Genomic DNA, 44532 nt, shown 5'->3' on the forward strand with positions numbered 1-44532 from the left:
GCGCAGGCCGCCCTGGTCACCCTGTGGAACGCGGCGATGGCCCTCGGCGGTGTCGTCGGCGGCCTTCTGCTGGACCACTGGGGCACCGGCGCGGTCGCCGCGTCCGCCGCCGTGCTCGGGGCGGCGGCGCTGCTCGTGGTCGTCGGGGGCCGGCGGGACGCGTTCCCGGGTACGTGAAAGGGCCCCGGTGCGGGCGGCGGCGGGCGTTCCGGCTCAGCCGCCGCTCACCACGTCCCGGACCGCCGCCAGGAAGTCCTCCGTACGCGGATGCGTGGGATGAACGGGGCGCGCGAGGTAGACGGTCGCGGCGGGCGCGTCGGCCACCGGGACGAACCGGACGCCCGGGTGGCCGTGGCTCTCGGCCGTCCCCGCCGCCCCCAGGCCGAAGGCGCCCCCGGCGGCGATCAGGTTCAGCCACTCGTCCACATTGCCGACCTCGACCGTGCGGTCCGGGCGCTGCTCCGGCGGCCACAGGCCGGGCGACGCGGTGCCGGTGTCCGGCCACAGGGCGAGGGGGAGGGGCGGGCGGGCGGTCAGTTCGGCCATCAGGACCCGCTCCCGGCCGGCGAGCGGGTGGTCGTCGGGCAGGGCGGCGACCCGGTCCTCCGTGTACAGCGCCTCGGTGCGGATGCGGGGGTCGGCGGGGACGGTGCGGAGCACGGCGACATCGGTGGCCCCGGTGGCCAGCCCCGCCGTGCTGTTGTCCTGGCGGACCACGTCGAGCGGGACGTGCGGGTGCGCCCGGCGCCACGAGCGCAGCAGCGGAACGGTCTGCCGTCCGAGCACCGCGCAGGTGTAGCCGATGCGCAGAGGGCGGGAGACGGTACGGGTGTCGGCGAGGGCCGCGTCGAGATGGGCGAGGATCGCCCGCCCGTGCCCGAGCAGGGTCCGCCCGGCCGGGGTGAGCGCCAGGTGCCGGGGCGAACGGTCGACGAGCCGGACGCCGACCCGTGACTCCAGCTGGGCCAGCGTGCGCGAGAGGGCGGGCTGCGTCATGTGCAGCCGGACCGCGGCGCCGGTGATGGTGCCCGCCTCGGCCACCGCGTCCAGCGCCCTGAGGTGGCGCAGCTCCACATCATCCATGCCCGAGGAGCATAGTCCCTGCGCAGACGGCATTTCCGACGCGCTCGCGGGGTCCGTAGCGTCGAAGGCGCCGGGGCTCTCCCGGCCTCCCTGGACACACGATGGACGGACGGTGCGACATGCGGATTCTCCTGGTCGGCGCGGCGGGCACGCTGGGCGGCGCGGTACGGAAGGCGCTGGCGGCGCGCGGTCACACGGTGATCGGGGTCGGCCGCTCGGGCGGTGACCTGGTGGCCGACGTGACCCGGCCCGACGAGGTCGCCCGGCTCTACGCGGAGGCCGGCCCGCTGGACGCGGTGGCGGTCACCGCCGGCGACGCGGTGTTCCGCCCGCTCGCCGACCTGACCCCCGACGACTTCGCGGCCACGTTCCGCGGCAAGGCCCTGAGCCAGCTCGACCTGGTCCGCCAGGGCGCGGCCCACCTGCCCCCGCACGGCTCGTTCACCCTGGTCAGCGGCATCCTGACGGAGGAGCCCATCGCGGCCGGCGCAGCCGCCTCGGCGGCGAACGGGGCGGTGGAGGCGTTCGTCCGGGCCGCCGCGATCGAACTCCCGCCCCAGCGGGTCAACGCGGTCAGCCCCACGGTGGCCGAGGAGTCCCTGCCCGCCTACGGCTCCTTCTTCGCCGGCGTCGAAGCGGTCCCGGCGGCCCGCGTGGCCACGGCGTACGTCCGCTCGGTCGAGGGCGCGCAGACGGGGCGGGTGTACCGGGTCCGGTAGGCGGGGGCGGCCCCGAGCAGCGCCTCCGTCAGGGCCAGACCAGGCAGTACGCCTGGTGCCCCGCGTCGTGCAGGCGGTGGCTGAAGTCCTGCCACTCGTGCAGCAGCTGGTAGACGTTGAACGCGTCGCGCGGGCCGCCCCGGTCCGGGACCGTGGACCAGATGAAGGCGGCGGCGCCGACCGACTCCTCGCCGACGCCGCGCAGCGGGTCGACCACCGTCATGGGGAGCTTGACCACGGCGTAGTCGGGGTGCAGGACGACCAGTTCCAGCGGGGGGACCTTGTGCAGAGGTATGCCCTGGATTCCGGTGAGGACCATCGCGGCCACCGTCTCCGGCTTGATCTTGGTGAACATGCCGCCCATGCCGAGCTCGTCGCCGCCGAGCTCCTCGGGGCGCATGGAGATGGGCACGCGTGCCGCGGTGGCCCCGTCGGGAGCACCGAAGTACTTGTAGGTCACCCCCACCCGGCCACCACTCCCGCTCCCGGCTCCGCCCGTCCGCGCCTCACCGGCCTGTATGCCCTGCGTGTGCTCGGCCTCGCGCCGCCGGTGCCGGCCACGCCGGGCAGGCTCGGGCCCCGGGCCGTCGGTCCCTTCGCCCACTCCGCCACCGCGATGCATATCTCATCCACCCGACTACTCACTAGGAGGCACAGCCCCCGCCGTGCAACCCGATCATCGTGTCAGTGACCTCCCCCACGGGCGTGCGGTGAAACACCTGTCCGCAAAGACCGTCCGTGGCTCTGACACCATGGCATGTGTGAGCTTTCCCTATGACGCCCCAGTTTCGCAGACGCTTTTCGACCGCGCGTCCCTCGTGACGCCCGGCGGCGTGAACTCTCCTGTCCGAGCCTTCCGGGCCGTGGGCGGTACGCCCCGGTTCATGGTGTCCGGTACCGGTCCGTACCTGACCGACGCCGATGGTCGTGAGTACGTCGACCTCGTGTGCTCGTGGGGGCCGATGATCCTCGGCCACTCCCACCCCGAGGTGATCGCCGCAGTCCAGGAGGCCGTCGCCCGCGGCACCTCGTTCGGTACGCCCGGCGAGGGCGAGGTCGCGCTCGCCGAGGAGATCGTCGCGCGCGTCGAGCCGGTCGAGCAGGTGCGGCTGGTGTCGTCGGGGACCGAGGCGACGATGTCCGCGATCCGCCTCGCCCGCGGGTTCACCGGCCGGGCCAAGGTCGTGAAGTTCGCCGGCTGCTACCACGGCCACGTGGACGCCCTGCTCGCCTCCGCCGGGTCCGGCGTCGCGACCTTCGGGCTGCCGGACACCCCCGGGGTCACCGGCGCGCAGGCGGGCGACACGATCGTGCTGCCGTACAACGACCTGGAGGCCGTGCGCGCCGCGTTCGCCGCGCGGCCGGGCGAGATCGCGTGCGTGATCACCGAGGCGTCGCCGGGCAACATGGGCGTCGTCCCGCCGCTGGACGGGTTCAACGCGGGGCTCAAGGAGCTGTGCGCCGCCAACGGGGCGCTGTACATCTCCGACGAGGTGATGACCGGCTTCCGTACGTCGAAGGCCGGCTGGTACGGCGTCGACGGGGTCCGCCCGGACCTGATGACCTTCGGCAAGGTCATGGGCGGCGGCTTCCCGGCCGCGGCGTTCGGCGGGCGCGCCGACGTGATGGCGCACCTGGCCCCGGCCGGCCCGGTCTACCAGGCGGGCACGCTGTCCGGGAACCCGGTCGCCACCGCCGCCGGCCTCGCGCAGCTGCGGCTGCTGGACGACGCCGCGTACGCGAAGGTGAACGCGGTCTCCGCCGAGATCCGGGGTCTGGTGAGCGCCGCCCTGGACAAGGAGGGCGTCGCGCACACCGTCCAGGCGGCCAGCAACATGTTCTCCGTGTTCTTCACGGACGGGCCCGTCCGCGACTATGAGGACGCCAAGCGGCAGGAGGCCTTCCGCTTCACGCCGTTCTTCCACTCGATGCTGGCGCAGGGCGTCTACCTCCCGCCGTCCGCGTTCGAGTCGTGGTTCGTGTCCACCGCCCACGACACGCAGGCCGTCGAGCGCATCGCCGCCGCCCTGCCCGCCGCCGCCCGCGCCGCCTCGGAGGCCACCGCATGAGCGAGAAGAACCCCGACGACATCACCGTGGTCCACCTGATGCGCCATGGCGAGGTGCACAACCCGGAGGGCGTGCTGTACGGGCGCCGGGCCGGGTACCACCTCTCCGAGCTGGGCCGGCAGATGGCCGACCGGGTCGCCGAGCACCTGGAGAAGCGCGACATCACGTACGCCGTCGCCTCCCCGCTGGAGCGCGCCCAGGAGACCGCGACCCCGATCGCCAAGGCGCACGGCCTGGACCTCGCCACGGACGACCGGCTCATCGAGGCCGCCAACGTCTTCGAGGGCAAGACCTTCGGCGTGGGCGACGGCGCGCTGCGCAAGCCGGACAACTGGAAGCACCTGACGAACCCGTTCCGCCCGTCCTGGGGCGAGCCGTACATCGAGCAGGTCGTCCGCATGATGGGCGCGCTCGACGCGGCCCGGGACGCGGCCCGGGGGCACGAGGCGGTCTGCGTCAGCCACCAGCTGCCGATCTGGATCGTGCGCAGCTTCGTGGAGCGGCGGCGGCTCTGGCACGACCCGCGCAAGCGGCAGTGCACGCTCGCCTCGCTGACCAGCTTCACGTACCGGGGCGACAAGATCGTCTCCGTCGGCTACTCGGAGCCGGCCCGCGATCTGGTCCCCGCGCACCTGCGGGCCGGTGCCAAGCCGGTGAAGGGCGCCTCGAAGGGGTTCGGGGCGTAGTGGCCCCGCAGGTCAAGAGATCAGCACTTGTGTTCGGTCAACGCCAGGGGCTGGTTTCGTAAAGAATTTTGTGCTATCCGGGGGAACCTCCGTGTGGCTCCTCCCATCTAAGCGATTGCCAGTTTGTATGTACTTAAGGCAAAACGACCGCAGATGGGAAGCCGCATGCGTGAGATCAGCCGAAGGGGATTGCTCGGAGCCGGTCTCGGCGCCGCGGCCGCCGCCGGAATGGCGGGGTGCGGCACCACCGGCTCCGCCGGCCCCGGTGACGGAAGCCCGAGCCCGGACAAGGGCGCGACCGGAGAGAAGGCGGCCGGCGGTACCTCGAAGGGCACCGGGAACAAGAAGGGCGTCCGCGCCATCGGCGACGGTTCCACCGCCTACACCGGGAAACAGCCGAAGCAGCCGCACGCCCCCGTGCCCCTGGAACCCGGTCAGAAGCCGCCGCAGTTCGTGATCTTTTCCTGGGACGGGGCCGGCGAGGTCGGCAACGGGCTCTTCCCGCGTTTTCTGGAACTCGCCCGGGAACACGACGCGTCGATGACCTTCTTCCTCTCCGGCCTCTATCTCCTGCCGGAATCGAAGAGGACGCTCTACCGCCCGCCGAACAACCCCGTCGGCGCCTCCGACATCGGCTATCTCACCGACGGCCACCTCAAGGAGACGCTGAAGAACGTCCGGCAGGCATGGCTCGACGGCCACGAGATCGGCACCCACTTCAACGGGCATTTCTGTGCCGGATCCGGATCGGTCGCCAACTGGACCCCGGCCCAGTGGCAGAGCGAAATCGACCAGGCGATCTCCTTCGTCACCCAATGGCGCACCAACACCGGCTGGGACGGCGAGGAATCGCTCCCCTTCGATTACCGCAAGGAACTCGTCGGCGGCCGCACCCCCTGTCTCCTCGGCCAGGACAATCTGCTGCCCACCGCCAAGAAGCTCGGCTGGCGCTACGACGCCAGCTCGCCCGGCGGCACCCAGGTCTGGCCCGTCAAACGCCAGGGCGTCTGGGACCTGCCGCTCCAGGGCATCCCCTTCCCCGGGCACACCTTCGAAGTCCTCTCCATGGACTACAACATCCTCGCCAACCAGTCGCAGAACTCGACCAAGGGAATGCCCTCCCGCTATCCCGGCTGGCGCGAACAGGCCACGCAGTCCTATCTCAGCGGATTCAAACGCGCCTACGAGACGAACCGCGCGCCCTTCTACATCGGAAACCACTTCGAGGAGTGGAACGGCGGCATCTATATGGACGCCGTCGAAGAAGCACTCAAGCACATCGCCGGTAAACCGGATGTGCGCCTCGTCTCCTTCCGGCAGTTCGTCGACTGGCTCGATGTCCAGGACCCGGCGGTCCTCGCCAAGCTGCGTACACTCCAGGTGGGCGAAGCACCCGCAGGCGGCTGGAACACCTTCTTTAAACGAGCCTGACAACGGGCTTTACGGGCACCGAGGGGGGTGCCCAAGATCCCCGGAACGGCCATGCGAAACTTTTCACATGAGCCATGGCCGCGCACCCCGACGCCGCTTCACGCTGCTCGCCGCCCCCCTGGCGGCCGCCGCGCTCGCACTGACGCTGACCGCGTGCGACTCCGGCAGCAAGACCAGCGGCGGCGGCGACACCAACTTCGTCACGGGCAACGGCGGAATCGCCACCGCGCCCAAGGACGAGCGCGTCGACGCACCGGAGCTCGCCGGCGAGACCGTGGACGGCAAGCAGCTCGACCTCGCCGACTACAAGGGCAAGATCATCGTCCTGAACGCCTGGGGCTCGTGGTGCGCCCCCTGCCGGCTCGAAGCGAAGTACTTCAAGAAGGTCGCCGAGGCCACCGAGGACAAGGGCGTGCAGTTCGTGGGCATCAACACCCGCGACAACTCCAAGAGCAACGCCGTGCAGTTCGAAGAGAGCCACGAGACCCCCTACCCCAGCTTCTACGACCGGACCGGAAAGCTCCTGCTGCGCTTCCCCAAGGGCACCTTCCGGCTCCAGTCCATCCCGTCGACCGTCGTCATCGACCGGGACGGCAAGCTCGCCGCCCGCTTCGTGGGCCCGATGGACGACACCGATCTGCACAAGATGATCGACCCGCTGATCGCGGAGAAGTGATCAGGTGAGCACCCTCGCCGCCGCCATGCAGAACGGCACGGTCATGAACGGGGCCCTCCTGGTCGCCCTGCCCATCGCCCTGCTCGGCGGGCTCGTCTCGTTCTTCTCGCCCTGCGTCCTGCCGCTCGTCCCCGGCTACCTCAGCTACGTCACCGGAGTCAGCGGCGCCGACCTCGCCGAGGCCCGGCGCGGCCGGATGGTCGCGGGCGCCTCGCTCTTCGTCGCGGGCTTCACCGCCGTCTTCGTCTCCGGCGGCGCGCTTTTCGGCTTCTTCGGCGACACGCTCCAGGCCAACAGCGGACCGCTCACCAAGGTGCTCGGTGTGCTGATGGTCCTCATGGGCGTCTTCTTCATGGGCCTCATGCCGTGGATGACGCAGCGCGAGTTCCGCATCCACAAGAAGCCGGTGACCGGCCTGGTCGGCGCCCCGCTGCTCGGCGCCCTCTTCGGCATCGGCTGGACCCCGTGCCTCGGGCCCACGCTCAGCTCGGTGTCCATCCTCGCCATGGACCAGGGCACCGCGGGACGCGGCGCCATACTGACCGTCGCCTACTGCATGGGCCTGGGCATCCCCTTCGTGCTCGCCGCCGTCGCCTTCCGCAAGGCCCTCGGCGCGTTCGGATGGGTCAAGCGCCACTACGCCTGGGTCATGCGCATCGGCGGCGGAATGATGATCGTGACCGGGCTGCTCCTGCTCACAGGCGCGTGGGGCAGCATGATGCAGGAACTACAGGGCTGGTCGGACGGCTTCCAGGTGGGGATCTGAGTACCAATGAGCAACACCACCTCCAACCCCTCCCAGGAGCGGGACCAGGAGAACGCAGCTGAGCTCGGCGCCGCCGGCTCCCAGCTCTCCACCGCCCCCCGCGAGGAGACCCTGGCGAACCTCCCCGCCATGGGCGTCATCGGCTGGATCCGCTGGTTCTGGCGCCAGCTCACCTCCATGCGGGTCGCGCTGATCCTGCTCTTCCTGCTCTCGCTCGGCGCCATCCCCGGCTCGCTGATCCCGCAGAACAGCGTGGACGAGCTGAAGGTGCAGACGTTCAAGGACGCGCACACCGTCGTCACGCCGATCTACGAGAAGCTCCAGTTCTTCGACGTCTACAGCTCGGTGTGGTTCTCCGCGATCTACATCCTGCTGTTCGTCTCGCTCATCGGCTGCATCGTCCCGCGCACCGCCACGTTCGTCGGCCAGCTCCGCAGCCGCCCGCCGGGCGCCCCCAAGCGCCTCACCCGGCTCCCCGCGTACACCACCTGGCGCACCGAGGCCGAGCCGGAGAAGGTCCACGAGGCCGCGCTCGCGATCGTCCGCAAGCGCCGCTACCGGGCCCACCTCGCCGGTGACGCCGTCGCCGCCGAGAAGGGCTACCTGCGCGAGGCCGGCAACCTGATCTTCCACATCGCGCTCATCGTGATGCTCGTCGCCTTCGCCTGGGGCCAGCTCTTCAAGTACGAGGGCGCCAAACTGGTCGTCGAGGGCGACGGCTTCTCCAACACGACCACCCAGTACGACAACTTCAAGTCCGGCTCGCTCTACGACGACGACGAGCTGACTCCGTTCAGCTTCACCCTGGACGACTTCATCGGCACGTACGAGCGCAAGGGGCCGCAGATCGGCACCCCGCGTACCTACGAGGCCCGCGTGACCTTCTCCGACGGCGCGTACGGCAAGCCGGAGAAGAAGGTCATCAAGGTCAACGAACCCCTCGTCGTCCACGGCACGAAGGTCTACCTCAACGCCCACGGCTACGCGCCCGTCGTCTCCGTCAAGGACGGCCGGGGCAAGGAGGTCTACAAGGCCGCCGTCCCGTTGCTGCCCATCGACAACAACGTCACGTCGAGCGGCGCCATCAAGGTGCTCGACGGCTACCGGAACAAGAACGGCAAGATCGAGCAGCTGGGCTTCCAGGCGTTCTTCGTGCCGACCTTCGCGGGCAAGGGCAAGGGCACCATGTGGTCCCAGTTCCCGGCCGCCGACTTCCCCGTCCTGGCGCTCAACGGCTACCACGGCTCCATCGGCGTCGACTCCGGCATCGCGCAGAACGTGTACCAGCTGGACACGAGCAAGATGAAGGAGTTCAAGGACGCCGACGGCAAGCAGCTCAAGCAGCGCCTCCTCGTCGGCGAGACGATGAAGCTGCCCGACGGGGCCGGCTCCATCACCTTCGAGGGCCTCCAGGAGTGGGCGAGCTTCCAGATCTCCGAACAGCCCGCCAGCGGCTGGGCGCTCACCGGCGCCGTGGCCGCCATCGCCGGCCTCGCCGGCTCCCTGTTCATCCAGCGCCGACGCGTCTGGATCCGGGCCGTGCGCGGCGCCGACGGCGTCACCGTGGTCGAGATGGCCGGGCTCGGCCGCAGCGAGTCCGCGAAGCTTCCCGAGGAGCTGGCCGACCTCGCGGTCACGCTCAACGCCGAGGCGCCCACCGCGCCCGGCACCGACAGCGACGTCGCCGAGGCGTCCTCCGTAGAACCCGCCGAAGGGGCTGAGAAGTGAATCTCGCCGCCGCAACCAACGAGAATCTGGCACACACCAGCAATGTGCTGATCTATTCGTCGATGGCCGTGTACACCCTGGCCTTCTTCGCGCACATCGCGGAGTGGGTGTTCGGCAGCCGGAGCAAGGTGGGCCGCACCGCCGCCGCGCTCACCACCGAGGAGGCCGCCGCGGCGGCCGGCACGGTGAAGGTCCAGGTCGCCGCCAAGGGCGGGGGCACCGCCGTCCTGGAGAAGCCCAAGGTCATCACCCGGTCCGCAGCCGGCTCGCGTGACGTACCGGACGGGCCCGGCGCCGCCGGCGGCACGTTCAAGGGCGACCTCTACGGGCGGATGGCGGTCTCGCTGACCGTCCTCGCGTTCCTGGTCGAGGCCGGCGGCGTCGTCGCCCGCGCGCTGTCGGTGCAGCGCGCGCCCTGGGGCAACATGTACGAGTTCTCCATCACCTTCTCCACGGTGGCGGTCGGCGCGTACCTGATCCTGCTCGCGCTGAAGAAGAACGTCCGCTGGATGGGGCTGCTGCTCGTCACCACCGTCCTGCTGGACCTCGGCATCGCGACCACGGTCCTCTACACCTCCAGCGACCAACTGGTGCCCGCGCTGCACTCCTACTGGCTGTGGATCCACGTCTCCACCGCCATCATCTGCGGCGCCGTCTTCTACATCGGCGCGGTCGGCACCCTGCTCTACCTCTTCCGCGACAGCTACGAGAACAAGCTCGCGAGCGGCCAGGAGCCCGGCTCCTTCGCGCAGTCGGTGCTCTCCCGGCTGCCGTCCGCGTCGACCCTCGACAAGTTCTCGTACCGGATCAACGCGGCCGTCTTCCCGCTGTGGACGTTCACGATCATCGCGGGCGCGATCTGGGCGGGCGACGCCTGGGGCCGCTACTGGGGCTGGGACCCCAAGGAGGTCTGGTCCTTCATCACCTGGGTCGCGTACGCCGCCTACCTGCACGCCCGCGCCACCGCCGGCTGGAAGGGCCGCAAGGCCGCCTACCTGGCCCTGGTCGCCTTCGGCTGCTGGCTGTTCAACTACTACGGCGTCAACATCTTCGTCACCGGCAAGCACTCGTACGCCGGCGTCTGACGCACACCGCTGCACCGCCTGCCCGCCACCGGTCCGCCGGGGCGGGCAGCGGTCGTTCCCCGGGGGAGGGGCAGCACGTGACCATGCACGACGACCAGGTGGACGTGACCGCCGAGACCGTCGCGGCCCTGATCCGCGACCAGTTCCCGCAGTGGGCCGGCGAGGCCGTCCGACCCCTGGCCTCCACCGGCACGATGAACACCATCTTCCGCATCGGTGACGGCCTCTCCGCCCGCTTCCCGCTGCACGGGAACGACCCCGCCGAGGCGCTGGCAGCCCTGGAACAGGAGGCCCGGGCGGCCGCGGAGCTGGCGCGCGTCTCCCGCTTCCCCGTCCCGGAACCGGTCGCCCTCGGCGCGCCCGGCGCCGGCTACCCCATGCCCTGGGCCGTCCAGACCTGGCTGCCCGGGACCAACGCCTTCGACGCCGACCCGGCCGCTTCCGACGCCTTCGCCCAGGACCTCGCGGACTTCGTCGCCGGCCTCCGGGACGCCGGCACGGGGGGCCGCTCCTTCGGCGGCCGGGGGCGCGGCGGGGCGATCGCCGACCACGACGGCTGGATGGCCACGTGCTTCGAGGAGAGCGAGGGCCTGCTCGACGCGGTACCGCTGCGCGCGCTGTGGGCCGGCTTCCGGGAGCTGCCGCGCACGAGCCCCGACGTGATGAGCCACGGCGATCTGATCCCCGGCAACGTCCTGGTCCTGGGCGGCCGGCTCGGCGGCGTGCTCGACACCGGCGGCTTCGGCCCGGCCGACCCGGCGCTGGACCTGGTCGGCGCCTGGCACCTGCTGGGCCCGGGCCCGCGCGAGGTGTTCCGGCGGGCGCTGGGCTGCGACGACCTGGAGTGGGAGCGCGGCAGGGCGTGGGCGTTCGAGCAGGCGATGGGCCTGGTCTGGTACTACGCGGAGAGCAATCCGCCGATGAGCGCGCTGGGCCGCCGCACGCTGGCCCGGATCCTGGACCCGGCGGGTGCCGCCCAGGACAGGTCCTAGGAGGCTTCCTCGGTGCCGTTCTCACGGCGCTTCAGCTCGTCCTCGCGGCGGCGCAGGTCCGCCTCCCAGTCCTTGAGGAGCGCCTCGTCCTTCTTGTTCTCCTCCTTCAGCGACTTCAGGAAGTCCGGGTTGTCGTCCGGAGCCACCCACTGCTGACGGTGGTTGCGGTGCCACTCCGAGGGCGTACGGCCTCCGGCGGGCGCCTGGCGGACCTTGCCGGCGGCCAGCCAGACGATCGGGCCGACGATCCAGAACAGCAGGATGATGAAGACCCAGGCGATCTTCGGCAGGTGCTTGGCCTCGTCCTCCGGGGTGTTCAGGCAGTCGATGAACGCGAAGATCGTCAGTGCCAGCGGCAGAAGGTAGATCAGGGCCCGGAACATGGTGGAAAAGTCCCCCCGAAGAGAGTGGGCGGGGCATTCCCCCGCCCCGGTGAAGGGCCCAGGGTAGCGGGTGTCGTCTACGGCCCACGGCGAGCAGGTGGGAACCGGCGGCGAGCAGCTCCGGGTGCGGTTCGGCCGCCGGCGCGGAGGCGAACAGGCGCGATCCGGCCAGGGATTCCCCCGTGTGGCGCTCGGTCGCCCATGCGGCTGCGGTGTGCGGAGAGGGCGGGACCGGACGCGGAGCCCGACCGCGTTCGCGGGGTGCCGATGCCGGGCTGACCGGACGGCGGTCGACGGCTGACGCGGGGAGCCCTGACGGCCTCCGTGGGGGAGGATGTCAAACTTGTCCCCATGGCTTACGACGATCTTCGATCCCTCCTCCGGGCTCTGGAGCGCGAGGGCGAGCTCAAGCGCATCAAGGCCGAGGTCGACCCCTACCTGGAGGTCGGTGAGATCGTCGACCGGGTGAACAAGGCCGGCGGGCCCGCGCTGCTCTTCGAGAACGTCAAGGGGTCCTCGATGCCCCTGGCCATGAATGTCTTCGGCACCGACAAGCGGCTGCTCAAGGCGCTCGGGCTGAAGTCCTACGGGGAGATCAGCGAGAAGATCGGCGGGCTGCTCAGGCCCGAGCTGCCGCACGGCTTCGTCGGCGTGCGGGAGGCCTTCGGGAAGCTCGGGTCGATGGTGCACGTGCCGCCGAAGAAGGTGAAGGGCGAGAACGCGCCCGTCCAGGAGGTCGTCCTCACCGGCGACGACGTGGACCTGGACCGGCTGCCCGCGCTGTTCACCTGGCCCAAGGACGGCGGCTCCTTCTTCAACCTGGGGCTGACGCACACCAAGCACCCGGAGACCGGCGTCCGCAACCTCGGGCTCTACCGGCTCCAGCGGCACGACCGGCGCACCATCGGGATGCACTGGCAGATCCACAAGGACAGCCGCAACCACTACCAGGTCGCCGCCCGGCGCGGGGAGCGGCTGCCCGTCGCCATCGCGTTCGGCGCGCCGCCCGCCGTCACGTACGCCTCCACCGCGCCGCTGCCCGGGGACATCGACGAGTACCTGTTCGCCGGGTTCATCCAGGGCAAGCGGATCGAGATGGTCGACTGCAAGACCGTGCCGCTCCAGGTGCCGGCCAACGCCGAGGTGGTCATCGAGGGCTGGCTGGAGCCCGGCAAGACGCTGCCCGAGGGGCCGTTCGGCGACCACACCGGGTTCTACACCCCGCAGGAACCGTTCCCCGCGCTGACGATCGACTGCGTGACCATGCGGAAGCGGCCCCTGCTCCAGTCCATCGTGGTGGGCCGGCCGCCGACCGAGGACGGGCCGCTCGGGCGGGCCACCGAACGGTTCTTCCTGCCGCTGCTCAAGATCATCGTGCCGGACATCGTGGACTACCACCTGCCGGAGTCCGGCGGCTTCCACAACTGCGCGATCGTCTCGATCGACAAGAAGTACCCGAAGCACGCGCAGAAGGTCATGAGCGCCATCTGGGGCGCGCACATGATGTCGCTGACGAAGCTGATCGTCGTCGTGGACTCGGATTGCGACGTCCACGACCTGCACGAGGTGTCCTGGCGGGCCCTCGGCAACACGGACTACGCCCGCGACCTGGTGGTCACCGAGGGTCCCGTCGACCACCTCGACCACGCCTCGTACCAGCAGTTCTGGGGCGGCAAGGCGGGCATCGACGCGACGAGGAAGTGGCCCGAGGAGGGGTACACGCGAGACGGGGGCTGGCCGGACATGGTCGAGTCGGACCCGGAGACGGCGGCCCTGGTGGACCGCCGGTGGAAGGAATACGGCCTGTGAGCACCGCCGAAGCGACCCTGGGATCGGGGCCCGCACAACCGAACAGCAGGGTGAAGGCGTTCCTGCGGCTCGTGATGATCGAGCACTCCGTCTTCGCGCTGCCCTTCGCGTACATCGCCGCCCTCACCGCGATGTTCCTCGACGGCGGGGAGATCCAGTGGGTCACGCTGCTGCTCGTCACGGTCGCGATGGTCGGGCTGCGGACGTTCGCCATGGCCGCGAACCGGATCATCGACCGCGAGATCGACGCCCGCAATCCGCGCACCGCGGGCCGTGAGCTGGTGACCGGTGCGGTGTCGGTGAAGTCGGCGTGGACGGGCGCGCTCGTCGCCGTCGTCGTGTTCCTCGGGGCCGCGGCCCTGCTGAACCCGCTCTGCCTGGCGCTGGCACCGGTCGCGGTGATCCCGATGGTCGTCTACCCGTACGGCAAGCGGTTCACGAACTTCCCGCACGCCATCCTGGGGCTCGCCCAGGCCATGGGCCCGGTCGGGGCCTGGCTGGCGGTGACCGGCAGCTGGTCGTGGGACGCGGTGATCCTGGGGCTGGCCGTCGGCATCTGGATCGGCGGCTTCGACCTGATCTTCGCCTGCCAGGACGTGCAGGCCGACCGGGCGCACGGGGTGCTGTCCTTCCCGGCGCGCTTCGGCATCCCGGCCGCGCTGTGGGGCGCGCGGGTGTGCCACGTGGTGACGACGGGCCTGCTGGTCTGGTTCGGCCTCGCCACGGACGCGGAGGTTTTCTACTGGATCGGCATGGTGATCGTCTCGGTCGCCTTCGTGTACGAGCACCGGGTGGTGCGCCCGCACGACCTGTCCCGGCTGAACCGGGCGTTCTTCTCGGTCAACGGCTTCATCGGCATAGCGCTGTTCGTGTGCGCGCTGCTGGACCTGGTGGTGCGCGGCCTCACGGTGTGAGCGCGCCCGGGGCGGTGGGGCGGCGCGGCGCGAAGGCCGCCACCACCCGCCCATGAGCCCGAAGAGGTGGCCCTGCCGGCTGACGCCGGGCCCCTCGGACAGTTCCGCGTCCGGTGTGCCGGATAGGCTCGGGGGTGTGGATTCCCGGTCTTCAGTGAGTCAGCAGCAGCGAATGCCTTGGATTGTCGGGGTTTCCGGCGCTTCGGGCACGCCTTTCGCCGCCGCGGTGCTGCGCGGGCTGCTGGCGGCGGGGGAGAGCGTGGACCTGGTCGTGAGCCGGGCCTCGCGGCTGACGCTCCTGGACGAGACGGGGATCGCCTACCGGGACGCGCACTGGCGCGAGGACCTGGCGGCCTGGCTGGCGCGGGGGGCGGACGGGAAGCCGGAGACCTTCGACGTGGACCTGTCGGGCGTACGCCACTGGGCGGCCGGTGATCTGGCCGCGGGGCCGTCCTCGGGGTCGTACCCGGCGAAGGGGATGCTGATCGTCCCGGCCTCGACGGCCTGCGTGGCGGGGGTGGCGCTGGGGCTGTCGAAGGACCTGTTGCAGCGGGCGGCGAGCGTGACGCTCAAGGAGCGGCGGAAGCTGGTGGTCGCGGTCCGGGAGACCCCGTTGAGCGGGCAGACGCTGAAGCAGCTGGTGGCCCTGGACGAGGCGGGCGCGGTCGTGCTGCCCGCCTCGCCGGGCTTCTACGCGGGGGCGACGCACATCCAGGATCTGGTGGACTTCGTCGCGGGGCGGGTGCTGGACGCGGCGGGTGTGCCGCACCGGCTGTACCGCCGTTGGGAGGGGGAGCTGGGGGGCGGCTCCCCGGGCTGATCCGGTGGGGTCAGCGCTTCTTGGGCGCGCGTCGGGGGCCGCGGGTGCGGTCGGCCCCGAGGGCGGCGGCGGGGCGGTGGGCACGCGAGCGGTTGGCCAGGTCCTGAAGCTCGCGCATCCGGGCGTAGGCCATCTCGATCGTGTACACGGTGTCGTCACTCCTGAAGATTCGTAAGCGATTTTTGGTTGTGCGAGAAGATTTGCAGGCTCAAATGCCTGCGTGCCTTGGATTCTACACGTAGACTCGCGGTACTGCTGAACAATGGAAGGTTTCAGTCACATGGACGCGGTGGACAGGCAGCTCATCCAGGCCCTCCGGGAGAACGGCAGGGCCTCGTACGCCGAGCTCGGGCGGCTCGTCGGGCTCTCCGGGCCCAGCGTCACGGACCGCATCAACCGGCTGGAATCCGCCGGTGTCATCACGGGCTACCGCGCCACCGTCGACGCGGCCTCGCTCGGCCTCGGGGTCACGGCCCTCATCGGCATCTCGCTCTCCGACGCCGCCGACCACGAGGACGTGGCGCACCGGCTGAAGGACCTCGCGGAGATCGAGGACGCCTGGTTCATCGCGGGCGACGACTCGTACATGCTCAAGGTCCGGGTGGGTGACGTGGACGGGCTGGAGAAGACGATCCGCCGCCTCAGCTCCACCAAGGGCGTCTCGCGCACCCGTACCACCGTCGTGCTCTCCACCAAGTGGGAGAACCGGGTCGGGGACCTCCCCGAGGAGGGCTAGGCGTACGGTGGGCGGGTTCGGTACGGCGAGGAATTGAGGAGCACTGGTGGACGCGGGACTCAAGCGCGAACTGGAGCAGAAGGTCGAAGCCGGTGAGCGGCTGACCCGCGAGGACGGGATCGCGCTCTACGAGTCCGACGACCTGGCCTGGCTGGGCGGGCTGGCCCACCAGGTGCGGACGCGCAAGAACGGCGACGTCGTCCACTTCAACGTCAACCGTCACCTCAACATGACGAACGTGTGCACCGCCTCGTGCGCGTACTGCTCCTTCCAGCGCAAGCCGGGGGAGAAGGACGCGTACACCATGCGCATCGAGGAGGCGGTGAAGCTCGCCAAGGCGATGGAGGGCGAGAACCTCACCGAGCTGCACATCGTCAACGGGCTGCACCCGTCCCTGCCGTGGCGCTACTACCCGCGCTCGCTCAGCGCGCTCAAGGAGGCGCTGCCGCAGGTCTCCCTGAAGGCGTTCACCGCCACCGAGATCCACCACTTCGAGACCATCTCCAAGCTCTCCGCGTCGGAGATCCTGGACGAGCTGATCGAGGCCGGTCTGGAGTCGCTGACCGGCGGCGGCGCGGAGATCTTCGACTGGGAGGTCCGCCAGCACATCGTGGACCACGACACCCACTGGGAGGACTGGTCGCGCATTCACCGGCTCGCCCACGAGAAGGGGCTGAAGACGCCGGCGACCATGCTGTACGGGCACATCGAGGAGCCCCGGCACCGCGTCGACCACGTGCTGCGGCTGCGTGAGCTCCAGGACGAGACCGGGGGCTTCCAGGTCTTCATCCCGCTGCGCTACCAGCACGACTTCGTGGACATGAAGGACGGCAAGGTCCGCAACAAGCTCCAGGCGCGGACCACGATGGCGACCGGCGCCGAGGCGCTGAAGACCTTCGCCGTCTCCCGGCTGCTGTTCGACAACGTCCCGCACGTCAAGGTGTTCTGGGTGATGCACGGCGTGCAGACCGCCCAGCTCGCCCTCCAGCACGGCGCGGACGACATGGACGGCTCGGTCGTCGAGTACAAGATCACGCACGACGCGGACAACTACGGCACGCCCAACAAGCTGACCCGCGAGGACCTGCTCGACCTGATCCGCGACGCCGGCTTCCGGCCGGTGGAGCGCAACACCCGGTACGAGATCATCCGCGAGTACCCGGGCCCGGACGCGGAGCGGCGTGAGTCGCCGCAGCCGATGCGGGTCTGACCCCGGCGCGCGCCGCGCGCGCGACGCCGCACGTTCGAAAGCTCCGGCCACCGTCCCCGGCCGGAGCTTTCTCGCGTTCCGGACGCCGTTTGAGCATGCGGGGTGTAATAGTTAATCTGCATCCATGGCTCTTACATTTGAGGTGGACCCGGCGTTCGGCCGTCCCGTGCGCGACGGCATCGTCACGCTCTGGGCCGATGTCTCCAACGCGGGCGGTGCGGTGGGCTTCGTGCCGCCGGTGTCGGAGGAGGACATCCGGCCGGAGCTGCTCAAGCACCAGGTGGCCCTGACCGAGGGGCGGACCCGGCTGGTCGTCGGTCACGACGAGGAGGGGCGCGTCGCCGCCACCGCGTTCCTCACGCTCAACACGCACCGGCTGATGCGGCACTGGCTGTGGGCGTACACGGTGATGGTCCACCCCCGCCACCAGGGCAAGGGGTACGGCCGCGACCTGATGGCCGTCGTCGCGGACGCGGCGCGCGCGACCGAGGGCATCGAGGCGGTCCGGCTCACCTGCCGGGGCGGCACCGGCGCCGACCGCTTCTACGCCGCCTGCGGTTACAAGGAGGTCGGGCGCGTGCCCGGCGCGATCCGGGTGGCCGAGGGCGACGACCGGGACGACATCTTCATGCTGCTGCCGCTGGGCTGAGCGCCCGGGAAGCGGCCCAGCGAATCGATCGATTGCGGGGCATGCTTCACTGGTCGGGCAGGACTGTCGTACGTAGAGAGAAGGCCAGCTGTGTCCGCTGCCAAGCCGAGCGCAACGATCCGGTACACCGCGATGCGTCTCAGCATCTTCGTCGGCTGCCTCGTCGTCGCCGCCGTCGCCGTCCACTTCGGACTGGTGCCGTCCGGGGTCGGCGGGTCCAACGTCGTCTGGGTCATCCTGCTCGCCCTGGTGCTGTCCGCGCCGCTGAGCTTCGTCCTGCTGCGCAAGCAGCGCGACGAGATGTCCCAGCAGATCGTCTCCTCCGTCGACCGCGCCAAGGCCCGCCTGGAGGCCAACCGCACGCGTGAGGACGGCGTGACCCCGTAACGGGTACGTAAGGGGAATGTAAGCTTCCTCACACTCCGCACCTTTCTCCGTCGAACCCCAGCACGGGAGCAGTCGCTCCTGTACTGGGGTTTTTCGTGCCCTGACGCGGAGTTGGGGATTCCGGGGCGGTTGGGGGCGGGGGTGGAGCGCTCTCTCGTACCAAAGAAGACCTTTGAGGTTCTCAAAGTTCAAGTGTTAACGTGTTCGGCATGAAGACTGATGTGCGCCTCCGATCTGCCACGAGCGTCCCGCTCGTGGAGCGCCTTCACGTCGATCTCTGCCGCTGTATGTCCGCGGTCTGTTGCCGCAACGTCTGATACCGGCACCATGCAGCGGCGCCGCCCCTGACGCGGGCGCCGCACCCCCGTCCCCCGCACACCGTCCCCGTGCGTCCCGATGCGTCACATCTGGAGTGTGTCCGTGTCCGCGAACCCCGCGTCCACCGCCGAGAAGCCCGCGGGCTCCGGCTTCCGCATACCGAAGGTCCCGTTCTGGGCCCAGATCGTCGCCGGTCTGGTTCTCGGCGTCCTGCTCGGCTGGCTCGCCCGCAGCCAGGACATCGACTGGCTGTACACCACGCTCGACAAGGTCGGCCACATCTTCGTCCAGCTGCTGAAGCTGGCCGTCGCGCCCCTCGTCTTCTTCGCGATCGTGGTGTCGATCACCAACCTGCGCAAGGTCAACAACGCCGCCCGGCTGGCCGGCCGCACCGTGCTCTGGTTCATGATCACGTCGCTGATCGCCGTGGCCATCGGCCTCGCGATCGGCCTGGTCACCAACCCGGGGTCCGGCACCGGCCTCACCCCGAAGGACGGCAAGCTCCCCGAGCACGCCGGCTCCTGGCTCGACTTCCTGACCGGCATCGTCCCGGACAACGTCATCACGCCGTTCGCCGAGCTGAACGTCCTCCAGATCGTCTTCATGGCCGCCGTCGCCGGCATCGCCGCCCTCAAGCTCGGTGAGAAGGCCCAGCCGATCCTCACCCTCAGCGAAGCCGTCCTGGAACTCCTTCAGAAGGCCCTGTGGTGGGTCATCCGCCTCGCCCCGCTCGGCACCGTCGGCCTCATCGGCTACGCGATCGCCGACTACGGCTGGGACCTGATCGGCAAGTACGCGACGTTCACCGCCGACGTCTACATCGGCTGCGCCCTGGTGCTGTTCGTCGTCTACCCCGTGCTGCTCGCCACCGTCGCGAAGCTGAGCCCGCTCCAGTTCTTCAAGGGCGCCTGGCCCGCGATCCAGCTGGCGTTCGTCTCGCGCTCCTCGGTCGGCACCATGCCCGTCACCCAGAAGGTCACCGAGCGCCTGGGCGTCCCGAAGGAGTACGCCTCCTTCTCCGTCCCGTTCGGCGCCACCACCAAGATGGACGGCTGCGCCGCGATCTACCCGGCGCTCGCCGCGATCTTCATCGCGCAGATCTTCGACGTGCAGCTGGGTGTCGGTGACTACGTCCTGATCGCGTTCGTCTCGGTCATCGGTTCGGCGGCCACCGCCGGTCTGACCGGCGCCACGGTCATGCTGACGCTGACCCTGTCGACCCTGGGCCTCCCGCTGGAGGGTGTCGGCCTGCTGATGGCCATCGACCCGATCCTGGACATGATGCGCACCGCCACCAACGTGGCCGGCCAGGCGCTCGTCCCGGTGCTCGTCTCGGCCCGGGAGAAGATCCTGGACCACGACGCGTACAACTCGGCCTCCGCCTCCCCGGTGGACGAGGACGAGGAGATCCGCGACACGGAGCCGGAGCGCGTTCCGGTCGCCGCCTGATCCCGCCCGGCATCACCCGAGGGCCCCTTCTCCACGCGGAGGAGGGGCCCTCGGGCGTGCGGTGCACGACGGGCGCCGGGGCGCGGCCCCGTACCCTTACCGGGGAGTACGGGAGGGAGTCGACGTGGGTGCTGTGCGGAACAAGCGGATGCCGCGCGCCGTGCGCGAGCAGCAGATGATGGACGCCGCGGTGCAGACGTTCGGGCAGCGGGGGTACCGGGCCGCCTCGATGGACGAGATCGCCGAGCTGGCCGGGGTGTCCAAGCCCTTGGTCTACCTGTACCTGAATTCAAAGGACGAGCTGTTCACCGCGTGCATCCGGCGCGAGGCGCGGGCGCTGCTGGCCGCCGTCCAGGGGGGCGTCGAGCCCGGCCTCCCGGCCGACCGGCAGCTCTGGGAGGGGCTGCGGGCGTTCTTCACGCACACCGCGGAGAACCCGGACGGCTGGGCGGTGCTGTACCGGCAGGCGCGGACCCACGGGGAGCCGTTCGCCACCGAGGTCAACGTGATGCGTGAGGAGATCGTCGCGTTCGTGACCGGTCTGATCGGCGCCGCCGCCCGCGAGGCGCACCACGACCCGGCGCTCCCGGACCGGGACGTGGCGGGCCTCGCGCAGGCCCTGGTGGGCGCGGCGGAGGCGCTGGCCGGCTGGGCCAACGAGACCCCGGGCGTCTCGGCCCGGGAGGCGGCGGCCACGATGATGAACTTCTCCTGGGCGGGCCTGGAGAACCTGATGAACGGCCGCCCGTGGCAGGCGCCTAGCCCGTAGTGCCGGTGAGGTGCACCCGCGCCCCGTCCTCGCCGCCGCGCAGCTCGAACGCCGTGGAGTCGGTGGCGTACGTGACCGTGCCGGGCAGCAGGACCGGGGCGCGGAAGTCGGTCCGCACGGTGCGGAGAGTGGCCGGGTCCGGGATCTCGGCCAGGCAGCGGGCGACGGTCCACATGCCGTGGGCGATGGCCCGGGGGAAGCCGAAGAGCCGGGCGGTCAGCGGGTGGAGGTGGATCGGGTTGCGGTCGCCGGAGACCGCCGCGTACCGCCGCCCGAGGTCGCCGGGCAGCCGCCACTCGGCGACGGCGGGGAGCGGCGCCGAGGGTGCCCCCGGGGCCGGCGCTTCCGTGCGCGTCGCGTGCCGGGACAGGTAGCCGCTGCGGGACTCCCACACCAGCTCGTCCGCGAGGCGCGCCTCGGTCACCACGGTGACCTCGGTGCCGCGCCGGTGCGGGCTCAGCTTCTCCGCGTACACGGTGAGTTCGAGCAGGTCCTCCGGCCGCAGGGTGCGGTGGGCGGTGATCTCGATCCAGGTGTGGACGAGGCCCGTCACCGGGAGCGGGAAGTCGCGGCGGGTCATCAGCCGCATGGCCAGCGGGAACGCCAGGACGTGCGGGTACGTCACCGGCAGCGGCCCGGTCGCCGGGAAGCCGCAGAGCGTGCGGTACGCGGCGAGGCGTCCGGGGGCGAGGGGCGCGGCGGGCAGCCGGAGGCGGCCGGCGGGGAGGGTGGCGCCGGGACGTCCGGCCCGCTTGAAGGGCGAGGTGAGGGCGCCCCGGGCCAGGGAGAGGGTCAGGCTCATCGGGTCACGCCCCCAGCAGGCTCTGGCCGCAGACCCGGACGATCTGGCCGTTGACGGCGGCGGACGCGGGCTGGGCGAACCAGGCGGTGGTCTCGGCGACGTCGACCGGGAGGCCGCCCTGCGCGAGGGAGTTCATCCGGCGGCCCGCCTCGCGGATGAGGAGCGGGACGGCGGCGGTCATCTTCGTCTCGATGAAGCCGGGGGCCACCGCGTTGACGGTGACGCCGTGCTCGGCGGCGGCGCGCGGGGCCAGGGAGCGGACGAGGCCGATGACGCCGGCCTTGCTGGCCGCGTAGTTGGTCTGGCCGTTGTTGCCGGCGATGCCCGCGATGGAGGCGGTGGCGACGATCCGGCCGCCCCGGTTGACCGTGCCCGCCTTCAGCAGCGCGTCGGTGGTGCGCAGGACGCTGTCCAGGTTGACGTCGATGACCTGGGCCCAGCGATCGGCGGCCATGTTGGCGAGCCGCCGGTCGCGGGTGATGCCGGCGTTGTGGACGAGGACGTCCAGGCCGGTAGGCGCGGCGGCGGCGATGCGGTCGGCGGCGTCCTCGGCGGTGATGTCGAGGGGGAGCGCGGTGGCGCCGAGGCGGTCGGCGGTGCGGACCAGGTCGTCCTGGGCCTGGGGCACGTCCAGGCAGATGACCTGGGCGCCGTCGCGGGCCAGGACCGAGGCGACGGAGGCCCCGATGCCCCGGGCGGCGCCGGTGACGAGGGCGGTCCGGCCGGAGAGCGGGGCGGCCCAGTCGCGGACCGGGTCGGGGGCGGCGTCGGTGACCTCGATGACCTGGCCGCTGACGTACGCGGACCGGGGCGAGAGCAGGAAGCGCAGGGTGGACTCGGCGGAGGCGACGGAGGACGGGGCGATCCGGACCAGCTGCACGGTGGCGCCCTTGCCGATCTCCTTGCCGAGCGAGCGCGTGAAGCCCTCCAGGGCCTGCTGGGCGGCGGCCTGGTGGTGGTCCTCCGGCGAGGGCCGCACCCCGAGGACGACGACCCGGCCGCCGGGGGTGAGCGAGCGGACGACCGGGTGGAGGGCGGCGTGCACGGCCCCGAGCCCGGCGGCGGTGTCGACGGCGGTGGCGTCGAGCACGAGGGCGGCGGGCCGGTCCGCGCGGGCGACGACCTCCAGGCCGGTGGCGGTGAGGAGCGCGGCCACCTCCTCGGTGATCGCGGACGGGCCCGCGGTGAGGTGGAGGACGGGGCCGGTGAGCGTCGGTGTCTCCAGGGTCCAGCGGCGCAGCCGGGCGGGCTGCGGGAGACCGAGTTTCCGGGTGAGGAACTTGCCGGGTGCCGTGCCGGTCAGGTGCAGATAGCGGTCGGCCATTGTCCAGACTCCCTGCTCGGTCGTAGATTTACTCTGGAGTAAGGTTACTCAAGAGTCAGGAGCTGGTCGAGATGAGTTGGTCGAGTTGATTCCCCTCGCACTCCCGCAGCCCCGCCGCGTCGCGGTCATCGGCGGCAGCCGCATCCCGTTCGCCCGCTCCGACGGGCCCTACGCCCAGGTCTCCAACCAGCAGATGCTGACCGCCGCGCTCGACGGCCTGGTCGACCGGTTCGGGCTCCACGGCGAGCGCGTGGGCGAGTTCGCGGCGGGCGCGGTCCTCAAGCACAGCCGCGACTTCAACCTGGCCCGCGAGACGGTCCTCGGCTCGCGGCTCGACCCGCGCACCCCCGCGTACGACGTCCAGCAGGCGTGCGGCACCGGCCTCCAGGCGGTGATCGCCGCCGCGAACAAGATCATGCTGGGGGCGATCGACTCCGCGATCGCGGGCGGCACGGACACCACCAGCGACGCCCCCCTCGGCGTCAACGACGAACTGCGCCGGCTGCTGCTCTCCGTCCGGCGCGCCAAGTCGGCGGGCGCCCGCGCGAAGGCCCTCACGGGCGTACGGCCCCGGCACCTCGTCCCGGACATCCCGCGCAACGCCGAACCCCGCACCGGGCTCTCGATGGGCGACCACGCGGCGCTCACCGCCCGGCAGTGGGACATCGGCCGCGCCGAGCAGGACCGCCTCGCCGCCACCAGCCACCAGCGGCTCGCCGCCGCGTACGAACGGGGCTTCCTGGACGACCTCGTCGTCCCGTACCAGGGCCTGGAGCGCGACCAGAACCTGCGGCCGGGCTCCACGGAGGCGAAACTCGCCACGCTGAAGCCCGTGTTCGGCACCGGCCGTCCCGACGCGACGATGACCGCGGGCAACTCGACGCCGCTCACCGACGGCGCCGCGACCGTGCTCCTGGCGAGCGAGGAGTGGGCCGAGGCGCACGGGCTCGAACCGCAGGCGTACCTCTCGCTGTACGAGACCGCCGCGGTGGACTACGTGAACGGCGAGGACGGGCTCCTGATGGCGCCCGCGTACGCCGTGCCCCGGCTGCTGGAGCGGGCCGGTCTCGGTATCGAGGACTTCGACCTCGTCGAGATCCACGAGGCGTTCGCCTCCCAGGTGCTGGCCACGCTGGCCGCCTGGGAGAAGCAGGGGCTCGCGCCCGTCGACCGGGACCGGCTGAACGTCGCGGGTTCCTCGCTCGCCACCGGCCATCCCTTCGCCGCGACGGGCGCCCGCATCGTCGCCACCCTGGCCAAGCTCCTCGCGGAGCGGGACGCCCCGGGCCGGGGGCTGATCTCGATCTGCGCGGCGGGCGGCCAGGGCGTCACGGCGATCCTCGAACGCGTGTGAGCCGGGCGGTGCGCGGCGCGGCGGGGCCGCGAGGACGAGGTACCCCCGCCGCGCCGCGCACCGCCGTACGACAGCAGTGAACCCGCCCGTCCCCCTTGCCGAGGAGCCGCACGTGTCCACGCCACCCGCACCTTCCCCCGCCCCCACCGTTCCCGCCCTAGTCGAGCCGACGGTGGAGCGGGACGCCCGCGGCACCGTCCGGCAGGTCTCCGTACCGGCGTTCGCCCCGGCCGTCCGGCGCGGATCGCTCGCCGAGATCCCGTTCGACAACGCCCGCGAGGCCCCCGCCGAAGCCGTCCTCAGCCGCAAGCAGCCGGACGGCGGCTGGCAGGACGTGTCCGCCGCCGACTTCGCCGCCGAGGTGCTGGCCGTCGCCAAGGGCCTGATCGCGGAAGGGCTGCGCGCCGGCGACCGGATCGCGATCATGGCCCGTACGACGTACGAGTGGACGCTGCTCGACTTCGCGGCCTGGGCGGCCGGCCTGGTCACCGTGCCCATCTACCCGACCTCGTCCGCCTTCCAGGCCCGCTGGATCCTCCAGGACTCCGGGGCCGTGGCCTGCGCGGTCGAGTCCGCCGACCAGGGCCGGATCATCAGCCAGGAGCGCAAGCAGCTCGCCGGGCTCGCGCACCTCTGGCAGTTCGACACGGGCGCGCTCGGCAGGCTGAAGAAGCTCGGCCGGGATCTCCCGGACGACGCCGTCGCCGAGCGCCGCGCGACCCTGGAGCCGGAGACCCCGGCCACCCTGATCTACACCTCGGGCACCACGGGCCGCCCCAAGGGGTGCGTGCTCACCCACGGCAACTTCTTCGCCGAGGTCGACAACGCCATCGAGCTGCTGCACCCGGTCTTCAAGTCGGTGAGCAAGTACCCCGCGTCGACCCTGCTGTTCCTGCCGCTGTCGCACGTCTTCGGCCGGATGGTCGCGATCGGCTGCCTGCGCGCCCGGGTCCGCCTCGGGCACGCGCCGTCGATCAGGACCGAGGACCTGCTCGCGGACATGGCCGGTTTCAAGCCGTCGTTCCTGCTGGCGATCCCGTACGTCCTGGAGAAGGTCTACAACACGGGCCGGGCCACCGCCGAGAAGATGGGCCGCGCCTCCTCCTTCGACCGGGCCGCCCGGATCGCCCAGCGGTACGGGCAGGCCGTCGAGGCCGCCGAACACGGCACGGGCCCGGGCCCCGGCCTCGGGCTGCGCGCCGCGCGGGCGCTGTACGACCCGCTGGTCTACCGCCGCATCCGGGCGGCGCTCGGCGGGCACGTCCGGTACGCCATCTGCGGCGGCTCCCCGCTGGGGCGGCGGCTCGCGGCGTTCTACGCGGGCGCCGGCATCGAGATCTTCGAGGGCTACGGCCTGACCGAGACGACCGCCGCCGCCACGGTCACCCCGCCGCTCAAGCCCCGTCTGGGCACGGTCGGCTGGCCGATGCCCGGCACCGCCGTGCGCATAGCCGACGACGGGGAGGTGCTGCTCAGCGGCGGGCAGGTGTTCCAGGGCTACTGGGACGCCGGGCGCGGTGCGGCGGTCCCGGCTCTCGACGGCGGCTGGTTCGCGACGGGGGACCTGGGCGCGCTCGACGAGGACGGCTACCTCACGATCACCGGCCGCAAGAAGGAGATCATCATCACGTCGGGCGGCAAGAACGTCACCCCGGCTCCGCTGGAGGACTGGCTGCGCGCCCATCCGCTGGTCAGCCAGTGCATGGTGGTCGGCGACAACCGCTCCTTCATCACGGCCCTGATCACGCTGGAGGCGGACGGGCTCGCGCACTGGTGCCGGATGCGCAAGAAGCAGGACGTCCCGATGCGCGAACTCGTCCACGACGAGGAACTGCGCACCACGCTCCAGCGCGCGGTGGACGAGGCCAACCGCCTCGTCTCCCGCGCCGAGTCGATCCGCACGTTCACGGTGCTCCCGGTGGACTTCACCGAGGAGGGCGGCCACCTCACGCCGTCACTGAAGCTGAAGCGGGACGCGATCGCGCGGGACTTCGCGGGGGAGATCGAGGAGCTGTACCGGAAGTGAGGCACCGTCAGGCCGGGTTGTCCGGGGCCTTCGTGTGCAGGATGGCGCGGGCCTGGTCGGCGGCGCGCGCTATCGACTCGGAGACGAAGTCCAGGTAGCGGGCCATGTTCTCCAGGCGGGTGCCCGCCGCCGTGTCCGCGCCCAGGACCGGGACGCCGTCCCGGGCGGTCGCGGCGAGCTGGGCCGTCGAGTGGGCGCTCGCCATCATCGACTGGTGCATGATGTCGTCGTCGACGACGTAGCGCTCGCGGCGCCCCTCGCGCTCCCGGCGGACCATGCTCTGGGTCTCCAGGAACGCGACGGCCTTGGACACCGAGGCCGGGCTGACCTTCAGGTGCGCGGCGAGTTCGCCGGCGGTCAGGCTGCCGGTGTCGCTGAGGGTCAGGGCGGCGAGGACCCTCGACATCATCAGCGGGGCGCCCGAGGCCGTCAGGACCGTCGTCAGCATCTCCTCGTACGCGCGGACCGCCTCGGCGTCCCGGCCGTGGGGCTGCGGGCCCGGGCGCGTGTCGCGGGGGGCGGGGGCCTTCCGGCGGTGGGCGCGTTGCTCGGTGGTGCGGTGGGCGACGTCGGCGCGGTAGCCGACAGGGCCGCCGTTGCGCGTCACCTCGCGGGTGATGGTCGAGGTGGGGCGGTCCAGCTGCCTCGCGATCTCGGCGTAGGCCAGGCCGTCGCCCAGGCCCCGGGCGATCTGGCGGCGTTCCTGCTGGGTGAGCCTGCCTCCCGGCATCGCGTACTCCTTCGTGGCGCGGGTGCGGCCGTGCGGTGGCCGGTGCGCCGACTATAGCGTTCGCTAACAGTTCATTGCAACGAATCGCGGAGTGGTCGTTGCGTTACTCCTGAGCTCATTGCTCCAACTTCTCTATTTTGACGTGCGATTACGCGACTTCAATGCAACAAGTGTGTTGCCGGGTGCGTGAATGCAACGTAGCGTTTCTCTCATCGGAAAGCGCGAGCCACCCCGGTTCGCCAGATTCCAGAAGGAGCGCACCATGCCGAAGTTCGACACCCCCGCCGCCGTCACCGCCCACGTCGACATCGCGGCCGGCTACATCCGGTTCATCGCCGCCGACCGCACCGACACCGTGGTCGAGGTCCTGCCGGCCGACCCCTCCAAGAGCCGGGACGCCAAGGCCGCCGAGCGCGTCGAGGTCGCCTACGCCGACGGCGTCCTCGACATCCGGGCCGCCAAGGAGGGGCGCAACCGGCTCCTCGGTGACTCCGGGGCCGTCGAGATCACCGTCCAGCTGCCGGCCGGCTCCCACGTCGAGGCGAAGGCCGGCGCCGCCGAGTTCCGGGGCGTCGGGCGCCTCGGGGACGTCGTGTTCGAGGGCGGCCACCGCTCGGTCAAGGTGGACGAGGCCGCGAGCGCCCGGATCTCGGCGCACGACGGCGCCGTCATCGTCCGCCGCCTCACCGGCCCCGGCGAGCTCAGCACCCAGCGCGGTGACGTGACCGTCGACGAGGCCACCCGCGGCGAGCTCACCCTCAGCACCCAGCTCGGCGACATCACCGTCGTCGCGGCGCGCGGTGTCCCGGCCGTGCTCGACGCGGGCACCGTCGTCGGCCGCATCGACAACGCCCTCATGAACGACGGCGCGCCGGCCCTGACCATCCACGCGACCGCCACCAAGGGCGACATCACCGCCCGCAGCCTCTGACCGCCTCCCCCATCCCGTACAGCAGAAGGAGCCACACCATGACGAACCCGGCCATCACCGTGAACGGACTGCGCAAGGCGTACGGCGACAAGACCGTGCTCGACGGGATCGACCTCAGCATCCCGGCCGGAACGGTGTTCGCGCTGCTCGGTCCGAACGGCGCCGGCAAGACGACCGCCGTCAAGATCCTCTCCACACTCATCCCACCCGGTGAGGGGTCCGGCGCGATCGCCGTCGGCGGCCACGACCTGGCCACCGACGCGCAGGCGGTGCGGGCCGCCATCGGCGTCACCGGGCAGTTCTCCGCCGTGGACGGGCTGATCACCGGTGAGGAGAACCTGCTCCTGATGACGGCCCTGCACCACCTGCCCAAGGCCGAGGGGCGGCGGGTCACCGCCGAGCTCCTGGAGCGGTTCGACCTCACGGACGCGGCGAAGAAGCCCGCGTCCACCTACTCCGGCGGCATGAAACGCCGCCTCGACATCGCGATGACCCTGGTCGGGAACCCGCGCGTCATCTTCCTGGACGAGCCGACCACCGGGCTCGACCCGCGCAGCCGGCACAGCATGTGGCAGATGATCCGCGGCCTGGTCGGCGACGGGGTCACCGTCTTCCTCACCACCCAGTACCTCGAAGAGGCCGACGAACTCGCCGACCGCATCGCCGTCCTGCACAACGGGAAGCTGGTGGCCGAGGGCAGCGCCGAGGAGCTGAAGCGGATCGTGCCCGGCGGGCATGTCCGGCTGCGGTTCAGCGACCCCGCCGCCTACCGGGACGCGGCGGCCCACCTCGGCGACGACGCCGTCCGCGACGACGCCGCGCTGGCCCTGCAACTCCCCAGCGACGGTACGCAGAGCATCCTGCGCTCCATCCTCGACCGGCTGGACGCCGCCGGGATCGAGGCGGACGAGCTCACCGTGCACACCCCCGACCTGGACGACGTCTTCTTCGCCCTGACCGAGACCGAAGCCGGCACCGCCGCCACCATCCCCGCCCCGACCAAGGAGTCCGTCCGATGAGTACCCTCTCCCTCGCCGTGCGCGACTCGGCCACGATGCTGCGCCGCAACCTGCTGCACGCCCGGCGCTACCCCTCGCTCACCCTGAACGTGCTGCTCACCCCGGTGATGATGCTCCTGCTGTTCGTCTACATCTTCGGCGACACCATGAGCGGCGGCGCGGGCCGCGACGCGTACATCGCGTACATCGTGCCCGGCATCCTGCTCATGACCATCGGCTCGACCACCGTCGGTACCGCGGTCTCCATCTGCACCGACATGAGCGAGGGCATCATCGCCCGGTTCCGCACCATGGCCATCCACCGGGGCTCCATCCTCTTCGGCCACGTCGTGGGGAGTCTCCTGCAGACCCTCATGAGCGTGGTGTTCGTCGGGGCCATCGGCGTGGCCATGGGCTTCCGCTCCACCGACGCCACGGTCCTGGAGTGGGTCGCCGCCTTCGGCCTCCTCGTCCTCTTCACCCTGGCGTTCACCTGGATCGCCCTGGGCATGGGCCTGGGCAGCCCCAACGCGGAGGCGGCGGGCAACAGCGCGATGCCGCTGATCCTGCTGCCGCTCATCTCCAGCGCGTTCGTCCCGCTGGGCTCGATGCCCGGCTGGTTCCGGCCGATCGCCGAGTACCAGCCCTTCACCCCGGCGATCGAGACCCTGCGCGGGCTGCTGCTCGGCACGGAGATCGGCCACAACGGGTGGCTCGCGGTGGCCTGGTGCGTCGGCCTGGCCGTCCTCGGCTACTTCTGGTCCAAGGCGCAGTTCGACCGGGAACCGAAGTAGCGACCCCCTCGGCCGGCCGGGGCCCTCACCCCGGCCGGCCGACGCGTGCGTCCAGGCGGGCCAGCACCTTGCGGCCCGCCCTGCGCACGCCCACCGGCACCAGGGCCGCCCGTCCCGGCACCCGCACCCCGCCCGTGAAGGCGACCAGGGTGTGCCCGGGGCGGGCGGCCGACGGCGTGGCCGCGATGCCGATGAGCACGAAACGGCTCTGGAGCCACAGCCAGCCGGGCCGCCGCACCCCGTGGAAGCGGGCGTGCATCCCGAACCGGCTGCGGGCCACCGCCTCGACCCGGTCCCCGTCGGCGCGGGTCAGCCGCAGCCGCCGCATGTCGGGGACCAGGAGCGCGAGTTCGCCGTCGATGTCGGCGAGCAGGGGCTCCACCTCGGCGCAGGGCGCGGCGATCTCGCGGGTGGTGACGCGGGCGCCGGGCACCCCGGCCGCGAGGACGTGGAGGCGGCGGACCGGGTCCAGGGGGGCGGCGGCGGGCCACCGCGGGGTGTCGGTCATGACGTCCATGCCTTCCGGAAGGAGTCCCGGGCGCGGGACAGACGGGACTTGACGGTGCCGACGCGGAGTCCGAGCAGGGCGGCGGCGGCCCGCTCGTCCAGCCCTTCGACGTCACGCAGCACGAGCACGGCGCGGTGCTCGGGGCTCAGCCGGGCCAGTACGTCCCCGATGTCGGCGGCCAGCTCCGGGTCGCCGCGCTGGGGCAGCGCCGTGAGGTCGGCGGGCACGGAGCGGGACCTGCGCCGGGCGACCCGGACGGCCTCCCGGCAGGCGATCGCCCGCACCCACCCGTACAGCGCGGCCGGCTCCTTCAGCGAGCGCAGGCTCCGGAAGACGGCGACGAGGGTCTCCTGTACGGCGTCCGGCCCGTCGGCGAGCGCGATCGGGGCGCAGATGCGGCCGGCGTACGGGGTGAGGACGTCCAGCAAGTCGTTCATGGCGAGCGTGTCGCCGCGCTGGGCGGCCACCACCAGACGGAGCGCGCGGTCGCGGTCGGCGTCATCGGGCACGGGCGGCGGCTTCCTTCCCGGCCGCCGTACGGGGTGCGGCGGCTTCCTTTCCGGCCGGCTCCTGGAGCGCGGTGGCGGAGTCCCTTCCGGCCGCGACCCGGAGCGCTGCGGCGGCGAGCAGTAGGCAGAGCGGTGTGTACAGGCCCCGGTTGAGCAGCTGGAAGGTGTCCCCGGCCGCCGGGTCGAGCCCGGTGCCCCACCCCACCGCCCAGCCGAGCCCGGCGATCCCGCGCAGTGCGGTGCCGCAGGCGACGGCGAGCGTACCGGCCTGGAACAGGCGCCCGAGCCGGTGGGTGCGTCCCAGCCGCGCGCGGGCGGTGACCAGGGCCGCACCGCCGAACAGGACGGCGGCGAGCGGCAGGACGACGGGCGGGGTGAACGGGGCGTCGATGCCGAGCACGGCGTACGAGAGTGCCCGCGCGTCCCCGGCGGGCCAGGTGCTCCCGGTGGACCAGAGCACGTGCAGCAGCCCGTCGGCGGTGAGGACGCCGGCGACGGTCAGGGCGGCGGCGCGGGGGGTGATGGCCATGGTGACTCCTCGGTGAGGGGGCGGCGGACGCCCGGATCACCCCACAGAGGAGGCGGGACGCGGATTCGTTCCCCCGCCGCACCGACCTCGTGTATCTCGCTTTCAAGCATCTTGACATCAAGAGAATATCCGGGCAGGCTTCCGCGCGTCGATGGATCTCTTGATGTCGAGATACTTGGGGGTACGAGGTGGAGTACGTCCGGGGCGGGAGCCAACAGGCTGGTCTGCTGGCCCAGTTGCGGGACCCGCCGGGCGGCAGGGACGCCCGGATCATGCTGCGCGCCCTTGCCGTCGACCGCACCGGCACCGGCCTGTGGGCGGCCTCCTCGGTCCTCTACCTCACCTTCGTCACCCACCTCAGTGCCCAGCAGATCGGCGTCCTGCTGGGCACGGCGGGCGTCGCCGGCATCGCGGGCTCACCCCTCGCCGGACGCCTCGCGACCCGCTTCCCGGTGCGCCCGCTGCTCGTCGGCTGCCACCTGCTGCGCCTCGTCACGCTCACGCTGGTGCTGCTCTGCACGCGGTTCGAGGCGCTGCTCGTCGTCGTCGCGGTGACCTACCTGGGGGACCGGGCCGCCAAGACCCTGGAGATGCTGTTCGCCACCCGCGCGGCGGGCGAACGGCGCGCCGCCTACCAGGCGTTGTCGCGCAGTGCCGCCAACGCGGGTTACGGGCTGGGCGCCGGACTCGCCGCGATCGGTCTGGCGGCCGGCACGACGGAGGCCTACCGCGCGCTGATCCTCGGCAACGCGCTCTCCTTCCTCGTCGCCGCCGCGCTGGTGTGGCGTACGGGGGAGCCGGGCGGCCGGGTGCTGTCCGCCGGGCTCGCCGCGCCGCCGGTCCGCGGCAAGGGGCCCTGGCGGGACGGCGGTTACCTCCGCTTCGTGCTCCTCGACATCCCGATGAACCTGGACGACTCGGTGCTCGGCGTCGGGCTTCCGCTCTGGCTCGTCAACCGCACCTCCGCCCCGCACGCCCTCGTCCCGGCCTTCCTGGTCATCAACACCGTGCTGGTCGTCCTGCTCCAACTCGCGGTGTCGCGGAGGGCGGAGGGCCCGCGCAGGGCCGTGCGGGCGGTGCTGCTGTACGGCCTCCTGCTCTTCGTCTCCTGCGCCCTGCTGGCCGCGTCCACCGGGTGCGGCACCTGGGCGGCGGCCGGGGCCCTGCTCGCGGCGGCGGTCCTGGTCACGATGGCGGAGCTGATGCGCTCGGTCAGCTCCTGGGAACTGGCCGTCCTGCTCGCCCCGCCGGACGAGCGGCCCGCCTACCTGGGGGTGGCCGGCATGTCCCAGTCCATCCAGAAGTCGGCGGGCCCGCCGCTGCTCACGGGCGTGGTCATGGCCGCGGGCCCGGCGGGCTGGCTGGCGCTGGGCGTGGCGGTGGCGGGGGTCGCGGTGTGGCAGCGGCGGTGCTGTGAGCAGCGGTTGCGGGCGATGGAGGCCCTTGAGCCGGTGGCCGGTCGCGCGGGCTGACGATCCCGCCTCTACGCTGTGCCGACGCGCCCGCCCCGGGAGCCGGGGCGGTGCCGCGATGAGGAGGGGACACATGCGAAGACACGTGCTCTGGAGCACGGTGGCCGCCGTGGCGGCCATGACGGTGCTCGGCACGACGGCGGCCAACGCCGAGGGGCGGGGGGATATCCGGGTCACGAAGGCGGTGACCAACAACGGCAAGAACGTGATCGTGGGCATCAGCAGGACGGTGACGTTCCCGGTCAAGGTGACGGTCAAGGACGACTCGGGGGTCAAGCAGCTGTACCGGCTCGACGCGGGCAACGCGACGTCCACCGCGGGGGCCCCGGTCGAGACGGTCGCCACGTCGTGCAAGAAGCTGAGCGCCACCACGTCGGAGTGCACGGCGACGGTCCACCTCGTCCCCGCGTACCTGCCTGACTACAACAGCGAGCGGAACGCCAACGACGCGGCCGGCGGCTGGTGCGCGTACGGCAACGTGCGGGCCAACGACGGCGACTACTGGATCTTCGACTGCGTCGCCCCGTTCAAGCTCAAGCGCGCCGCGACCCTGACCACGGCCGCGACCGGTCCGGGCCCGCTCACCGGCGGCAAGCAGGTCAAGGTCACCGGCACGCTGAGCCGGGCGGACTGGGAGGCGCTGAAGTACCGGGGATACGGGGGCCAGAGCGTCCGGCTCCAGTTCCGGAAGGCGGGCGCGAGCGCGTACACGACCGTGAAGACGGTGAAGACCACCAGCTCGGGACGCCTTTCCGCGACCGTCACCGCGAGCGGTCCGGGCAGCTGGCGCTGGTTCTACCCGGGCACGTCCACCACCGCGCAGGTCGCCTCGGCCGGTGCCGCCGTGGCGTTCGAACCGGCGACGATGCACGCACCGAAGGTGCCGTACGCCATGCACGCGGCCACGAAGGGCTGACACGCCCCGGGGCGGCCGGGGTGACCACCTGCCCGGCCGCCCCGCCCCGTGCGGTCTCGGCTTCGCGGCCCGGACCGCATACGTTGGCCTTCACGGGACAACACGGAGGTGCCTTCGTATGCGGATCGCCACCACGATCTTCCTCACCGACGAGACGATCACCCCGGTGCGGCTGGCGCACCAGCTCGAACAGCGCGGGTTCGCCGGGCTGTACCTGCCCGAGCACACCCACATCCCGGTGAGCCGCGACACCCCCTACCCGGCGGGCGGCGAACTGCCCCGTGAGTACGGCCGCACCCTGGACCCCTTCGTCGCGCTCGCCCAGGCCGCCGCGGTCACCGAGCGGCTGACCCTGGGCACGGGCATCACCCTGATCGCCCAGCACGACCCCATCGACCTGGCCAAGCAGATCGCCACCCTGGACCACCTCTCCGCCGGCCGCTTCACCCTGGGCATCGGCTACGGCTGGAACGTCGAGGAGGCCGCCGACCACGGCGTCGAGTGGTCCACCCGCCGCCGCCTGGGCCGCGAGCGCCTCGCGCTGATGCGGGCGCTGTGGGCGGAGCGGCCCACGGCGTACGAGGGTGAGTTCGGCTCCGTCCGCGCCAGCGAGGCCCACCCGAAGCCGCACCGCCCGCAGGGCCCCCGCACCCTGATCGGCGGCGCGGCGGGCCCCAGGCTGTTCGACCGGATCGCGGAGTCGGCCGACGGCTGGCTGCCCATCGGCGGCCGGGGCCTCTCCGCATCCGTCCCCCTCCTCCGCACCGCCTGGGAGGCGGCGGGCCGCGACCCGAAGGACCTCCACGTCGTCCCGTACGCGGTCCTCCCGTCCCCCGGCAAGCTGGCCCGCTTCGCGGACCTGGGCATCGAGGAGGTCGTCCTCCAGCTGCCCCCGGCCCCGGAACCGGAGGTCCTGCGGACGCTGGACGCGTACGCGGCGTACCTGTAGCGCGGTGGGTCCGGAGCGGCTGAGGGAGGACCTGGGCTCAGGTCCGGCGCGCGACGAAGACGTACTCCCGGCCCGGGCGGTCGGGGGCGTCGCGGACTTCCTCCTCGGTGCGCCGCGAGCCGGTGGGTCCAGCGGAACGTGACGAGCGGCCCGGTCACCTCGGTGACCTGCACCCACCTCTCCACCGGGCCGACCCCGTCGACCTCGGTCACGCCGCAGGACCGCGGTTGATCACAATGTGATCACTCGTCCTTCGCAACTTCCCCACATCTCGTTCGAGGTAATACGGTCACCTCACTCGATGAGGCATATGCCGAGACCTGTGGGGGGACTTCATGCCTAAGGCGTTGAACCGGCGCGCGCGGATATGGATCGGCGGGGTGGCCCTGCTCGCCCTGGGGGCGGCCGGCTGTTCGGAGTCCGGGAAGGGCGACGCGGCGGCGAGCGCCACACCGGCGCCCGCGGTCACGGTGACCGTCACGGCCACGGCGACCGAGACCGCGACCCCCGCACCGGCGCCCACGGTGACCGAGACGAAGACCGTGAAGGTGCCCGGTCCGACCGTCACGACCACCGTCACCAAGGCGGCGTCCTCCGGGTCCCGGTCCGGAGGGAGCGGCGGTTCGTCCGGGGGCGGCGGCACCAAGGCCACCAGCACCTGCTCGATCCGCTCCAACGCGGGCAACTGCTACAGCGCGGGCCAGTTCTGCCGCAACAGCGACCACGGCGCCGTGACGACGAACGCGTCCGGTGCGCGGATCAGGTGCAGCCAGAGCGGAAGCTCCTGGCGGTGGACGTACGCCTGAGGGCCGCGCCCTCGGCTCGGTCGCCCGTTCGGACCCCGGTGGTAGCTTGGCAGGCCAGTTCGTGGCGTGTACATCGATGCTTGGGGGACCCATGAAGCAGTCCGTGCGGAGCCGGATGGTGGCCGGAGCGGCGGCCGGGACGCTCGCGCTGTTCCTCGTCTCGGGGTGTTCGTCCAGCTCCGGCGGCGACAAGGCCGGCAAGGCGGACGACAGCGCGAGTGCCGGCTCCAGCGCCTCCGCCGACCCTCAGCCCAGCGATTCGGCGCAGCCGTCCGACTCGGCGGGCACCGACACCGGCGCGTCCGGCTCCGTCCCCAAGGCGGAGGTCGCCCGCCAGGGCAAGGCCGCCCTCGCCGCCCAGGTGGGCAAGCAGCCCGACGCCTTCTCCTGCCCGGAGGACCTGCCCGCCAAGGTCGGCGCCACGGTCCGCTGCCAGGTGGCCGGCGACGGCAAGCAGTACGGAGTCACGGTCACCGCGAAGTCGGTGGTCGGCAGCAAGGTGCACATGGACTTCAAGGTGGACGAGACGCCGGGCGGCTAGGGGCGCGTCTCTGTTCAGCCGACGCGGCCGACGTGAATCACGATGATGGTCACGTGGGCGAGTCGGGCGGACGGCGAGCGCCCGGGTGGGGCTCGCCGTCCGGCTCTTCAGCCCTGGCGCGCGTACGTGACGAACGCGGACCAGGCCGTGGGCGCCACGTCGAAGTGGGGGCCGGGGACGTTCTTCGAGTCGCGGACGTGGACGGCGGTCGCGCAGGACGCGACCTCGATGCAGTTGCCGCCTTCGCCCGTGCTGTAGCTGGACTTGTGCCAGTTGTAGGCGACCTCGATGCATGCGCCGCCCTCGCCGCCGCTGTAGCTGCTCTTGAACCAGTGCAGTTGCTCAGTGCTCATCGGTCTCTCCACATTTTTTCGATCAAGGTCAGGGACTCCCTCGGGGTGAGTGCCTGCGCCCGCATGATCCCATGGCGTTCGCTCACCACTCGGACTTCGTCAGGGTCGGTGATGAGGCGTGCGTGTCCCTGCACTTCGGTGTAGGCGACTTCCTTGCGGCCTTTCGGCGTCAGCAGAATGAACGCCCCGTCCAGGTTCGGGTGTTCCTCGGTTGCGGTGGGCAGCACCTGAAGCTCCACGTTGCGCATGCGGCCGACGTGCAGGAGCTTCTTGAGCTGGTCGGCGTGCACAACGGGGCCACCGATTGGCCGCTGCAGCACGACCTCTTCGAGCACGAAGCTGAACGTCGGCAAGGGCCACTGTTCGAAGATGTGCTGGCGCGCCATGCGGTCGGTGACGCGCTTCTCGATCGTCTCTTCGTCCAGCAACGGTCGCCGCCGAGCGAACAGCGCTCGCGCGTACCCCTCGGTCTGGAGCAACCCGGGCACTGCCTGGTTGCTGTAGTCGTGGAGGGCGACAGCCTCCGCTTCCAAGCGCGCGTAGTCCCGGAACCACCCCGGGTGCCGCGTCCGCGCCCGCGCCAGCGCCTCCCGCACCTCCTCCGCCGCTGCCGAAAGCAGGCCCCCCGTGTTCAGAGCCCGGTCGGCCAACTCCAAGAACTCCACCTGCGGGGTCCGCACCCCCCGTTCCATCGCGGAGATCAGGTCCTCGCCGCAATGCGTCGCCGACGCAAGCTCCTTCTGGCTCATCCCCGCGCGTTCGCGCAGGAACTTCAGCTGGCGGCCCAGCGCCCTGAACAGGTGCGCCGTGCCGTCCGACTCGGCCGGGCGCTCCGGCCGTTCCTCACGTTGCGTGTTCGTCATCTGCCCCGTACCGCCTCTGTCCGTCCGGTCACGGCCGACGCCCCGTACAGCCGGTCGGGCAGGCCCGTACAGCTTGGTGGAGTCGTGTGGTCACTCCTGGTCAGCGTACGAGCACGCGGACACGCTGGGTCACATGAACGCCGAAATCACCCGTGTGGGTACCGACTTCGTCCAGCGCTTCAGCGCGACCCGGCGGGGCGCCCGCCTCGCCCGACGCCTCGCCGTGCAGCAACTCGACGCCTGGGGCGTGCCGTACGGGTGCGAGCTGTCCGACGACGTGGCGGTGGTCGTGGCCGAGCTGGCCGCCAACGCGGTGCTGCACGGCCACGTCACCGGCCGGGACTTCGAGCTGCGCGTGCTCCCCGAGGCAGACGGGTTCCGCGTCGAGGTCTCGGACGCACGCGGTGAGCGGCGTCCGGAGCTGTGCGCGGGCGGGCCCGCCGCCGAGGGCGGGCACGGGCTGCGCCTGGTCGCGGCGCTGGCGGCGGAGTGGGGCGTCGCCGAGCGGGCCGTCGGCAAGACCGTATGGGCGCGGGTGGCCCCGGGGCGGTGAGGGCCTACGCCCCCGCCAGCACCACCAGCTCCCGCGTGGCCCGGGTCATCGCTACGTACCGGTCCACCGCCCCGCCGACCCCGTACCCGAAGCGCTCCGGCTCGACCAGGACCACGAGGTCGAACTCCAGGCCCTTCGAGAGCGACGGGGTCAGCGCGCGGACGCGCGGCGACGGCGGGCGGAAGGCGGCCGGGGCGCCGATCACGCAGGCCGTGCCCTCGGGGTGGGTCGTCAGCCAGGTGCCGAGGACGGCGGGCAGGTCCGTGACCGGGCCCCGGCGCACGGGGATGCCGCTGCTGCGGATGGAGACCGGGACGTTGGCGTTCGGCAGGGCGGCTCGGATCACCGGCTCCGCGGCCGTCATGATCTCCTCCGGCGTGCGGTAGTTGACGGTCAGTGCCGAGAGGGTGATCCGGTCGAACCCGACCCGTTCCAGCCGCTCCCGCCACGACTCGGTGAAGCCGCGCCGGGCCTGCGCGCGGTCCCCGACGATCGTGAAGCTGCGCGAGGGGCACCGCTGGAGCAGCATCTGCCACTCCGCGTCGGTCAGCTCCTGCGCCTCGTCCACCACCACATGCGCGAACGGGCCCGCCAGCTCGTCCGGTTCGGCGGTGGACAGCGCGTCCGGGTCGAGCAGCGTGTCCTGGAGGTCCCGGCCGCGCAGCATCCCCACCGCGCCCTGGCTCTCGTCGATCTCCGCGTTCTCCAGCAGGCTGTCGATCGCCTCGGCGCGGCGCGCCCGCTCGGCGGCGGCCGTCGCCTCGTTGCGCCGCCGGCGCCGGGCCGCGTCCGGGTCGCCGAGCCGCTGCCGGGCGGCGTCCAGGACCGGCAGGTCCGAGACCGTCCACGCCTGGGGCTCGGAGCGCTGGAGCCGGGCCACCTCCTCGCGGGTGAGCCGGGGCGCGCACGTCCGCAGATAGGCCGGGACGGACCACAGGTCGCCGACCAGGTCCGCCGCCTCCAGCAGGGGCCACGCCCGGTCGAAGGCCGTCATCAGCTCGCGGTCGCGCAGCAGCGCCTGGCGGACCAGGTGGTCCGGGACCTCCTCCTCCTGCCGGTCCGCGTGCTTGTCGGCCAGGATCGTCAGGACCTCCTCCAGGACCGCGTCCCGCGCCTCGTTGTGCGGGACGCCCGGCGCCGACTCGAAGGCCACGGCCCACTCGGCGGCGGTCAGCCGGACGTCCGCCCAGGGGGTCGTCACGGTCAGGCCCTGGGCGGGCGGCTCCTCGTAGAACGCGACGGCCGCGTCGACCGCCCGCACCAGTTCCGCCGACGCCTTCAGCCGGGCCACCTCCGGATCGGCCTCGGGCAGGGCCGCCGCGCCCTCCGGGACGAGGTCGCGCAGGGTGCACGTACGCACCCCGTCCTCGCCGAGGCTCGGCAGCACGTCGGCGACGTACCCCAGGTACGGCTGGTGCGGGCCGACGAACAGGACGCCGCCGCGCCGGTGTCCGAGGCGCGGATCGGCGTGCAGGAGGTACGCGGCGCGGTGCAGGGCGACGACCGTCTTGCCGGTGCCCGGGCCGCCGTCCACCACGAGCGCCCCGCGCGAACCGGCCCGGATGATCGCGTCCTGGTCCGCCTGGATCGTGGAGAGCACGTCCCGCATCCGGGCCGACCGGTTGGTGCCCAGGCTCGCGATGAACGCCGACTGGTCGTCCAGCGCGGCGTGCCCGGCGAAGGCGTCCGGCGCGAACACTTCGTCCCAGTAGTCGCTGACCCGCCCGCCGGACCACCGGTAGCGGCGGCGGCTCGCCAGGCCCATCGGGTTGCCGTGCGTCGCCCCGAAGAACGGCTCGGCGGCCGGGGAGCGCCAGTCGGTCAGCAGTCGGCGGCCCTCGCTGTCCGTGAGGCCGAGCCGCCCCACGTACACCGGCTCGGAGCCGTCCGCCCCGGCCATGTGGCCGAGGCACAGGTCCAGGCCGAAGCGGCGCAGGGTGCGCAGCCGGGCGGTCAGCCGGTGGATCTCCGCGTCCCGGTCCAGCCCCTGCCGGCCGAGACCGCCCGGGGCGCGGCGGGCGGTGTCGAGGGCGGCGGTCAGTTCGGCGACGGTCTCCTCCAGGCAGCGTGCGATCGCCGCGAACTGCCGCTCGTCGGCGGCGATCAGGGCGGGGTCCGCCTTGGCCTCGGCGCGGTCGCCGGTCAGCGCGAAGGCGCTCGTGGTGAGGCTGGTGTGCATCGGTTCGCGCACTACGTGAAACTCCCAAATGCGGCAGGTGGCTGGCTCGGATCAGCGATTGTGCGGGACGAGGGGGGCCTTGCGGCAAGGCCCCCCTTGCGCTATACGTTGAGAGTGGCCGGAGGTGGCAGTCCTTTCCCGGCCGGCCGGTGAACACCCCCGGCACCCCTGACAGCCCCCCTTTACGCCCGCCCTGCCGCGTATTGGCAGGCACACGGCATACTGGGCCGCCGGATGACCGGGGGGAGCGCCGAGCGCATGGCGTACGGAACGGACGGGGCGGAGCTGCTCGAGAGGATCGGCGGGTACGCCGTGGAACGGCAGCTCGGCGCCGGTGGCATGGGCGTCGTCTATCTGGCGCGGTCCCGGGGCGGGCGCGCCGTCGCCGTGAAGCTCGCGCGGTCCGAGCTGGCCACCGATCCGCACTTCCGCGAGCGATTCCGGGCCGAGGTCGAGGCCGCCCGGAGCGTCGGCGGCTTCCACACGGCACCGGTGGTCGACGCGGACCCCGACGCGCCCGCGCCCTGGCTGGCGACGGCCTACATCCCCGGCCCCACGCTCTCCGCGCTCGTGGAGGCCGACGGCCCGATGGGCGAAGCGCGGCTGCGGCAGCTGGGCGCCGCCCTCGCCGAGGCGCTGGACGCCATCCACCGCTGCGGACTCGTCCACCGCGACCTGAAGCCGGGCAACATCATCATGGCGGCGGACGGGCCGCGCGTCCTGGACTTCGGGATCGCCCGGGCGCTGGAATCGACGCGGCTCACCGCGACCGGGATGGCCTTCGGGACGCCGGGCTTCCTCGCTCCCGAGCAGGCGCAGGGCCTCGAAGTCGGCGCCCCCGCCGATGTGTTCGCCCTGGGCGCCGTGCTCGTCGCGGCGGCGGGCGGCAGCGCGTTCGGGGCGGGGACGCCCATGGGCATGATGTACCGCTCGGTGCACGAGGCGCCGGATCTGGGCGCGGTGCCGGAAGGGGTGCGGGGCGTCGTGGCGGCCTGCCTGGCGAAGGAACCGGGTGCCCGGCCCAGCCCGGAAGCCCTGCTGGATCTGTTCGCGCCAGAGGGCCCGGCGTACGCCCCGACGATGCCCGTACCGGCGCAGAGCCCCGGCCGTCCGGCCGACGCGACGCCGCCGAGCCTCGCCGAGCCCTCGGCCGGTGCGACCCCCTCGCAGTACCCCCTCCCGCCCGCGCTCCCCGCCTACCCGCCGAACTCCGGGACGCCGTCCCCGTACCCCCCGAGGGCCGCGTCCCCCTACGGCCCCTCCCCGTACACCCCCTCGCCCTACCCGCCCGCCGCCGCGATCCACGACAACCCCTACGCGCAGGGGCCGGCCGCGGGCCCCTGGCAGCAGGCGCCCGCCGAGCCGGTCACCGACATCGGGTTCGTCGGGGTGGGCACCGACAGCTCGCTGGTGATCGACGCGTTGGGGGTCGAGTTCCAGGCGGGCAACGGCCTTGAGCTCCAGTTCGCCTGGGCCGAGATCGCCCGGATCGAGTACGTGGTGCGCGGGCCCAAGCTCCTCGTGGTCACCGTCCGGCTGCGCGCGGGGGCCGCCCACACCTGGACGCTGACCGCCCGCAACCGGTCCCGTCTGCGGGAATGGACCCAGGACCTGCCGCTGATCCTGGAGTACTACGCGTAAGCGGGGCCGCCGCACCCCGCTCGTATGCTCGGGGACATGACCGATCCTCAGAGCGGACCCCCCACCACCAACTCGATGCGGCGCGCGCTCAAGCGTGCGCGTGACGGTGTCGCCCTCGACCGGGCGGAGGCCGCCGTGCTGCTCCGGGCGCGCGGCGACGATCTGACGGATCTCGCCGCCTCCGCCGCCCGGGTGCGCGACGCCGGTCTGGAGGCGGCGGGGCGGCCGGGGGTCATCACGTACTCCCGCAAGGTCTTCATCCCGCTCACCCGGCTCTGCCGCGACACGTGCCACTACTGCACGTTCGTCACCGTGCCCGGCAAGCTCCGCCGGGCCGGGCACGGCATGTTCCTCTCGCCCGACGAGGTGCTGGCCATCGCCCGCGAGGGTGCCGCGATGGGCTGCAAGGAGGCCCTGTTCACGCTCGGGGACCGGCCGGAGGACCGCTGGCCGGAGGCGCGCGCGTGGCTGGAGGCCGAGGGGTACGACGACACCCTCGCGTACGTACGCGCCATGGCGATCCGGGTCCTGGAGGAGACGGGCCTGCTGCCGCACCTCAACCCCGGGGTGCTGAGCTGGACGGACCTCCAGCGGCTCAAGCCGGTCGCCCCCTCCATGGGCATGATGCTGGAGACGACCGCGACCCGCCTGTGGTCCGAGCCCGGCGGCCCGCACCACGGCTCCCCGGACAAGGAACCGGCCGTGCGGCTGCGGGTCCTGGAGGACGCCGGGCGGTCCAACGTGCCGTTCACCACGGGCATCCTGATCGGCATCGGCGAGTCGTACGAGGAGCGCGCGGACTCCCTCTTCGAGCTGCGCCGGACCGCCCGCGCCTACCACGGCATCCAGGAGGTCATCGTCCAGAACTTCCGGGCCAAGCCCGACACCGCGATGCGCGGGATGCCGGACGCGGAGCTGGAGGAGCTGGCCGCCGCGATCGCGGTCGCCCGGCACATCCTGGGCCCGTCCGCCCGCATCCAGGCCCCGCCGAACCTGGTCGACGCGGAGTACGCGCTGCTCATCGGCGCGGGCATCGACGACTGGGGCGGGGTCTCCCCGCTGACCCCCGACCACGTGAACCCGGAACGCCCCTGGCCGCACATCGACGACCTCGCCGCCCGCACCGCCGAGTCCGGCTTCACGCTGCGCGAGCGCCTCACCATCTACCCGGAGTTCGTCCAGCGCGGCGAACCCTGGCTGGACCCGCGCCTGCTGCCGCACGTCCGCGCGCTCGCCGACCCGGAGACGGGGCTCGCCCGCGAGGGCGCGATCCCGGAAGGGCTGCCCTGGCAGGAGCCGGACGAGGGGTTCAACGCCTCCGGCCGCACCGACCTGCACCGCACCATCGACACGGAGGGCCGCACCGGCGACCGCCGCGACGACTTCGACGTCGTGTACGGGGACTGGGAGGCGCTGCGCGAGGCGGCGGCCCCCGGCATGGTGCCGTCCCGGATCGACGGGGACGTGCGCACGGCGCTGAGCCAGGCCGCCGACGACCCGACCCGGCTCACGGACGACCAGGCACTCACCCTGCTCCACGCGGACGGCCCGGCCCTGGACGAGCTCTGCCGGATCGCGGACGCGCTGCGGCACGACGTGGTCGGCGACGACGTCACGTACATCGTCACGCGGAACATCAACTTCACCAACGTCTGCTACACCGGCTGCCGCTTCTGCGCCTTCGCCCAGCGCCGCACCGACGCCGACGCGTACACGCTCTCGCTCGACCAGGTCGCGGACCGGGCCGCGCAGGCGTGGGACGTCGGCGCGGTCGAGGTCTGCATGCAGGGCGGCATCCACCCGGACCTGCCCGGCACGGCGTACTTCGACATCGCGCGGGCGGTGAAGGAGCGGGTGCCCGGCATCCACGTCCACGCGTTCTCGCCGATGGAGGTCGTCAACGGGTCCACCCGCACCGGGATGTCCATCCGGGACTGGCTGACCGCCGCCAAGGAGGCCGGTCTCGGCTCGATCCCCGGCACCGCCGCCGAGATCCTGGACGACGAGGTCCGCTGGGTCCTCACCAAGGGCAAACTGCCCACCGCGACCTGGCTGGAGGTCATCAGGACCGCCCACGAGGTGGGCCTGCGCTCCTCCTCGACCATGATGTACGGCCATGTCGACCAGCCCCGCCACTGGCTGGGCCACCTGCGCACCCTGGCCGCGCTCCAGCAGGAGACCGGCGGCTTCACGGAGTTCGTGACGCTGCCGTTCATCCACACCAACGCCCCGGTCTACCTCGCCGGGATCGCCCGCCCCGGCCCGACCGACCGCGACAACCGGGCCGTCACCGCGATGGCCCGCCTGCTGCTGCACCCGCACATCACCAACATCCAGACCAGCTGGGTCAAGCTCGGCACGGAGGGCGCGGCCGAGATGCTGCGCTCGGGCGCGAACGACCTGGGCGGCACGCTGATGGAGGAGACCATCTCCCGCATGGCCGGGTCGGGTTACGGCTCCTACCGCTCGGTCCGCGACCTGGAGGCCATCGCGGAACTCGCGGGCCGCCCGGCGAAGCCGCGTACGACGCTGTACGGGGAGGTGCCCGAGGAGCGGGTCGCGGCGGCCGGCGCCTCGGACGGGCACCTGCCGGAGCTGCTGCCGGTGCTGGGGGACTGAGGGGGCGGGGCGCGGTCAGTCCAGGCGGCGGGGGCCGCCTAGGAGGGCGGTCTCGGCCTCGGTCGGGACCATCTTGACCAGCTTGTGGTGCTCCCGCGTGCACCACAGGACCATGTCGTCGCCCAGCTGGGACAGCGCCTCCGCGTTCTGCCGGGGCAGGCGCATGACGCGGCCCAGGACCGCGGCCTCCTCCGGGGAGACCCGCTGGATGCCGACGAGTCCCGCGTCACTCACCAGCCTCGGCGCCGCCGGGCCCAGGAACGGCAGCAGCGTCAGCACGGACTGCCAGGGGCCCGGCGCCAGCCGACTGCGCGGGGGCCGCACCCCGCAGTCCCGGACCACCAGGACCGGAGCCGCGACCGACGCGCCCTGCGGGCCCACCTGGCGCACCTCGTGCACCGTCATGCACTGCTGGCCGCCGCCCGCGTCCCGCGCGAGCCCCGCCCACGCCTGCGG

The 44532-nt window shown here is 72.2% G+C and carries 44 protein-coding genes and 2 pseudogenes; 31 read left to right on the forward strand and 15 right to left on the reverse strand.

The window, feature by feature from the left end:
* Positions 1-213: 213 nt before the first annotated feature.
* A complete protein-coding gene (locus G3I41_RS11235; protein WP_164400055.1) occupies positions 214-1083 on the reverse strand; it encodes a LysR family transcriptional regulator in 870 nt (289 codons plus the stop codon).
* A gap of 119 nt (positions 1084-1202) precedes the next feature.
* On the opposite strand from G3I41_RS11235, the gene G3I41_RS11240 reads away from it, so the two are divergent.
* Positions 1203-1802 carry a short chain dehydrogenase gene (locus tag G3I41_RS11240; protein ID WP_164400056.1) on the forward strand — a complete coding sequence of 200 codons (600 nt, stop codon included), beginning with the start codon at positions 1203-1205 and terminating at the stop codon, positions 1800-1802.
* A 28-nt stretch (positions 1803-1830) separates the two neighbouring features.
* On the opposite strand, the gene G3I41_RS11245 is transcribed toward G3I41_RS11240, so the two are convergent.
* Positions 1831-2424 carry a hypothetical protein gene (locus G3I41_RS11245; protein WP_164400057.1) on the reverse strand — a complete coding sequence of 198 codons (594 nt, stop codon included), beginning with the start codon at positions 2422-2424 and terminating at the stop codon, positions 1831-1833.
* A gap of 130 nt (positions 2425-2554) precedes the next feature.
* Between G3I41_RS11245 and hemL the strand changes: the two genes are divergently transcribed.
* From hemL to G3I41_RS11285, 8 genes are all read left to right on the forward strand, one after another.
* The gene (gene hemL, locus G3I41_RS11250) at positions 2555-3871 is read left to right on the forward strand and encodes a glutamate-1-semialdehyde 2,1-aminomutase (RefSeq protein ID WP_164400089.1); all 1317 of its coding nucleotides are present in this window, start codon (positions 2555-2557) and stop codon (positions 3869-3871) included.
* Entirely contained in the window at positions 3868-4557 is a 690-nt protein-coding gene (locus G3I41_RS11255; RefSeq protein WP_164400058.1) for a histidine phosphatase family protein, read from the forward strand. Before hemL ends, G3I41_RS11255 begins: the two co-directional genes overlap by 4 nt.
* A gap of 165 nt (positions 4558-4722) precedes the next feature.
* On the forward strand, positions 4723-5988 hold the full coding sequence (locus G3I41_RS11260; protein WP_164400059.1) for a hypothetical protein: 1266 nt from the start codon (positions 4723-4725) through the stop codon (positions 5986-5988).
* 67 nt (positions 5989-6055) lie between these two features.
* The gene (locus tag G3I41_RS11265; RefSeq protein WP_164400060.1) at positions 6056-6664 is read left to right on the forward strand and encodes a TlpA disulfide reductase family protein; all 609 of its coding nucleotides are present in this window, start codon (positions 6056-6058) and stop codon (positions 6662-6664) included.
* Between the two features lie 4 nt (positions 6665-6668).
* Entirely contained in the window at positions 6669-7430 is a 762-nt protein-coding gene (locus G3I41_RS11270) for a cytochrome c biogenesis protein CcdA (protein ID WP_343242103.1), read from the forward strand.
* A gap of 6 nt (positions 7431-7436) precedes the next feature.
* Entirely contained in the window at positions 7437-9158 is a 1722-nt protein-coding gene (locus G3I41_RS11275; RefSeq protein ID WP_164400061.1) for a cytochrome c biogenesis protein ResB, read from the forward strand.
* A complete protein-coding gene (ccsB, locus tag G3I41_RS11280) occupies positions 9155-10243 on the forward strand; it encodes a c-type cytochrome biogenesis protein CcsB (RefSeq protein WP_164400062.1) in 1089 nt (362 codons plus the stop codon). Before G3I41_RS11275 ends, ccsB begins: the two co-directional genes overlap by 4 nt.
* 77 nt (positions 10244-10320) lie before the next feature.
* Positions 10321-11235: an aminoglycoside phosphotransferase family protein gene (locus G3I41_RS11285; RefSeq protein WP_164400063.1), complete on the forward strand. Its 915-nt coding sequence runs from the start codon at positions 10321-10323 to the stop codon at positions 11233-11235.
* Here G3I41_RS11285 and G3I41_RS11290 read toward each other — a convergent pair.
* Positions 11232-11618 (reverse strand): PLD nuclease N-terminal domain-containing protein, encoded by a 387-nt coding sequence (locus tag G3I41_RS11290; RefSeq protein WP_164400064.1) that lies wholly within the window; start codon positions 11616-11618, stop codon positions 11232-11234. The genes G3I41_RS11285 and G3I41_RS11290 overlap by 4 nt on opposite strands.
* Positions 11619-11969: 351 nt before the next feature.
* On the opposite strand from G3I41_RS11290, the gene G3I41_RS11295 reads away from it, so the two are divergent.
* The 3 genes from G3I41_RS11295 (at position 11970) to G3I41_RS11305 (ending at position 15161) form a co-directional block, all read left to right on the forward strand.
* The gene (locus G3I41_RS11295) at positions 11970-13427 is read left to right on the forward strand and encodes a menaquinone biosynthesis decarboxylase (RefSeq protein ID WP_164400065.1); all 1458 of its coding nucleotides are present in this window, start codon (positions 11970-11972) and stop codon (positions 13425-13427) included.
* On the forward strand, positions 13424-14341 hold the full coding sequence (gene mqnP, locus G3I41_RS11300; RefSeq protein WP_164400066.1) for a menaquinone biosynthesis prenyltransferase MqnP: 918 nt from the start codon (positions 13424-13426) through the stop codon (positions 14339-14341). Before G3I41_RS11295 ends, mqnP begins: the two co-directional genes overlap by 4 nt.
* Before the next feature lie 154 nt (positions 14342-14495).
* Positions 14496-15161, forward strand: coding sequence for a UbiX family flavin prenyltransferase (locus tag G3I41_RS11305; RefSeq protein WP_164400067.1), 666 nt, complete (start codon positions 14496-14498; stop codon positions 15159-15161).
* 10 nt (positions 15162-15171) lie between these two features.
* Here the strand turns inward: G3I41_RS11305 and G3I41_RS36355 are convergent, their stop codons facing one another.
* A complete protein-coding gene (locus G3I41_RS36355; protein WP_203600755.1) occupies positions 15172-15309 on the reverse strand; it encodes a hypothetical protein in 138 nt (45 codons plus the stop codon).
* Between the two features lie 132 nt (positions 15310-15441).
* Between G3I41_RS36355 and G3I41_RS11310 the strand changes: the two genes are divergently transcribed.
* The 6 genes from G3I41_RS11310 to G3I41_RS11335 all read left to right on the forward strand — a co-directional run bounded on the left by G3I41_RS11310 (position 15442) and on the right by G3I41_RS11335 (position 20679).
* Positions 15442-15897, forward strand: coding sequence for an Lrp/AsnC family transcriptional regulator (locus tag G3I41_RS11310; protein WP_164400068.1), 456 nt, complete (start codon positions 15442-15444; stop codon positions 15895-15897).
* A 46-nt stretch (positions 15898-15943) separates the two neighbouring features.
* Positions 15944-17107, forward strand: a complete 1164-nt coding sequence (gene mqnE, locus G3I41_RS11315; protein WP_164400069.1) for an aminofutalosine synthase MqnE — start codon at positions 15944-15946, stop codon at positions 17105-17107.
* Between the two features lie 124 nt (positions 17108-17231).
* Positions 17232-17756: a GNAT family N-acetyltransferase gene (locus G3I41_RS11320; RefSeq protein ID WP_203600740.1), complete on the forward strand. Its 525-nt coding sequence runs from the start codon at positions 17232-17234 to the stop codon at positions 17754-17756.
* A gap of 132 nt (positions 17757-17888) precedes the next feature.
* Positions 17889-18143 (forward strand): DUF4229 domain-containing protein, encoded by a 255-nt coding sequence (locus tag G3I41_RS11325; RefSeq protein WP_164400070.1) that lies wholly within the window; start codon positions 17889-17891, stop codon positions 18141-18143.
* 420 nt (positions 18144-18563) lie between these two features.
* Positions 18564-19910 carry a dicarboxylate/amino acid:cation symporter gene (locus G3I41_RS11330; RefSeq protein WP_164400071.1) on the forward strand — a complete coding sequence of 449 codons (1347 nt, stop codon included), beginning with the start codon at positions 18564-18566 and terminating at the stop codon, positions 19908-19910.
* Positions 19911-20058: 148 nt separating this feature from the next.
* Positions 20059-20679 carry a TetR/AcrR family transcriptional regulator gene (locus G3I41_RS11335; protein WP_164400092.1) on the forward strand — a complete coding sequence of 207 codons (621 nt, stop codon included), beginning with the start codon at positions 20059-20061 and terminating at the stop codon, positions 20677-20679.
* On the opposite strand, the gene G3I41_RS11340 is transcribed toward G3I41_RS11335, so the two are convergent.
* Positions 20669-21481 (reverse strand): MaoC/PaaZ C-terminal domain-containing protein, encoded by an 813-nt coding sequence (locus G3I41_RS11340; protein ID WP_164400072.1) that lies wholly within the window; start codon positions 21479-21481, stop codon positions 20669-20671. The genes G3I41_RS11335 and G3I41_RS11340 overlap by 11 nt on opposite strands.
* A gap of 4 nt (positions 21482-21485) precedes the next feature.
* The gene (locus tag G3I41_RS11345) at positions 21486-22805 is read right to left on the reverse strand and encodes a 3-oxoacyl-ACP reductase (RefSeq protein WP_164400073.1); all 1320 of its coding nucleotides are present in this window, start codon (positions 22803-22805) and stop codon (positions 21486-21488) included.
* Between the two features lie 76 nt (positions 22806-22881).
* Here G3I41_RS11345 and G3I41_RS11350 point away from each other — a divergent pair, with 76 nt between their 5' ends.
* Both G3I41_RS11350 and G3I41_RS11355 read left to right on the forward strand, forming a co-directional pair.
* Complete coding sequence (locus tag G3I41_RS11350; protein WP_164400074.1) at positions 22882-24159, forward strand: acetyl-CoA C-acetyltransferase; 1278 nt, start codon at positions 22882-22884, stop codon at positions 24157-24159.
* A 112-nt stretch (positions 24160-24271) separates the two neighbouring features.
* Entirely contained in the window at positions 24272-26185 is a 1914-nt protein-coding gene (locus G3I41_RS11355; RefSeq protein WP_164400075.1) for an AMP-dependent synthetase/ligase, read from the forward strand.
* A 7-nt stretch (positions 26186-26192) separates the two neighbouring features.
* Here G3I41_RS11355 and G3I41_RS11360 read toward each other — a convergent pair whose 3' ends face one another.
* Positions 26193-26915 carry a helix-turn-helix domain-containing protein gene (locus tag G3I41_RS11360; RefSeq protein WP_164400076.1) on the reverse strand — a complete coding sequence of 241 codons (723 nt, stop codon included), beginning with the start codon at positions 26913-26915 and terminating at the stop codon, positions 26193-26195.
* A gap of 262 nt (positions 26916-27177) precedes the next feature.
* Between G3I41_RS11360 and G3I41_RS11365 the strand changes: the two genes are divergently transcribed.
* The 3 genes from G3I41_RS11365 to G3I41_RS11375 are packed head-to-tail and all read left to right on the forward strand — an operon-like array spanning position 27178 to position 29638.
* Positions 27178-27846 (forward strand): hypothetical protein, encoded by a 669-nt coding sequence (locus G3I41_RS11365; RefSeq protein WP_164400077.1) that lies wholly within the window; start codon positions 27178-27180, stop codon positions 27844-27846.
* Positions 27847-27884: 38 nt separating this feature from the next.
* A complete protein-coding gene (locus G3I41_RS11370) occupies positions 27885-28865 on the forward strand; it encodes an ATP-binding cassette domain-containing protein (protein WP_164400078.1) in 981 nt (326 codons plus the stop codon).
* Positions 28862-29638 (forward strand): ABC transporter permease, encoded by a 777-nt coding sequence (locus G3I41_RS11375; RefSeq protein ID WP_164400079.1) that lies wholly within the window; start codon positions 28862-28864, stop codon positions 29636-29638. The genes G3I41_RS11370 and G3I41_RS11375 overlap by 4 nt, the downstream gene beginning before the upstream one ends.
* A 25-nt stretch (positions 29639-29663) precedes the next feature.
* Here the strand turns inward: G3I41_RS11375 and G3I41_RS11380 are convergent, their stop codons facing one another.
* The 3 genes from G3I41_RS11380 to G3I41_RS11390 are packed head-to-tail and all read right to left on the reverse strand — an operon-like array spanning position 29664 to position 31184.
* Positions 29664-30146 carry a hypothetical protein gene (locus G3I41_RS11380; protein ID WP_164400080.1) on the reverse strand — a complete coding sequence of 161 codons (483 nt, stop codon included), beginning with the start codon at positions 30144-30146 and terminating at the stop codon, positions 29664-29666.
* On the reverse strand, positions 30143-30655 hold the full coding sequence (locus G3I41_RS11385) for an RNA polymerase sigma factor (protein WP_343242104.1): 513 nt from the start codon (positions 30653-30655) through the stop codon (positions 30143-30145). The genes G3I41_RS11380 and G3I41_RS11385 overlap by 4 nt, the downstream gene beginning before the upstream one ends.
* Positions 30645-31184: a DUF3995 domain-containing protein gene (locus G3I41_RS11390; RefSeq protein WP_164400081.1), complete on the reverse strand. Its 540-nt coding sequence runs from the start codon at positions 31182-31184 to the stop codon at positions 30645-30647. The genes G3I41_RS11385 and G3I41_RS11390 overlap by 11 nt, the downstream gene beginning before the upstream one ends.
* A 188-nt stretch (positions 31185-31372) precedes the next feature.
* Here G3I41_RS11390 and G3I41_RS11395 point away from each other — a divergent pair, with 188 nt between their 5' ends.
* The 3 genes from G3I41_RS11395 (at position 31373) to G3I41_RS11405 (ending at position 34521) form a co-directional block, all read left to right on the forward strand.
* Positions 31373-32656, forward strand: a complete 1284-nt coding sequence (locus G3I41_RS11395; RefSeq protein WP_343242105.1) for an MFS transporter — start codon at positions 31373-31375, stop codon at positions 32654-32656.
* 73 nt (positions 32657-32729) lie between these two features.
* The gene (locus tag G3I41_RS11400) at positions 32730-33572 is read left to right on the forward strand and encodes a hypothetical protein (RefSeq protein ID WP_203600743.1); all 843 of its coding nucleotides are present in this window, start codon (positions 32730-32732) and stop codon (positions 33570-33572) included.
* Between the two features lie 118 nt (positions 33573-33690).
* Positions 33691-34521 (forward strand): LLM class F420-dependent oxidoreductase, encoded by an 831-nt coding sequence (locus G3I41_RS11405; protein ID WP_164400082.1) that lies wholly within the window; start codon positions 33691-33693, stop codon positions 34519-34521.
* 37 nt (positions 34522-34558) lie between these two features.
* Here G3I41_RS11405 and G3I41_RS36775 read toward each other — a convergent pair.
* Positions 34559-34733: pseudogene (locus tag G3I41_RS36775) on the reverse strand (SAM-dependent methyltransferase); the annotation flags it as partial.
* A gap of 123 nt (positions 34734-34856) precedes the next feature.
* On the opposite strand from G3I41_RS36775, the gene G3I41_RS11415 reads away from it, so the two are divergent.
* A complete protein-coding gene (locus G3I41_RS11415) occupies positions 34857-35327 on the forward strand; it encodes a hypothetical protein (RefSeq protein ID WP_164400083.1) in 471 nt (156 codons plus the stop codon).
* Positions 35328-35418: 91 nt separating this feature from the next.
* Positions 35419-35868 carry a DUF4333 domain-containing protein gene (locus G3I41_RS11420; RefSeq protein WP_239081583.1) on the forward strand — a complete coding sequence of 150 codons (450 nt, stop codon included), beginning with the start codon at positions 35419-35421 and terminating at the stop codon, positions 35866-35868.
* A gap of 107 nt (positions 35869-35975) precedes the next feature.
* Here G3I41_RS11420 and G3I41_RS11425 read toward each other — a convergent pair whose 3' ends face one another.
* Together G3I41_RS11425 and G3I41_RS11430 are read right to left on the reverse strand one after the other, a co-directional pair.
* Positions 35976-36221, reverse strand: a complete 246-nt coding sequence (locus G3I41_RS11425) for a DUF397 domain-containing protein (protein WP_164400084.1) — start codon at positions 36219-36221, stop codon at positions 35976-35978.
* A complete protein-coding gene (locus G3I41_RS11430; protein WP_164400085.1) occupies positions 36218-37084 on the reverse strand; it encodes a helix-turn-helix transcriptional regulator in 867 nt (288 codons plus the stop codon). Before G3I41_RS11430 ends, G3I41_RS11425 begins: the two co-directional genes overlap by 4 nt.
* Positions 37085-37217: 133 nt before the next feature.
* On the opposite strand from G3I41_RS11430, the gene G3I41_RS11435 reads away from it, so the two are divergent.
* A complete protein-coding gene (locus tag G3I41_RS11435; protein ID WP_164400086.1) occupies positions 37218-37637 on the forward strand; it encodes an ATP-binding protein in 420 nt (139 codons plus the stop codon).
* Between the two features lie 4 nt (positions 37638-37641).
* On the opposite strand, the gene helR is transcribed toward G3I41_RS11435, so the two are convergent.
* A complete protein-coding gene (gene helR / locus G3I41_RS11440; protein ID WP_164400097.1) occupies positions 37642-39816 on the reverse strand; it encodes an RNA polymerase recycling motor ATPase HelR in 2175 nt (724 codons plus the stop codon).
* Between the two features lie 258 nt (positions 39817-40074).
* Here helR and G3I41_RS11445 point away from each other — a divergent pair, with 258 nt between their 5' ends.
* Together G3I41_RS11445 and G3I41_RS11450 are read left to right on the forward strand one after the other, a co-directional pair.
* Positions 40075-41457, forward strand: a complete 1383-nt coding sequence (locus G3I41_RS11445; protein WP_164400087.1) for a serine/threonine-protein kinase — start codon at positions 40075-40077, stop codon at positions 41455-41457.
* Between the two features lie 36 nt (positions 41458-41493).
* The gene (locus G3I41_RS11450; protein WP_203600745.1) at positions 41494-44076 is read left to right on the forward strand and encodes a bifunctional FO biosynthesis protein CofGH; all 2583 of its coding nucleotides are present in this window, start codon (positions 41494-41496) and stop codon (positions 44074-44076) included.
* 15 nt (positions 44077-44091) lie between these two features.
* Here the strand turns inward: G3I41_RS11450 and G3I41_RS11455 are convergent.
* Positions 44092-44532 (reverse strand): annotated as a pseudogene (locus G3I41_RS11455) (hypothetical protein); the annotation flags it as partial.

It is taken from the genome of Streptomyces sp. SID9727 (genome assembly GCF_010550605.1).
GTDB lineage: Bacteria > Actinomycetota > Actinomycetes > Streptomycetales > Streptomycetaceae > Streptomyces.

Coding starts and splice junctions, on each gene's coding strand:
- G3I41_RS11240 (WP_164400056.1), top strand. CDS start 1,203: ATGCGGATTCTCCTGGTCGGCGCGGCGGGCACGCTGGGCGGCGCGGTA.
- G3I41_RS11360 (WP_164400076.1), bottom strand. CDS start 26,915: ATGCCGGGAGGCAGGCTCACCCAGCAGGAACGCCGCCAGATCGCCCGG.
- G3I41_RS11420 (WP_239081583.1), top strand. CDS start 35,419: ATGAAGCAGTCCGTGCGGAGCCGGATGGTGGCCGGAGCGGCGGCCGGG.
- G3I41_RS11245 (WP_164400057.1), bottom strand. CDS start 2,424: ATGCATCGCGGTGGCGGAGTGGGCGAAGGGACCGACGGCCCGGGGCCC.
- G3I41_RS11345 (WP_164400073.1), bottom strand. CDS start 22,805: ATGGCCGACCGCTATCTGCACCTGACCGGCACGGCACCCGGCAAGTTC.
- G3I41_RS11380 (WP_164400080.1), bottom strand. CDS start 30,146: ATGACCGACACCCCGCGGTGGCCCGCCGCCGCCCCCCTGGACCCGGTC.
- G3I41_RS11235 (WP_164400055.1), bottom strand. CDS start 1,083: ATGGATGATGTGGAGCTGCGCCACCTCAGGGCGCTGGACGCGGTGGCC.
- G3I41_RS11275 (WP_164400061.1), top strand. CDS start 7,437: ATGAGCAACACCACCTCCAACCCCTCCCAGGAGCGGGACCAGGAGAAC.
- G3I41_RS11365 (WP_164400077.1), top strand. CDS start 27,178: ATGCCGAAGTTCGACACCCCCGCCGCCGTCACCGCCCACGTCGACATC.
- G3I41_RS11335 (WP_164400092.1), top strand. CDS start 20,059: ATGCCGCGCGCCGTGCGCGAGCAGCAGATGATGGACGCCGCGGTGCAG.
- G3I41_RS11450 (WP_203600745.1), top strand. CDS start 41,494: ATGACCGATCCTCAGAGCGGACCCCCCACCACCAACTCGATGCGGCGC.
- G3I41_RS11255 (WP_164400058.1), top strand. CDS start 3,868: ATGAGCGAGAAGAACCCCGACGACATCACCGTGGTCCACCTGATGCGC.
- G3I41_RS11310 (WP_164400068.1), top strand. CDS start 15,442: ATGGACGCGGTGGACAGGCAGCTCATCCAGGCCCTCCGGGAGAACGGC.
- helR (WP_164400097.1), bottom strand. CDS start 39,816: ATGCACACCAGCCTCACCACGAGCGCCTTCGCGCTGACCGGCGACCGC.
- G3I41_RS11295 (WP_164400065.1), top strand. CDS start 11,970: ATGGCTTACGACGATCTTCGATCCCTCCTCCGGGCTCTGGAGCGCGAG.
- G3I41_RS11435 (WP_164400086.1), top strand. CDS start 37,218: ATGAACGCCGAAATCACCCGTGTGGGTACCGACTTCGTCCAGCGCTTC.
- G3I41_RS11370 (WP_164400078.1), top strand. CDS start 27,885: ATGACGAACCCGGCCATCACCGTGAACGGACTGCGCAAGGCGTACGGC.
- G3I41_RS11400 (WP_203600743.1), top strand. CDS start 32,730: ATGCGAAGACACGTGCTCTGGAGCACGGTGGCCGCCGTGGCGGCCATG.
- G3I41_RS11415 (WP_164400083.1), top strand. CDS start 34,857: ATGCCTAAGGCGTTGAACCGGCGCGCGCGGATATGGATCGGCGGGGTG.
- G3I41_RS11430 (WP_164400085.1), bottom strand. CDS start 37,084: ATGACGAACACGCAACGTGAGGAACGGCCGGAGCGCCCGGCCGAGTCG.
- G3I41_RS11265 (WP_164400060.1), top strand. CDS start 6,056: ATGAGCCATGGCCGCGCACCCCGACGCCGCTTCACGCTGCTCGCCGCC.
- G3I41_RS11320 (WP_203600740.1), top strand. CDS start 17,232: ATGGCTCTTACATTTGAGGTGGACCCGGCGTTCGGCCGTCCCGTGCGC.
- G3I41_RS11390 (WP_164400081.1), bottom strand. CDS start 31,184: ATGGCCATCACCCCCCGCGCCGCCGCCCTGACCGTCGCCGGCGTCCTC.
- G3I41_RS11375 (WP_164400079.1), top strand. CDS start 28,862: ATGAGTACCCTCTCCCTCGCCGTGCGCGACTCGGCCACGATGCTGCGC.
- G3I41_RS11325 (WP_164400070.1), top strand. CDS start 17,889: ATGCGTCTCAGCATCTTCGTCGGCTGCCTCGTCGTCGCCGCCGTCGCC.
- G3I41_RS11340 (WP_164400072.1), bottom strand. CDS start 21,481: ATGAGCCTGACCCTCTCCCTGGCCCGGGGCGCCCTCACCTCGCCCTTC.
- G3I41_RS11445 (WP_164400087.1), top strand. CDS start 40,075: ATGGCGTACGGAACGGACGGGGCGGAGCTGCTCGAGAGGATCGGCGGG.
- G3I41_RS11260 (WP_164400059.1), top strand. CDS start 4,723: ATGCGTGAGATCAGCCGAAGGGGATTGCTCGGAGCCGGTCTCGGCGCC.
- G3I41_RS11290 (WP_164400064.1), bottom strand. CDS start 11,618: ATGTTCCGGGCCCTGATCTACCTTCTGCCGCTGGCACTGACGATCTTC.
- hemL (WP_164400089.1), top strand. CDS start 2,555: ATGGCATGTGTGAGCTTTCCCTATGACGCCCCAGTTTCGCAGACGCTT.
- G3I41_RS11405 (WP_164400082.1), top strand. CDS start 33,691: ATGCGGATCGCCACCACGATCTTCCTCACCGACGAGACGATCACCCCG.
- G3I41_RS11425 (WP_164400084.1), bottom strand. CDS start 36,221: ATGAGCACTGAGCAACTGCACTGGTTCAAGAGCAGCTACAGCGGCGGC.